We start from the raw sequence: 42050 nt of genomic DNA, 5'->3' as shown, positions 1-42050 counted from the left end.
TCTGGACTTACAATAACGAAAGGCCAAATATGGCCTTGGGCGGCATTACACCAATTCAAAAAATGGCCTTAGCCGCATAGCCTCTACTTTTAACGACCGTTAAAAATGGGGGGATTACCCGAGCACCGTCACCAGGGGAATCAGAATATTGCGCAGGACATGCACGCCGATAATTCGCAAGGGCGATAATCCCTTGGCGCGCGCAAACTTGATGTAGTCCAGCGGCAGCACTTCGCGCACGCCGGCGCTGGTCAGGCGGATCACCAGCGAAAGCTTGAACAAGGACAGGTTCAGCGCGGGCAGGAACATGTGTTTGAGGCCGTCCCACGTCAGGAAGGACCACTGCACACCCAGAAACTCTACCGTCTGGCCGCGCCCACTGGCCGGCAGCCAGCCCAGCAGCACACTGAATGCCATGATCAGCATCAGCCCAACCCAGAAGGTGGGCAGCGAAAAGCCCAGTATGCTGCTTGCCATCACTGCGCGAGACAAGGGCGCCTCAGGCTTGAGGCCCACCATCAGCCCCGTCGGCACACCGATCACGACCGCAATCACCATCGCGGCCAGCGCCAGTTCCAGCGTAGCGGGAAAGCGCTGCAAAATAAGGGGAATCGCGGGGGTGTTGTAGACAAAGCTCTTGCCCAGATCGCCGTTGAGCGCCCCGCCAAGAAACGACAGATACTGCCGCCACAACGGTTGGTCCAGCCCCAGCTGAGCGATGATTCTTGCGCGATCGACCTGATCCACATCCTGGCCGATCAGGATATCGACCGGATCGCCGATCGCATGCAGCCCGATGAACACAATCAAGGTCATCAAGAGGATGACAACCACTGATTGCAGCAGCCGCTTGGTAAGCCACTGTATCATCGCCGCTCGCCCTTGCTGGTACAGCACGACTCATATCGAATCATTTCTGTTTTCCTTGTCTCACACCTGTCCTGAATTGGCCGCCCATGCGCATTGCGGGGCGTCGAATGGGGAAAAGTGTGCAACGAAGGTATAGCGCGGGCAAGTTGCTTATTACATAATCAGCTTTTGCGTATTGCGAAAGATCAATAGCGCGGCACGCTGAAAGCATTAATTAATGCGGGTTTCCAGACGTCGATCCAAATTCGGTTTTGTTTATCCCAATAGCAAGAGGCCGGGAAAACCCGGCCTCTTGCCAAGCGGTCTGCGACAGCATGCCAGCGCTGCCAGACACAATCACGATGCGATGCTGCCGGCTAGTCCCTGGAAAATGGCTGCCCCAGAAAATCCACGGTAACCAGATTGCCATCCAGCTCGCCCATGCCGGGCGCATTCAATGGCATGCCGGGCGCGGCAACGCCTTTTACCGACGCATCCGCCAGGAGCTTGCGCACCACACTGGCTGGCACATGCCCTTCCACAATCTGCCCTGTACCGTCGATCACACCCGTATGGCAAGAGCTCAGCGCCACCGGCACGCCCAGCCTCTGCTTGACTGCCGCCATATTGCTTGTCTCGATGGCTTTTACCTCAAAGCCAGACGCCCGCATATGGTCGACCCAGCCGGAACAACAGCCGCAACTGGGATCCTGATAGACGGTCATGGCGCTATCCGCAGCCTGCGCCAAAGAAGAGGCCGCGGCAAACGCGATCGCTGTCAGCCAGATTTTCATGTTTCAAGTTCCTGTATGCCGGGGGTTGATGAGCGAAACGCCCGGATGATCGAATGCCGCGCGCAAAATCATCACGGCAACGGATTTGCCATGCATGATAATGTCCTGCGGCAGCTCTTGCGCGTGCTTAACAAGCTCGCGCATCCGCCAGGGCTGCGAAGGTCGAAATTTTCGACCCCTTCTTCGGGTGAGCCGTACGCTCTTCATTAGCGAACGAGAACGGTAGCCAGCGGGGCATAATGCTCCACGCAACACTGTAGGTAAACCCATAATATGAGAATCCTGCGTTATTAAAATCAATGGCTTACAAAACGAGTGTACCCATAAACTGAGAATTTGGTACCCATAAAGTGAGAATTTTTTCCTATAGTTGCTATCGTTCATCGCAACCAGCAGCACGCCTTCAGGGTGCACCCATCACGTTTAATAGAACAAATGATTTTGAGATCGACACAGACTTGGATGGCAATTTTACTGCCATCAATACTTGTCAAAGATTGATCCTTTATGCGGGTAGAACAGCTTCTCGTATAACCTAGTGGCGTACTCATCTGTCATGCCAGCAATAAAATCACAAATGACACGAGCTTGCTTTTGTTGAACACCTTCAGCGGCGGCATAGCGTTTGAGCGTGCTTCCGGGCAAGAGCCTCTCTGGATCGGAAATCAAAGCATCAAAAAGCTCAATCACAAGTTTTTGGCCTTTGAACTCCAACTGTTGCACGTTGCAGCTCTTAATAACCTGATCCCTGACGAGATTAAATATGTGGCCAAGCAAGCCCTCGTGCTTCTTGTCTATATACGCATTCCACTTTATCAACTCGCACTTCGAATGTGGCATGGCCGACGGCCTCACGACAGCATTGGTAATGAACTTATTAACTAACCCACCTATTGCATTCTTACGCAGATAGCTTTCATCCCCAAACAACTCTTCTGACAAAGCGTGGTAATCAATACCGCAGTTCTTGAAAAGATCTACAGCACCTTCGTTATGTTTTTCCCAACCTTTTCGCGTAACCATACCCAACGAAACTGCGTCTTCTAGGTCATGCAGACTATAGGAAATATCATCAGCCAACTCCATAATAGACGTATCTAATGCTTTATGAATTGGTTTGTTGTGAATGCGCTTTTGAGTGCTCTGATCAAATTTATGTTCGACACTTATGAAGGCCGATTTTGTCTCGGGATCCAAAGTCTCTAACAGCCAATTTACTACGTCCCGCTCATCATCCAAATAACACTTTGGGGGCTTGTGATCATCTGCTTTGCTGAGCCACTTAAACGTATTTATATCGCCATAAGAGCTATCAACGACAGTCGCTGAATACGACGCAGGATATTTCAGAACTCCCAGAATGAGGCGACGAGTTGGATTGAGTCCATATTGGTCGGTGTATTTATCTAGGCGGGACAGAATACGCAATGTTTGACCGTTCCCTTCAAAACCACCGTACTGCCTCATACAAATATTGAGAGCGATCTCCCCGCCATGGCCAAATGGTGGATGCCCAATATCATGAGCAAGACAAATGGAGCTTATTAGCGCATCTTCAGGCAAGGCCGATTGAATCTCAGCGTTATCTTTATGCTTTTTTTTGAGCCAACGAACAATTCCCACACCGATCTGAGCAACTTCCATGGAATGCGTAAGTCGCGTCCGATAAAAATCGCTTTCACCAAGCCCTAAGACTTGTGTTTTGGACTGTAGACGCCGAAATGCTGCCGAATGAATCAAACGAGCGTAATCGCGCTCCCATTCCGATCTCACATCGCGATCTCGTAACTTACTAGGCAATCTACGTTCTTCCCATATTTTTTTATTCATAGTGCTTATCAGCCCAAGTATTTGTATTTAGGTTTTCTCGGTGCGGTGACCTATGGCGTACGAACCTAGCAATACTTTCATAACTCAATCTTCTCAGAAAATCTGATCTAGCTTAGATGCTTTGAACGAGTTCATCGCAATGACTGTACAGATAACCCCAGCACATCAAGACTATATGTAATTATTTGTATGCGTATAAAGTTACCATAGCTTCAGCAATCCAGCGGGAATTCATCCTTTTCAACACAGATTCCTAGGCATGCAAACTCACATCTTCTTCGTCTGTGCAACCACCAGGCGCCCCAAATCCGCCACACGAATCAGGCCACCTCGCCGCTGTCCATTGGGCAGCGGCACACCTCCAACGATCTCAACAACCTATTTCGGAATAGTCGGTCATAAGGCGATGGCCTTTTGGACTTCCCCCTATGGCCGATTTACCCACTACGCAGACTTTTGATCATCACTTAACACCGAGTCAAGCTCATTGAACCAGCCTCTGTTATGAACGAGCCTAGCAGTATGCGCCCCACTGTTTAGGATCTCTGCCTTAGTCATCTGTGCAATACGCTCCCAAGATTCCATGGGTAGTACATAGGTAGCGTTATTCACTTGTGGACATTCCAGGACGCACTGTTTTAATCGATCGAAACCGAATACGACATATCCCTCAAATCCCCCAGCGCCTATCGCCACAAAATCAGGCTCTTTGGCGCCGACAGCAGATAATCGAGCTCGCAATACCCCTTGGTTTCCTTTAGGGGCACGTTCTACAACTTTTTCAAGGGCGGGAATAGCAGAATCCCAAGGATTACGGCCTGGAGGCAGTAGCTGCCAATGCAATCGATGAATGGGTGCTTTGACCCAGCTGGTTAGGTTCTTATCCAATATTTCAAAGCCACCAAATACTTCGTACAACATGTTGGCGGTATTGGTTGCTATAACGACGCTGGCTTCATCATTTGTAAACGACCCTGCCACCACGTATTTCTGACCGTCCTCGCGTATTTTGATTTCTATCTCAACGCTATAAGGTTGGACGCGCGTGCGAGGGTAGCGCTTATAGGGAACATCGACGACCTTCGACTTTTCCTCAACATCATTACGGCCAACAAACTGCTTCCAAGTCCAAACAGCTTGGCGGTATGCCGTTTCCATCGGTTGGTCACGATGAATAATGTCGAAGCCCTCAGCGTTGCGTCGAGATGCTGCCCCCTTACGTGTGGAGGCTAAGATACGCTGTCCTGGAATGAGTGAAGCCTCAAAGCCAAGTGGCTTCAGGCGTGCCTCAATATCATGCTGAATAGCAAGACCAAGCATGTATGGCTCATGCGGCTGGAGATGCTTGATGTATTTTGTAATATTTCGGGTTTTTCTGTTAACCTGCATCGTAAGAGTTCCTTATAAAAGTAAGTGAGGCGGCGGAAACTCTGCCTCTTATCTGATAGGGCTCCTGAGACTGGCTCCGTGGACGCCGGCATAAAGAAATATTTTTCACCCAGGCCGTCCAGCGAGGCGTGGTCAAGAGTCATAGGGAGGGAGAACCCATCTATGTCTGCTATAACTAGCCCAAACGAGCGCTTATCTAAGGCTGAAGTAGAGGCTTCCCTTCAGGGCCTAAGTCCAGCTGACTGGAAGCGAGCAGAGTCCATCGCAACGCTTCTCTGTGGTGGTTTAATTGGCTGGACGCCTGACGACTTGTTGCAAGAAGCTTTGTGTCGGTTGTTGGACGGAACCCGAGTCTGGCCGGCTGACCTTCATCCTCTTGTCGTGCTTAAGGGCGTAATGCATAGCATCGCTAGCAACGCGCGCAAGCACAATGATGTCAGTCCTATCGACCAACACGTGGTCGTCGAGGCATTTGAGGCTGACGAAGATGATAGGACGCCGGTAGCCCATGGCAAAGTAACAGCCACGCCCGAAGATGAATTGTCTGGGAAGCAGCAAATAGCTCAGATATACGCTGCACTAGGAGGAGACGAAGACCTTGGGTTGCTTGTCATGACCTGGGCTGACGGCATGCGAGGAGCTGAGGCGCGCGAGACGTTAGGATGGGATGAAAAGAAGTATGATGCGGCCCGAAACCGGCTCCTGCGCCGACTAAACGCGCTGGATACGGAGTGGAGATCAACATGAATACAAAGTCGAGCAACGAGTTTGACAACTTCATTGATACATTTGTCTCTGAACTAATCGAGACTCCCGATGACCAGATTCTGGAAGGACTGAACCCAGAAACAGTACAAGCCAAGGGGATTGACCTGCTCAAAGCCGCCAAGGCGCAAGCTAGTCGTTCACGCCTTGCTGCGGCGAAAGCCGGATATGCAGCTCTAATGGCCCAACCCTCTGCAACACTGCAGAACGTTTCAGCAGAAGAAGCACGACTCTTTTTAGAAAAAGCATCTAATGACAGCAGATTTACGCTGGCTGCACGCAACCTTGGGGAGTTGTCCGACACTGAGGCGATAGCGTTGTACTCGCAACTCAAAAGCCTTGAAGAATCGACTAGGGACGGAGATGATAGGTGACAGCGATCGTTGGAGAGCGCGCGGAAGCATTGATCGTAGATCTAGGCATCAGTAGGCCCGAAGAGCTGGACATCGAAGCCATCGCGTTCGACTCTCAAGTTGAAGTTGTCTATGAACCTATGAAGGGGTGTGAGGCGTCTCTAGTGGGTTACCGTCATCGTGCCATCGCCACCATCAACCCATCAGGGGTACGCGGTCGCGAGCGATTTTCCGTGGCTCATGAACTTGGGCATTGGCATCTACATCGAGGACGCTCTTTTAGGTGCCGTGTGGATGATCCTGAAACCAACTTGTCAGCTGACCGATCTTTGGAGAGAGAAGCGGATAGTTTTGCGGCGCATCTATTGCTTCCTAGACCGCTATTTAATCCAGTGATCAAATCATTCGGCACACCAACATTTCAACAGCTGATAAATGTTGCCCATGATTTTGAGACAAGCATACTGACCACCACATTGCGCTTAGCCGACGTTAATACGCAGCCAGTCATCGTTGCTTGCTATGACCGTAATGGAAAACGTTGGGCGATTCCTGCCCAAGATATTCCAACACGCTGGCGCCTAAAAGAGGAACTAGACGAAGACTCCTTTACCTACGACTTACTCCATTACGGTACTGAATGTCCAGGGCTGAGGAAACAACCCGCAAATGTCTGGTTTAGAAATAATGACGCTGGCGAGTATGAGGTTCAGGAACAATGCCTCATTAGTACGGGAGGTACAGCGCTTGTCCTACTCTATCTAGAGTCATCGATGTTTGAGGTTGGCCCTGATTGGAATATCGACCGAAAATACAACGAGCATGGCTCATACATTCCTCGAAGACAATCTGCACGATAGCGCTAGGTCGTTCATGAATGAATTCCCATTACTCAGGAACTGACACAGAGCTAAACTAGTTCCTTATTGGATCGCAGGCAACCCCGAAACCATCCTCATGATTTCAACACTGACTCGTACCACCCGCTTGAGTGGGTTGCTAGTGCCAAATCTTGTCACCACCACGTAACTAGACGTCTACATCGCCATCTTTCAGGGGGCACTCCCCACCGCTCCAATCTATCCAGCCCTCGTCGCTCACCCATTCTCGACTGGCCTTAATGACCCAAGCCCCATCCAGGAACTCTGTTAATTCATCTACGGTGGCAAACTTCGTAACGCCTGTTTTCCATTCTCGATAACGGGCGTTGCCCAATCAGGGGCTCCTATGAAGTAAGGCATTTTGCCATTCATGCAATGCCACATGGTTAATCACCATATTGGTTGTTCAGTACCCAGTATAGGACGGTTCCCCTGCTTGCTTGAGCCTACTTACTTACAGCATAGGCAAGCTCTAGCAGCTCACGCGTGATGGCATAGATCCCCGGCCTTTTGCTCTCCCTTGGACCTGCCACGTTGAGCACTCGAATGTTATGGATACGTAGCCACTCAGCAATCTCCAACGCCAAAGATTCCAGCGAGTGGGTATCAACCTGGGCAAGAAAGTACGCCTTCTGCTGCATCTGGGCAAATACTTGAATTGCCAAGGTTCCACCGTCGAGCTCGCCAGTATTAATGACCAACGTGCCATTACTATCCCCAACATTATGCTTATTACGTTGGCGATATCCGCCGTCAACCAGTTCTGTGCGTTGGTATTTCAGTGGAATTGTGCCATCTTCTGCTTCACGCCCTCGTGGGTTCCAGCCACCATGCGGGTAGCCATGCTCGATAGCAAAGTCCAGTGCAGCCCGATCTGCTCCTGTTTTGGCCTCCAGATATAAAGCGCAGACTCGTTTGGCAAATGTGTTTTTGGCTAGCCATCTATGATTCCCTTTGCTTACCTCAAGGAGTATGGAAGACATCAATCAAAAACAAGAGACCCATTAGTTTCTCAACTTATGGGCCTCAAATTCTCAGCTTATGCCTTCACCTACAACACGCTCAAACATCAATATTCCCCGCCTGCAGCGCATGCGTTTCGATAAACTCCCGGCGCGGCTCGACGTGATCGCCCATTAGCGTGGTGAAGACCTCATCCGCCGCTATCGCATCCTCGACCTGAACGCGCAGCAGACGGCGCACAGCGGGATCCATGGTGGTTTCCCACAGCTGCTGGGGATTCATCTCGCCCAGGCCCTTGTAGCGCTGTTTGCTGATGCTGCGATCGGCTTCGCTGCGCAGCCACTGCATGGCTTCGCGGAAGTCGGACACGGGTTTTTCCTTGCGTCTGTCGCCTTCGCCACGGGCAATGACGGCGCCCTCGCCCATCAGGCCAATGAACGTCTGCGCAGCGCGCGCAAGCGTGGCGTAATCTGCGCCGCGCACAAAGGCGCGGTCGAACACGCTGACGCGCACGTTGCCGTGATGCATGCGGCTGAGCACCAGACGCCAGGCATCGCCTTCTTCATTGGCCTGCGCCTCGACCGACACAGCGTTGGGCAGTGCAGGATCGAACAGCGCATCCATTAGCCGCTGCGCCGAAGCCTGCGCCTGCTCGGCATCGTCCAGATTGATTTCAACCCCTTCGGCCATGGCCGACAGCGCATCGTGGTCCAGGTGGCGGGCCATGCGGCTGATGACCGAATCGGCCATTACATATTGACGCGCCAAATTGGCCAGGGCTTCGCCAATAATGGGCTCGGCGCCCTGCCGCACGACCAGCGAGGCTTCTTTCAGGGCCACCTGCAGCATGAACTGCGCTTCTTCAGCGTCGTCCTTCAGGTAACGCTCTTCGCGGCCGACCTTGACCTTGTACAGCGGTGGCTGAGCGATATAGATGTGGCCGCGCGCAACCAGCTCGGGCATCTGCCGATACAGCAGCGTGAGCAGCAGCGTACGGATGTGCGCACCGTCCACGTCGGCGTCGGTCATGATAATGATGCGGTGATAGCGCAGCTTGTCAATGTTGAAATCCGGACCGATGCTCGTGCCCAGGGCGGTGATCAGCGTGGTGATCTGCTCGCTGGATACCAGGCGATCGAATCGCGCTTTTTCGACATTGAGCACCTTGCCGCGCAGCGGCAAGATAGCCTGGAACTTGCGGTCGCGGCCCTGCTTGGCCGAGCCGCCTGCCGAGTCACCCTCCACGATGTAGATTTCGCACAAGGCGGGGTCCTTCTCCTGGCAGTCGGCCAGCTTGCCGGGCAGGCCAGCGCCTTCCAGCACGCTCTTGCGGCGCGTCATCTCGCGCGCCTTGCGGGCCGCATCGCGCGCGCGCGCAGCCTCAATCACCTTGTTGCACAAAGCCTTGGCATCGTTGGGATGCTCAAGCAGCCAGGTTTCCAGCGTGCGGGCAACCGCTTCCTCGACCGCAGGACGCACTTCGCTGGACACCAGCTTGTCTTTGGTCTGGCTGCTGAACTTGGGCTCAGGCACCTTGACCGACAGCACGCAAGCCAGGCCTTCGCGCATGTCGTCGCCGGTGGTATCCACCTTGGCCTTCTTGGCCAGTTCGTTATCGGCAATGTACTTGTTCAGCACCCGTGTCATGGCGGCGCGCAGGCCGGTCAGGTGAGTGCCGCCATCGCGCTGGGGGATGTTGTTCGTAAAGCAGAGCACCGTTTCGGTGTAGCTGTCGTTCCATTGCATGGCCACGTCTACGCCGATGGGTGCCTCATTCACGACAGACTCAGTGCTGACCGCGAACACATTGGCATGCAGCACTGTCTTGCTGCGGTTGATGTATTCGACAAAACCTTTGACGCCGCCCAGAAAGGCAAAGTTTTCTTCCTTGCCCGTGCGTTCGTCGAGCAGGCGGATCTTGACGCCATTGTTCAGGAACGACAGCTCGCGCAGACGCTTGGCGAGAATGTCGTAGTGGTACTCGATATTCTCGAAGATCGTATCGTCGGCGAGGAACTGCACCCGCGTGCCTGTCAGCTCTGTTGGCCCGGTAACGGTAAGCGGCTCCACGCGTTCGCCACGCCGGAACTCCATTTCGTGAACCTGCCCGTTGCGGGAAATCGTCAGGCGCAGCCATTGCGACAAAGCGTTCACGCACGACACGCCCACACCGTGCAAACCGCCCGACACCTTGTAGGAGTTGTGATCGAACTTGCCGCCGGCGTGCAGCTCCGTCATCACGATTTCGGCCGCGCTGCGGTGATGCTCGTCGTCCTTGTGCAGATCGGTGGGAATGCCACGGCCGTTATCGCTGACTGAAATACTGTTGTCCGCATGGATGGTCACCACGATATCGTCGCAGTAGCCCGCCAATGCCTCGTCGATGGCATTGTCGACCACCTCGAAGACCATATGGTGCAAGCCTGTGCCGTCGGAAGTATCGCCAATATACATGCCGGGACGCTTGCGAACGGCCTCCAGGCCCTTGAGCATCTTGATGGAATCGGCGCCGTAACCGGTGGCGGGGGCGTTGGTAGTTTGATCTGACATAGTTTTGCGGAAACCTTATATAAACCTGACGGGCGGCTGCACAGATACGCCGGACAGGAGGCCCGGCGCCCGTGGCGCGTGAAGCAGGAAACGCCTTAGATACGCATCGGCATCACAACGTATTTGAACTGGTCGTCGTCGGGCGATGTAATGAGCGCGGACGCATTGACATCGGGCTGCACGGACCATTGCACGCTGTCGGTTTTGACGTTGGCCAGCACATCGAGCAGGTAGCTGACGTTAAAACCGACATCGAGCGCCTCGTGCGCATAATCGATGTCGATTTCTTCCTGCGCCTCTTCCTGCTCGGCGTTGGAGGAAGAAATCTTGAGCAGGTTGTCGGACAACTGCACCCGCACGCCCTTGAGCTTGTCGGTGGTGAGAATGGCGGCGCGGTGCAGTGCTCCCTGCAGCTCGTCGCGATTGACCGAGAAGTGGCGCGTATAGTTGCTGGGAATGACCCGGGTGAAGTCGGGGAATTTGCCTTCGACCAGCTTGGAGACCAGCTCGACATCGCCAAAGCGGAACCGGATCTGGCCCGTGGCCACATCGATGGAAACAGGATCTTCGGTATCGGCCAGCAGACGCTGCATTTCGAGCACTGTCTTGCGCGGCACGATGACATCGTGCTTGCTCTCGATGCCCTCGACCGCCGTGCCGCTATGGGCAAGGCGGTGGCCATCGGTCGCAACCGCGCGCACAAAGCCTGGCTCAAACACAAAAAGCAGGCCGTTCAGGTAGTAGCGGATGTCCTGTTGCGCCATGGCAAAGTGCACCGAATTGAACAGATGCTTGAGCGCCTTTTGCGGCAGCGAAAACGAAACGTCCCATTTTTCGGGCTGGGCCAAAATGGGGAATTCGGGCGCGGGCATGGTCTGCAGGGCGAACCGGCTTTTGCCGGACTGCACCGAAAGCTTGGCCGAGGCCAAAGCCAGTTTTACATCGCAGGTGTCGGGCAGGGCGCGCAGGATATCGAGCAGCTTGCGCGCAGCGACTGTGGTGGACTCGTTGTCGTCGCCGACGCCGAATCCGGCATGCGTCGTGATCTGGACTTCAAGGTCGGTTGCGATGAAAGCCACGCTGTTGCCTTCCTTGCGCAACAGGATATTGGCAAGTATCGGCAACGTGTTCCTACGTTCGACGATACCCGCCACCGTCGACAACGGTTTGAGCACTTCATCGCGAGTCGCTTGTACGAGTTGCATGATTATCCTTTCAGGGTTTGTTCTAGTACGTGAAGGGCGTGGTTAAGCTCGGTTTGCTTGGACCGGGCATTGGCGATTTTACGCACCGCGTGCAATACGGTGGTGTGATCCCGCCCGCCGAATAAATCGCCGATCTCGGGCAGGCTTTTCTGGGTAAGCTCCTTGGCCAGGTACATGGCGACCTGGCGGGGCATGGCAATATTGGCGGGCCGGCGTTTGGAATACATATCGGCCACCTTGATCTTGTAGAAGTCGGCGACCGTCTTCTGGATGTTCTCGACGGTGATCTGTCCATTAGAGACCGACAGCAAATCCTTGAGCGCGTCCTTGCATACATCGACCGTGAGCACTTCGCGGCCATGAAAGCGCGCGTAGGCGGACACCTTGCGCAGCGCGCCCTCGAGCTCGCGCACGTTGCTGCGCAGATGCTTGGCAATGAAGAAGGCGACTTCCTCGGGCATGCTGACGCCTTCTGATGAGGCCTTGTGCAGCAGAATGGCCACGCGCATCTCGAGCTCGGGCGGCTCAATGGCTACCGTGAGGCCGGAATCGAAACGCGAGATCAGGCGGCTGTCGATGTTGGACAGCTCTTTGGGATACGTATCCGACGTGATGATGATCTGCTTGCGCTGAGCCACCATCGCCTCGAACGCGTAGAAGAATTCTTCCTGGGTACGGTTCTTGCCGGCGAAAAACTGGATATCGTCAATGAGCAGCAGATCCAGCGAATGGTAATAACGCTTGAATTCGTCGAAGGCCTTGCGCTGATAGGCCTTGACCACATCGGAGACGTACTGGTCGGCGTGCACGTAGCGCACACGCTTGCCAGTGCCATTGGCGACCAGCGCATTCCCAATGGCGTGGATCAGGTGGGTTTTGCCCAGGCCCACGCCGCCGTACAAGAAGAGCGGGTTGTAGGACACGCCGGGGTTTTCGGCGACCTGCAGCGCAGCAGCGCGCGCGAGCTGATTGGCCTTGCCGGTGACGAAGTTCTTGAAGGTCAGGTCGGTATTGAGCCGGGAACGGTCATTGGCCGCTTCGGCCGCCGCGTTGGCCGCGGCAGCGGCGCCCGGGTTGGCCACAGCAGGCGCAGACACCGGTGCAGGGGGCGAGCCAACGGACAGCGGCGCGGCGCCGGACCGCGTGGGGGCGGCGCCACGATGGATGCCGCCGGACGCACTGGCCAGCTCGAACGAAACCTGCACGGGCCGTTCGTACCACTCGGACGCCAGGCGCTCGATTTCGTGCGAGAAGTTCTTGCGCACCCAATCGAGCTTGAACCGATTGGGCGCAGACACCCGCAGCACCGCCTGCGCTTCATCGAACGCAACGGGTACAAGAGGGCGTATCCAGGCGCTAATTTGTTGCGGAGGTAGGTCCTGCTCCAGACGCTGGACGCAGGTCTGCCAGAAATCTTTCATATCGGTCACTTCGGTAAACCTCGATTCTACCCTGTCGAGGCCCTAGTTATCCACAAGCCTGAATATGAAACTGCACGTTATTCTGTGCTAACCATTTGACTAAACTATAAAAATTTGATGAAATGGCGGGCTTGACACCGAATTTTCAACCCGCCGGGGCAGCGCCGAATATACGCTGCGGGCCGTTCTTTTAATCTGGATCAACCATGAAACGCACATTCCAACCTTCAGTTACCCGCCGCAAGCGCACTCACGGTTTTCGTGTCCGCATGAAAACCCGCGGCGGCCGTGCCGTTATCAATGCGCGCCGTGCCAAGGGCCGCAAGCAACTGGCCGTCTAAGCCAGTCGCTGCCCGGGCAGCCAGCCGGACATGCGCCGCTGGCCTTACCGCTACGATGCGCGCCACATTTCCCGCTGCGGCACGCCTGCATCGCCCCTCCGAGTACGCATCGGCCCTGAAGGGCCGGCGGCTTGCCAGAGGGGCTTTGTTCGTTGTCATGACGCCGCGCGGCAACGACGCACTCGAAGGGCAAGGCTCACGGCTGGGCCTCATTATCGCCAAGCGATTTGCCGCGCGCGCCGTTACGCGCAACGCCATCAAGCGGGTGCTGCGCGAGGCATTTCGGCAAAAAAAGCACCTGCTGCCCGAACGCGACCTCGTCTTCAGGCTACACTCGCGCATTGGCCCCGTCACGCTGACCCAGCTCAAAAAGCAGGTTCGCCTCGAGGCCGACGCACTTCTGGACAAGGCGGCGCAATGATACGCGCACTTCTCATCGCTCCCATCCGGTTCTACCGGTACTTTCTGAGCCCCTGGGTTGGCCACGGATGCAGGTTCACACCCACCTGTTCGGCCTACACGATAGAGGCCATAGAAACGCATGGGGCCGCCAAGGGCCTGTACCTGGGCGTGTGCCGCATCGGGCGCTGCCACCCATGGTGCCGGGGCGGGCATGATCCCGTACCGCCAGCACGCAGCAACACAGGCCGGGCCAGTGCAGCCAGTCCGGCCACGCCGCATCCACCGGAGCAGCCCTGAAATCCCGCCAGAAAGCGGGATAAGACTGCACCGGTTTATTCGCTCCGCTTACGCTCAATCTGGATTCAGCTGAGCTACGTTAAACTGTTGAGCTTTTGCTCGGCTTCAACTCGAAACAGGCGCTATGGACATCCGACGTACCATCCTCTGGATGATTTTTTCTCTCTCGCTCTTGCTGCTGTGGAACAACTGGCAGGTGCACAACGGCAAGGCCTCGCTTTTCGGCCCCACGCCTGCTGCCCAACAAGCTGATGCCAACAACGCATCCCCTGCGCAGCCGGCGGCAGACACCAGCATTCCCGCTGCGGTTCAGCAAGCGCAACCCCGCGCCGCCCAGACTGCGGGCGATGCGCATGTGCCAGACAACAGCCAGCCTGCCGCCACCTCCGAAAAGATCCACATCAGCACCGATGTCTATAACCTGACATTCGACACGCAGGGCGCCCAGCTTGTGCGAGCCGAGCTGTTGCACTATTCGGACACCGACAACAACGGCCAGCCCATGGTCTTGCTGGACGACTCCGCAACGTCGACCTATCTGGCACAAAGCGGCATCGTCGGCGCGCCTGCCGGCGAAAGCTTCCCCACGCACCTGACGCCGTTCAAGCTGGTGTCCACCGAACGTTCGCTCACTGGCGACAAGCTGGACGTGATCTTCGAAGCGCAGTCTGGCAACGTCAAGGTCGTCAAGACCTACACCCTGCACCGTGGCCGCTATGACATCGACGTGCGCCACGACGTCTTCAACCAAGGCGCCGCGCCTGTGTCGCCCTCGCTGTATCTGCAGCTCACGCGCGACGACAGCGAACCAGGCGACTCCTCTCCGTTCTACCGCACCTTTACCGGCGCCGCCCTGTATTCGGCAGACGACAAGTTCCAGAAAGTCGCCTTCAAGGATATCGACAAGGGCAAAGCCAGCTATACCAAGCAGGCGGACAATGGCTGGATAGGCATGGTGCAGCACTACTTCGCCACCGCCTGGGTGCCGCCCGAGGGCACCGTGCGCCACAACGAAGCGTTGCACCTGTCCAACAATCTTTATGCCATCCGCAGCATCGAGTCGATGGGCACCCTGCAGCCCGGCCAGAATGTAACGGTCGATTCCCATCTGTGGGTTGGCCCGCAGGACCAGAAGGCCATGAGCGCCCTCGCGCCTGGGCTGGAGCTGGTGGTCGACTATGGTTGGCTAACCATTATTGCCAAGCCCCTGTTCAAAATCATGACCTGGATACACAGCGTGCTGGGCAACTGGGGCTGGACCATTGTCGTACTCACGCTGCTGATCAAGCTTGTGTTCTACCCGCTGTCGGCCGCCAGCTATCGCTCGATGGCCAAGATGAAGCAGGTTGGCCCGCGCATGAAGGCCCTGCGCGACAAATTCGGCGACGACAAGGCCAAGCTCAACGCGGCCATGATGGAGATGTACCGCACCGAAAAAATCAACCCGCTGGGTGGCTGCCTGCCCATGGTGGTGCAGATTCCCGTATTCATTTCCTTGTACTGGGTGTTGCTGGGCAGTGTCGAGATGCGCGGCGCCCCCTGGATACTCTGGATCCACGACCTGTCTGTGCGTGACCCGTGGTTCATTCTGCCGGCCATCATGATGGCGACGATGTTCCTGCAGATCAAGCTGAACCCGACACCACCCGATCCGACCCAGGCCAAGATCATGATGATCATGCCACTGGTCTTTGGCGGCATGATGTTCTTCTTCCCGGCCGGCCTGGTGCTGTACTGGTGTGTCAACAACGCCGTATCCATTGCACAGCAGCGCTACATCATGCATAAGCTCGACAAGGAAACCGCCGCCGCGGCCCGTTGAGCGCCTGCGCGACACCGGCCAGCGGCCTGGCCGTCGCCTGTTCCACCAAGAGCCCTTCATGCAATAACATGAAGGGCTCTTCTCATTGGGTTATTCCCGATAGCAAAAGCTTTAGGCTTAATGTAATTTAGCGTCTAGCCGAATGTTGCTGTCGCGAAGGCTTGATGCGGGCGCAACGGCCTTATACTAACCAACCCAACAAGCAAAGAGACTTCGCATGAACTGGTGCGAACAGGAGACAACATGACACACGCCACCTCCACTGCGCGGCGCCGGCTGCTGCGCCATAGCCTTACCATGGCTCTGTTGTGCGGTGCTCTGGGCGCGGCCCCAAGCTATGCGCAAGAGCCCGTCAAGATCGGGTTTATCGGTACCATGACGGGCCCTGGCGGCGCATTGGGCCAGGATCAATACGACGCCTTCATGCTGGCCATCCAGCAAAATGACGGCAAGCTGGGCGGCGTGCCTGTCGAAGTCATCCGTGAAGACGACCAGCTCAAGCCGGATATCGGCGTCCAGGCAGCCACCCGCTTGCTCAAGAGCGAGCATGTACCCATTATTACCGGGGTGACGTTCTCCAACGTGATGATGGCGATCCACAAGCCCATCACCGAATCCGAAGTCTTTCTGATAGGCTCCAACGCAGGCCCCGCCCCCATTGCCGGCAAAGAGTGCTCGCCGTATTTCTTCTCCACCTCCTGGGACAACGATATGTTGCACGAGGCCGGTGGCCAGCTTGCCACCGACCTGGGCTACAAGAACATGTATGTCATGGCAGCCAACTATCAGGCTGGTCGCGATGCTGTGTCAGGCTTCAAGCGTGACTACACCGGCAATATCATCGACGAGGTCTACACACAGGTCAATCAGCCGGACTACTCGGCCGAGATTGCCCAGCTACAGGCTGCCTCGCCGGATGCCGTCTATGTGTTCTACCCTGGCGGCATGGGTGTGAATTTCGTCAAGCAGTATCGCCAGGCCGGCCTGCTGGGCACGCTGCCGCTGATTTCAGTGTCCACCATCGATGGTTCCACCTTGCCCGCGCTCAAGTCGCTCGCCGTCGGGGCCATCACCAGCGCCCCCTATGCGCCCAATCTGGATAACGCCCAGAACAAGCAGTTTGTCGATGCCTTCGTCAAAGCCTACAAGCGTCAGCCGTCGATGTATGCCGCCCAATCCTACGACGCCGCCAACCTGATCGGCTCGGCGCTGGCCAAAGTCCAGGGCAAGCTGGACGACAAGCAGGCCTTCCGCGATGCCCTGAAAGCGGCAGACTTCGACTCCGTGCGTGGTGATTTCACCTTTGACTCCAATCAGTTCCCCGATGCGCCGTTCTATCGTGTGGACGTTGTGAAGGGGCCGGACGGCGCCGCCCTGGAAGCATCCACGCCCATTCAGATCAAGACCCGCGCCAACTTCGCGGCGCAATGCGACATGAAATAGCACAGTCAGTGCTGGCGGCCGCGCGGGGCGGCCGCCCAACACATTGCGGAGACGCGCTTGAGTTTTACCCTATTCATCATCCAGACGCTGAACGGCCTGCAGCTGGGTGTACTGCTGTTTCTCATGGCTGCCGGCCTGACACTGGTCTTTGGCATCATGAATTTCGTAAACCTGGCGCACGGCTCCATGTACATGATGGGGGCGTTCTTCGCCGCCAGCCTGTACAACTACACCGGATCATTCCTGCTGGCGGCCATTCTGCTGGTGCCCGCCATGATTGCGCTGGGGCTTGCCGTGAACTGGATTGCGCTGCGCAAGCTATATCAGCGTGACCACCTGGATCAGGTGCTGGCGACGTTCGGCCTCATTCTCTTCTTCAATGAGCTGGCCAGGATGATATGGGGCCCTTCGCCCTTTTACATGGAAGTGCCCGAATCGCTGATCGGCGCCGTCAACCTGTTCGGCGTACGTTACCCGGCCTTTCGTCTGCTCATTATCGCGTCAGGCCTGCTGACCGCACTGGGCTGCTATCTGCTGATTCACCGCACTCGCATCGGCATGTTGATACGGGCCGGCGCCACCAACCGTACCATGGTCGGTGTGCTGGGCGTCAATATAGCCCTGCTCAATGCCATGCTGTTCGCGCTGGGCGCCGTACTGGCTGGACTGGCCGGCTTGCTGGCGGGACCCATCATGTCCGTCCAGGCAGGCATGGGTGAACCCATCCTTATCCTGACCATGGTGGTTATTGTGATTGGCGGCATCGGCTCCATCCGTGGCGCCTTTTATGCCTCATTGATCGTCGGTGTGGTCGACACGCTGGGCCGCACGCTGCTTCCCTCCATCCTGCGTACGATGTTCGAGCGCAGTGCGGCAGACATCGCAGGGCCCGCTTTGGCCTCGATGATGATCTATCTGCTGATGGCAGCCGTGCTGGCCATCAAGCCCCAAGGGCTGTTCCCAGTGCACAGGCACTGACACCCGCCGCGTCAGTCGCCCATGCCCATATTACAGGTCCACCCAGCGCCATGCTTTTAAGTTTCAATGTTCTCCGCCATCGTCAGACCAGCACCATCGCAGGTATCGTGCTGCTGGTGGTGCTGGCGCTGTTCCCATTCCTGATGCGGGACAATCCCTTCCTGATTTCCTTTGTCACCCGCATCCTGGTTTTCGCCTTTGCCTCGCTCTCGCTAAACCTTATTCTGGGTTACGGCGGCATGGTGAGTTTCGGTCACGCGCTGTTTCTGGGGCTGGGCGTCTATGGCAGCACCATACTCAGCTTCCATGGCATAGACAGTGGATGGATACAGTTGCTGGCGACACTGATCGCCTGCTGCGTGGTCGGCCTGGTCACCGGCAGCATAGCGCTGCGCACCAGCGGCATCTCCTTCATCATGATCACACTGGCCTTTGCCCAGATGTTTTATTTCTTGCTCGTCAGCCTTAGCCAGTACGGCGGGGATGACGGCCTGAGGCTCAAGGAAGGCAGCAACTTCAGCGGTCTGGTCATGACAGATGGGCTTGTGCTGTATTTCACCACGTTGCTGCTGCTGTGCGCCGGCCTTTATGGTTGCCACCGTCTGGTGCACTCTCGTTTTGGCACAGTCATACGCGCCAGCAAGAGCAACGAGCGCCGCATGAAAGCACTGGGCTATCCCACTTTCCGGTATCGACTGGCGGCCTACGTGCTCTCCGCCATGCTGTGTGGCGTGGCAGGCATGCTCTACGCCAATCTCACTCAGTTTGCCTCCCCCTCCTACATGTCCTGGACGATGTCGGGAGAACTGATCGTCATGGTCATGCTGGGCGGAATTGGCACGCTATTCGGCCCCTTGTTCGGCGCCATGGCCATGATTCTTACCGAGGAAGGGCTCAAGCTGATCACCCATCATTGGATGGTGATCTTTGGCCCGTTGATCGTACTTGTGGTACTGGTCAGCCGGCGAGGCCTGGCGGGCCTGTTCGATAGCATTGACCGCCGTCGTGCGGCCCGGGAGACACGATGAGCTTGCTATCCGTCCGTAAACTGGTCAAACGCTACGGTGGCCTGGTGGCCACCGACCACCTTGATCTGGATGTTGCCGAGGGCGAACTGCATGCCGTGATCGGGCCTAATGGCGCCGGCAAAAGCACGCTGATCACCCAACTTGCGGGTGAAATACGCCCCGATGAGGGACAGATCCTGCTTAATGGCGAAAACATCACGCGCGTGCCCGTCGCCCAGCGAGCCCTGCGCGGCCTGGCACGCTCCTACCAGATCACCTCGGTTTTTCCGGAATTCACGGCGCTCGAAAACGTGATGCTCGCCACTCAGGCCCACCAGGGCCATAGTTTTCGGGCCTGGACACCTGTCGCCGACCAATCCTCGCTGACCGGCCCCGCCCGGCAGATGCTGGAGCGAACCGGGCTGGCGCATCGCAGCAACGTCCCCGCCGCCGATCTCGCGCACGGGGAACAGCGCCAGCTGGAGCTGGCCATGGTGCTGGCCGGACAACCCAGGCTTTTATTGCTGGATGAACCCATGGCCGGCATGAGCCAGGCCGAGTCCGCCGAAATGACCCGGTTGCTGCTTGAGCTGAAAGGCGAGTACGGCATCGTTCTGGTCGAGCACGACATGGACGCCGTATTCCGGCTGGCCGACCGCATTACCGTACTGGTGTATGGGCGCGTCATTGCCAGCGGCCCACCCGAGCACATCCGCAACCACCCGGACGTACGCGCCGCCTACCTCGGAGATGACGCATAATGGCCCGCGAACTGCTCGACGTCAAAGACATCGACGTTTTCTACGGCGCTAGCCAGGCCCTGTTCGGCATGAGCTTCCAGATCAGCGAGGGCGAATTCGTCACCCTGCTGGGACGCAATGGCATGGGCAAATCCACCAGCGTCAAAGCCATTGTGGGCCTTATGGCCCCCACTAAAGGCACCATACAATTTGCTGGCCAAGGTATCGCCGGCCTGCCCTCCTATAAAGTCGCGCGGGCCGGTATCGGCCTCGTGCCAGAAGGTCGCCAGATATTTCCCAACCTCAGCGTCCAGGAAAACCTCGTCGCCACCGCCCACAACCGGCAAGGCCTGGCTCAACCCTGGACCCTGGACCGCATCTACGCGCTCTTTCCGCGACTCAAAGAACGCGCCAACAACGGCGGCAGCAAACTCTCGGGTGGCGAACAACAAATGCTCGCCATCGGCCGCGCCCTCATGACCAACCCCCGGCTGCTTATCCTGGATGAAGCCACCGAAGGCCTCGCACCGCTCATCCGCGAAGAAATCTGGCGCTGCCTGGCCCAAATCAAGTCGCTCGGGATGACCATTCTCTGCATCGACAAAAACCTTAACTCCCTGCTTCCTCTGGCAGATCGTCACTATATTATCGAAAAAGGCCACGCCGTTTGGTCCGGCACGTCCGCAGCGCTTACCGCCCAACGCGACCAACTCCAACACTACATGGGTGTTTAGATCGCCACCATCAGACATCTTCGCCCGATCCCAACAGCGTGATTCGCACGCGCCGCTGAGCCGAAACATAGCGAAAAGACATGCATAGGTGCATTCCACGCCGCTGCCAGGTATCTGAGCCTGAGGTCAACAGCGTGATTCGCACGCGCCGTTGAGCCGAAACATAGCGACAGGACAAGCATAGCGGCATTCCACGCCGCTGCCAGGTATCTGAGCCTGAGGTCAACAGCGTGATTCGCACGCGCCGTTGAGCCGAAACATAGCGACAGGACAAGCATAGCGGCATTCCACGCCGCAGCCAGGTGTCTGAGCCTGAGGTCAACAGCGTGATTCGCACGCGCCGTTGAGCCGAAACATAGCGAAAAGACATGCATAGCGGCATTCCACGCCGCAGCCAGGTGTCTGAGCCTGAGGTCAACAGCGTGATTCGCACGCGCCGCTGAGCCGAAACATAGCGAAAAGACATGCATAGGTGCATTCCACGCCGCTGCCAGGTGTCTGAGCCTGAGGTCAGCAGGGTGATTCGCAGGCGCCGCTGACCTGGGACAGGACGGGGAGGCAAGGCCGCAACTGTTTGAGCGCGACGCTTGTGCACAGTCCGGGGGACTGTGCACCGCGCGAGTTTTGCGGCCGCCCCGTCGTGCCCCGGGGCAGCGGGAAGTCGCCGACGGCGACCGCCGAAGTCACCCTGTTGACCTCAGGCTCAGACACCGACACCAGACACCAGACACCAGACACCAGACACCCATACCAGAAAGCCTTAATCCCCCAACATACAAATAGTAAAATTCAATCGGAACAAAAGAAACAATCAATTTCCTCTAAATCACATTAGCGCTTAGACTTTGATCCATGTCCATACGGCACCACCGCCTTCCCCATAACATGGATATCCCGAGTGACCGACCCCATGGGTTACCCCAACCATCAAAGGACTAAACGATGAAAAAACTCACCACCGCCTCAGGCGCACCCGTCGTTGACAACCAAAACACCATGACCGCCGGTCCCCGTGGCCCAGCCCTCCTACAGGACATCTGGCTCATCGAAAAACTCGCCCACTTCGACCGCGAAGTCATCCCCGAGCGCCGCATGCACGCAAAAGGCGCCGGCGCCTACGGCACATTCACCGTTACGCACGACATCACCCAATACACCCGCGCCAGCATCTTCTCCGAAATCGGCAAAAAAACCCCCATGTTTGCGCGCTTCTCCACCGTAGCCGGTGAACGAGGCGCCGCCGACGCCGAACGCGACATCCGCGGTATCGCCATGAAGTTCTATACCGAGCAAGGCAACTGGGACCTGGTCGGCAACAACACCCCGGTGTTCTTCTTTAGAGATCCGCTCAAGTTTCCCGACCTGAACCATGCCGTCAAACGCGATCCCCGTACCGGCATGCGCAGCGCGCAGAACAACTGGGAATTCTGGACCGGCCTGCCCGAGGCACTACACCAGGTCACCATTGTCATGAGCGACCGGGGCATCCCCGTCGGCTATCGCAACATGCACCTGTTCGGCAGCCACACGTTCAGCTTCATCAACGCACAGAACCAACGCTTCTGGGTTAAATTTCACTTCGTCACCAAACAGGGCATCAAAAACCTCACTGATGCCCAGGCCAGCGAAATCGTCGGACGCGACCGCGAAAGCTCCCAGCGCGACCTCTTCGAAGCCATCGAAAAAGGCGATTTTCCGCGCTGGACACTGTATGTCCAGATCATGCCCGAGAAAGAAGCCGGCAGTTACCACCTGAACCCTTTCGACCTGACCAAAGTCTGGCCGCATGGCGATTACCCGCTGATCGAAGTCGGTGAAATGGAACTGAACCGCAATCCTGAAAACTTCTTCGCCGAAGTAGAGCAGGCAGCCTTTTCGCCCGCCAACGTTGTGCCCGGCATCGGCTTTTCGCCCGACCGCATGCTGCAGGCCCGTCTGTTCTCATATGGCGATGCGCATCGCTATCGTCTGGGTGTGAACCACCACCAGATTCCGGTCAATGCGCCAAAATGCCCCTTCCATAGCTACCATCGAGACGGCGCCATGCGCGTGGACGGCAACCACGGCGGCATCACCGGCAACGAACCCAACGCCAGCGGCGAATGGCAGGACCAGCCTGAGTTCCGCGAGCCGCCACTGTCCATCGAAGGCGCCGCCGATCACTGGAACCACCGCGAAGACACGGACTACTTCTCGCAGCCCGGCAATCTGTTCCGCCTGATGAACGATGAACAGAAACAGGCGTTGTTCTATAACACCGCCAGAGCCATCGCGGGCGTAAGCAAAGATATCCAGCAACGGCACATCGACCACTGCGCCCTGGCAGACCCGGCCTATGGCGCCGGAGTGGCCGACGCCATCATAGCCGTCGAGCGCCAAGATGAGCAGTCCGTCGGCGCTGAATCAACCGCCCATCTGACCACGGCGTAAGGATTGCCAAGTTGCGAGCGTGAGACAAGCACGAACGTGACCGGGCAAGAAGGGGAACGCCCCCGTTGCATGGCAGCGGGGGCGTTCATTGCGCGGAGCAACCCACGGCGCCGCGCCCGGCCCATCGCAGGGGCCAACTACGCGCCTACAGATAACACTTTCCGTCCAGATAGGCCTTGCGCCAGCGTGTAATCACCGTGCGCTCGAACAGCCCCGCCACCGCAAACGGATCCCGATTCACAAAATCCTCAGCTTCCGCACGGGTTTCCACATCCACGATATAGACACTGCCCGTACCTCCCGTGCCATCGTCCTCCAGCTTGGCTCCGCACGCCAGCAGCAGCCCCTTGTTCTCCTCCAGGAAATCCAGATGGCTGTCGCGCACCGCCTGGCGCAACGCTGCAGAGTGAGGCTTGTCGAAGGTTTCAATCAGATATGGCATGATGGCTCCTGTTTGCAATCAGAATCGGCACGACACCGTGCCCGAAACGCCCCCGAAACGCTACACTTTCGTATCCGGCGGGCCTTGTATCCCTAGCGCAATACTACCCCGGCGCCGCTGCCTTTGTCCGGCGCCAGGCATAGCAGGGAATGAATGCGCTCAATCAACGTTTTTCCACTGTATATTTTGCCATGTCCCTGCGTGCCCACGATCCCATCATCGCCATCGCCACCGCCCCAGGGCGCGGCGGCATCGGCGTCATACGCATCTCCGGCCGCGAACTTCAGCCGCTGATTCGCAAACTGCTTGCGCGCGACCTCACGCCCCGTCACGCCCACTATCTGCCCTTCAACGACAGCCAGGGCATGGCCATGGACGCCGGCATCGCGCTCTACTTCAACGCGCCACACTCTTACACCGGCGAAGACGTCCTCGAGCTGCAGGGTCACGGCGGGCCAGCGGTCCTGCGGCGCATCCTGCAGCACTGCCTCGACATCGGCCAGGCGCACGGCCTGCGCCTGGCCGAGCCTGGCGAATTCACCCAGCGCGCCTTTCTGAACGACCGCATGGATCTCGCCCAGGCCGAAGCCGTGGCCGATCTCATCGATGCCTCCTCAGAAGCCGCCGCCCGCAGCGCCATGGCCTCGCTCAGCGGCGCCTTCTCGGCACAGGTCAATGGCCTGAACGACCGCATCATTCACTTGCGCATGCTCGTCGAAGCCACACTCGACTTCCCGGAAGAAGAAATCGACTTTCTGGAAAAATACCAGGCTGCACCCACGCTTGCCGCAATCCGCCAAGACCTTGACGCCCTCACCGCCCAAGCCCGCCAAGGCATGATTCTGCGCGAAGGCCTGCATGTGGTTCTGGCCGGCCAGCCCAACGTCGGCAAATCCAGCCTGCTCAATGCCCTGGCTGGCGACGACATCGCCATTGTCACCCCCATCGCCGGCACCACGCGCGACAAAGTCATCCAGCAGATTCACATCGACGGCGTGCCCATGCACATCATCGACACCGCCGGCCTGCGCGACACTGACGACACCGTCGAAAGCATAGGCATTGCACGCAGCTGGGCCGAGATCGAGAAAGCCAACGTCATCATTCACCTGCAGGACGCCCGCAAACCCAACGACGAACTCGACTCCGCCATCACCGCAAGGCTGCCCGCCCGCACCCCGGTACTCAAGGTATACAACAAGCTGGATCTGCTGTCCGGCGCGGCACTCGCGTCTGCGATCAATCAGACAGACGATGCCAATGCGGCAGACGAGGCAACCCTGCCCGCCAGCGGCACAAGCCAGGTCGCCGGCCAGCCTGCACCAGCTCCGGCCAGCAAAGGGCAAAGCACCGAACACGGCCAGACCACCGTTCTGCACATCTCCGCCAAAACCGGCCAGGGTCTTGACAGCCTGCGTCGCAGATTGCTGGACATCGCCGGCTGGAGCCCCGGCGCCGAATCGCCCTGGCTTGCCCGGGAACGCCACCTCTTCGCCCTGGACGCCGCCCGCCAGCACCTCGCGCTCGCCGCCGACCACGCCAGCCAGAGCGATCAGGTGCTCGACTTATTCGCCGAAGAACTCCGTCTCGCCCACGATGCTCTGTGCGAAATCACTGGGCAATTCACCAGCGACGATTTGCTGGGGGAGATTTTTTCCAGTTTCTGTATTGGAAAGTGAGGTGGGGTCCAGGGACATCCACTGATGTCTGCGGACGTGGATCTAATACTTGTAAATAAAGGAATTTTCGTCTGCGCAGAACCTGTCTGCCGCCCAGTTGCAGGCTTTGTCGGATGAGTTTCTGCTGTATCAGACCGAAGATGCCCAGACACGTGTCCAGGTGCGATCCCAGGATGGCGGCATTTGGCTGACTCAGGCACAGCTGGCTGAGCTATATCAGTGTTCACCGCAGAACATCACCCAGCATATCCGCGCCATTTATCAGTCCGGGGAGCTGGTGGAAGAGGCAACTTGTAAGCCGTACTTACAGGTTCGATGGGAGCGTGAACGGCAAGTTAGCCGCAGACAGAAGCACTACAGCCTGGAAGTGGTCCTGGGGGTCGGCTACCGTGCGAAGTCGCACCGAGGTGCCCAGTTCCGTCGCTGGGCTACGGAACAACTTGCGACCTACCTGACCAAGGGCGTACTGCTGGACGACGAGCGCTTCAAGCGAGGCGAGGATGCCGACTATTTCGAAGAATTGCTGGCGCGTATCCGCGACATCCGCTCCTCGGAAAAGGTGTTCTGGCGCAAGGTGCTGGACATCTATGCCACTAGCCTAGATTACGACCCGCACACGGAAACATCGAAATAGTTCTTCGCCACCGTGCAGAACAAGATGCACTGGGCCGCACATGGCCACACGGCTGCAGAATTAATCATGCAGCGGGTGGATACGCAGGAACCGAACGTCGGGTTGACCAATTGGCCGGGAGCATCCAAAGGTGTCTCGGTGCGCAAGGCAGACGTAGGCAGCCCGTCGCAATGCCAACAGCCGTCTGGCGCCAGCGTGCCCACGGCAAGCCAGGCGGCAAGAGATGATTCAACACAAAATCTCGGGTACGCTCAACCAACCCCTTCCCTAACCCATTTGCATCCATTCCACCAGAACAGACAAAAGGGACAATCCGCGACGTGCGCCAAGCGCCTCAACGACGCCCCACCCACAACAGCGGCAGGCCCGCCACCAGCACCACCAGCCCCAGCCACGCGCCCGTCCCAGCATAGCGGGCGCTCGCCCAGAAGAGCGCCAGACACGTCAATGCCAACACCAGCGGTGTCAGGGGATAGAACGGCACCCGGAACGGGCGCTCGCGTCCACCATCGCGGCGTCGCAATACAATGACCGCCATGGCCGTCAGAAACATGAACAGCCAGAAGACTGGCGCCGTATAGGCCACCATTGCCTCCAGCCCGCTCTCGCTGAATGCGCCGAACAGGATAAGCAACAGCGTAATCCCGCCCTGCAGCGCCAACGCCCGTACCGGCGTCGCGCCTCGATTGCTCCAGGCACCCAGAACCCCTAGCGCGGGAACGTCGCGGCCCAGCGCATAATACACACGAGCACCCGTAAAAATACAGGCATTGATCGTGCCCAGCGCAGTACAACACACCAGCAGACTCAGCAGTATGGCCGCCCAGGGTCCCGCCAACATGGACATCATATCTGCGCCCACCGTATGCGTGCCCCGCAGGCCCTCCAGGCCAAACACCCGCAGATAGGCCAGATTCACCAACAGATAGATGGTAGTGATCACCACCGTGCCCAGCAAAAGCACTCGCCACATATTGCGTCGCACATCACGCAGCTCTCCCGACAGGTAGGCTGCCTCATTCCAACCGCCATACGTCAACAGCACGAATACCATACCCATGCCCAGCGTGCCGGCCATGCTCATCTGCCGTACCTCGCTGCTCGCGCCGGCCTGCATGTCAACAGGCGTAGACAGCGTCAGCCCTGCCAGCGCCACGACGACCATCGCCAACACGGTAAAGAGCGTCAAGACGCGCTGCAAACGCCGCGACGCCAGCGCACCCACCATATTGATCACGGTGAGCACAGCCACGACCATCGCGCCATACCATGCAGGACCGTACGGCCCGAGCGGCCACAGCACCTGCGCATAATCACCGAAGATGAAGGCCACGGCGGCGATGGCCCCAGTCTGAATAATCGTTCCGCGGGCCCATGCGAAGAGCACGCCGACATTGCGCCCCCAAGCCCGCGCCAGAAAAGCGTACTCCCCTCCCGCATCGGGATAGGTGCTGCCCAGCTCCGCATAGCAAAGCGCGCCCACAAACATGAGCGCGCCGCCAGCAAGCCACAAGGCCATATAGACGGGGGCTGACCAGGCATGCTGCGCCACCAAAGGCGGAAAGCCAAAAATGCCGATGCCCACCACCACGCCAACCAGCATCGCCACCGCGTCCAGTACAGACAGGCCGCCGACCTGCGGTGCCAGCGCAGCCGGGCCTGTTGCGGCAACATTGACCGTCATGAATGCCGCCCGTCAGCGCCGAACCGCACGCCAGCCCTGCACAACATTGCCCGTCGCAGGATTGGCCGCCATCGTGTCCGCCTGCACCGTGCCCGTGTAATGGCGCGCCTCGTTGCCGTCACCGATTTGCAGCGTGATCTCCTTGCCCCGCAGCTTGCCCCGGACGGGCATGGCGTGTCCTTTGGCCGTCTGTGCAATGCCGCTCAGGTGCTGGAACGTCTGTTCCACGTCCAGCGCCAGCGAACCTTCCGGGCCATCCAGTTGCCAGGCGCCGGCAACCTTGGCGGGCACAACCCACATATAGACATCGCGATTGCCCAAGCGCGCATAATCGTCGCTTTCCCAATCATCCATATCGAAGGCATGCGACACCACGCGCGTTCCGGCAGCCAGATCCAGCACCTTAGGACGCAAACGCATGTTGACGTTTGGCAGCAAATACATGGTCAAGACGGTTGCATTGGAAAAATCCGTGTCAAACAAATCCTCCTGACGGAACTCCACCCGATCGGACACCCCGGCGTCTTTCGCATTCGCCTTCGCCTCTTCAACGCGAACCGGATTCAAATCCACCCCCAGCGCAGACAGCGCAGCCCTGTCCTTCACCGCGGCAATGGCGATACGGCCATCTCCCGACCCCAGATCTATCACGCGATCCGACGGCCCCACTTCCGCCATGTTGAGCATGCGCTCCACTACCTCGGGCGGGGTAGGCACAAAAGGGACATCAAAGGTATCTGCCGCAGCGCTTGAAGGCAAAAAACCCAGCGTAACGATGAGAAAACTGCCCGCAACCATCACGCAGGCGCGACCCGGACAATGACGCCGAAAGTAGCTGATCAGCATGATCCTCTCCTTAGGTTGACCTACCCTGGGTTGTGATCTCGGCCGCCAACCAGCAACCGCCATCACCTCGATTTGCGTGTGCCTTGCGCACTACTGCAACCGCATCCGGCACGTTACTGATGCTACTTCAATCTGTCATTGCTTACGCTAAGCTGAACAAATTTTTACGTTTTTGCGCTTGATGCGTGCCAAACGCCCCCGTGCTAACCTGTTTTCATACTATGGACGTTGATACAGGAAGCACTGGATATGGCAGCAACATCTCAACTCGTCGTGGGCGTCTTTTGCGGTTCCAGCCCGGGCACAGATCCCATCTACCTCGCCTCGGCCCAGGAAACCGGCCATGCGCTGGCTTCGGCGGGTATCGAGATTGTCTACGGGGGCGGCCGCGTGGGGCTGATGGGAGCGCTGGCCGATGCTGCGATTGCCGCGGGTGGGCGCGTTACCGGCGTAATGCCACGCTCACTTGTCGATAGCGAGATCGCTCATACAGGCCTGACAGATCTGCACGTCGTTGAAAACATGCATCAGCGCAAGGCCAGAATGGCCGACCTGGCCACTGCCTTCGTCGCTCTGCCGGGTGGCGCCGGCACCCTGGACGAAATCTTCGAACAATGGACCTGGGCCCAACTGGGCATTCATCAAAAACCCTGCGGCTTTCTCAATACCAAGGGTTATTTCGACCCCCTGCGCGGAATGACCCGCAAGATGGTCGCAGAAGGCTTCATGAAGCAACAATACGACGATATGCTGATTTTCGCGGACACGCTCGAAGTGCTGCTCGCAGGTTTTCGTGATTACACCCCGCCCCATCGCAAATGGATGCCTGCCACCGAAAAAGTCGAGCCATAATCCAGCCAAGGTAAGCAAGCGACAAAAAGCCGGGCCCTGCGTAATGACAGGGCCCGGCTTTTTTTGGCGATGGCTTGCGCCGACGCACTTCTGATCGGAGGCGCCGCCTTGGCCAAACGGCCGCAGCGGCTAACCCACCAGCAGATTACTCGTCGGCAACATCACCGGACGGGGACTGCTCCGCCGACGGCGCATCGTCGTGGCTTTCCGCGTGGGCTTCCGCCACGGTTTCAGCCGGCGTATCCTCGAAAGGATTGGCCATGGCGCGCGCTGCCTGACGCTCGGCGGCCTCGTGAGCCTCCTTGTCCTTGCGTGCCATGTGATACGACATGCCCGTACCTGCGGGAATCAGGCGACCGACAATGACGTTTTCCTTCAGGCCGCGCAGATCGTCCCGCTTGCCCATGATCGCGGCTTCAGTCAGCACGCGCGTGGTTTCCTGGAACGACGCCGCGGAGATGAACGAATCCGTCGACAGCGAAGCCTTGGTGATCCCCAGCAGTACGTTGTCGTACGTGGCAGGAATCTTGCCTTCGGCTTCCATGCGATCGTTCTCGTTCAGCAGTTCGGAGCGCTCGACCTGCTCGCCGGTAATGAAGTTGGTATCGCCGGCGTCGGTGATGTTCACGCGACGCAGCATCTGGCGAACGATCACCTCGATGTGCTTGTCGTTGATCTTCACGCCTTGCAGACGGTACACGTCCTGCACTTCATTCACGACATAGTTGGCCAGCTTCTCGATGCCCTGCAAACGCAGGATATCGTGAGGATCGGCCGGGCCGTCCACGATCATTTCGCCCTTGTTCACCACCTGGCCGTCGTGCACCAGCACCTGTTTTTCCTTGGGAATCAGGAACTCGTGGCTCACGCCATCCATGTCGGTGATGACCAGACGCTGCTTACCCTTGGTGTCCTTACCGAACGACACCGTACCCGTGACGTCTGCCAGCATGCCGGCATCCTTGGGCGAACGGGCTTCGAACAGCTCGGCCACACGTGGCAGACCGCCGGTAATATCGCGTGTCTTTTGCGATTCTTGCGGAATACGCGCCAGCACCTCACCGATATTGACCTGCTGTCCGTCGCGCACCGTAATCAGCGCGCCGACAGGGAAAGAAATGCTGACCGCGTGATCCGTACCCGCGATGCGGACGTCTTCGCCAGCCTCATTGAGCAGGCGAATCTGCGGACGCATCATGACCTTGCCGCTGCGCGTCTTGGGTGTGATCACCACCAGCGTGGACAGGCCCGTGACCTCGTCAAGCTGCTTGACAACCGTAACGCCTTCCTCGATGTTCTCGAAGCGCACCGTACCGGTGTATTCGGACACGATGGGGCGTGTCAGCGGATCCCATGTCGCCAGACGCGTACCGGCCTTGACGTTATCGTTGTCGCCCACGGTAATCGTGGCGCCATAAGGTATCTTGTGGCGCTCGCGCTCCCGGCGGTTGTCGTCGAAAATAACGATCTCGCCCGAACGGGAAATCGCCACGCGCTCACCCTTGGCGTTGGTGACATAGCGCAGGCCAATGGCAAAAGCCACCGTACCGGCCGACTTGGTTTCCACCGAGCTGGCCATGGCCGAACGCGATGCCGCGCCACCGATGTGGAAAGTACGCATCGTCAGCTGCGTGCCCGGCTCGCCGATGGACTGGGCCGCGATGACACCCACCGCTTCGCCACGGTTGACCATCGTACCGCGACCCAGATCGCGGCCGTAGCAATGCGCGCACAGGCCATGACGGGTTTCGCACGTGAGCGGCGTACGGATCTTGACCTCATCCACCCCGATGCTGTCAATCAGGTCAACGATGTCTTCGTCCAGCAGCGTGCCGGCCGGCACCGCCGTTTCCTGCGTATCCGGGTTGACGATATCCACAGCCGCTACCCGGCCCAGGATACGGTCGCGCAACGGTTCGATCACTTCACCGCCCTCGACCAGCGCCTTCATCGAGTAGCCGCGCGTCGTGCCGCAATCCGTCTCGGTGATGACCAGATCCTGCGTCACGTCGACCAGGCGACGCGTCAGGTAACCCGAGTTTGCCGTCTTCAGTGCCGTATCCGCCAGACCTTTACGTGCGCCGTGCGTCGAAATAAAGTACTGAAGCACGTTCAGGCCTTCGCGGAAGTTGGCGGTAATCGGCGTCTCGATAATCGAGCCATCCGGCTTGGCCATCAGGCCGCGCATACCTGCCAGCTGGCGAATCTGCGCAGCAGAACCCCGGGCACCCGAGTCAGCCATCATGTAGATGGAGTTGAAAGACTCCTGGCGGACTTCTTCGCCATGGCGGTTGATGACCGGTTCCGTGGCAAGCTGCTCCATCATGGCCTTGCCAACCTTGTCGCCAGCCTTGCCCCAGATATCGACCACGTTGTTGTAGCGTTCCTGGGCTGTTACCAGACCCGAGGAATACTGCTTGTCGATCTCTTTGACCTCTTTGCTGGCCTGAGCCAGGATGTCTTCCTTGACCGATGGCACGAGCATGTCGCTCATGGCGATGGAAATGCCACCGCGCGTTGCCAGGCGGAAGCCGGACTGCATCAGCTTGTCGGCAAAAATCACCGTGGCACGCAGGCCGCAGCGACGGAACGACTGGTTGATCAGGCGCGAGATTTCCTTCTTCTTGAGCGGGCGGTTCAACACGGAGAACGGCAAGCCCCTGGGCAGGATCTCGGACAGCAGCGCACGGCCCACCGTCGTTTCGAAACGCTTGAGCACAGGCTGCCATTCGCCGGCAGCGTCTTTCTCGTACTCGTTCAGGCGAACGGTGACGCGCGACTGCAGCTCGACTTCGCCGTTATCGTAGGCGCGCTGGACTTCGGCCACGTCCATGAAGAACAGGCCTTCGCCCTTGCCATTGATGCGTTCACGCGTCGTGTAGTACAGACCCAGCACGATATCCTGCGACGGCACGATGGACGGCTCGCCGTTGGCGGGGAACAGCACGTTGTTCGACGCAAGCATCAGCGTGCGCGCTTCAAGCTGGGCTTCCAGCGACAGCGGCACGTGAACAGCCATCTGGTCGCCGTCGAAGTCGGCGTTGAACGCCGCGCAAACCAGCGGGTGCAGTTGAATGGCCTTGCCTTCGATCAGCACGGGTTCGAACGCCTGAATACCCAGCCTGTGCAGCGTCGGCGCACGGTTCAGCATAATGGGGTGTTCACGAATGACCTCTTCGAGAATATCCCACACCACAGGCTCCTGGCCTTCAACCAGTTTCTTGGCAGCTTTGATTGTCGTGGCCAGGCCCATCATTTCAAGACGATTGAAAATGAAAGGCTTGAACAGTTCGAGCGCCATCAGCTTGGGCAGACCGCACTGGTGCAGCTTGAGCTGCGGGCCCACCACAATCACCGAACGGCCAGAGTAGTCCACGCGCTTGCCCAGCAGGTTCTGACGGAAACGACCGCTCTTGCCCTTGATCATGTCGGCCAGCGACTTGAGCTGGCGCTTGTTGGCGCCTGTCATGGCCTTGCCGCGACGACCGTTATCCAGCAGCGAATCAACAGACTCCTGCAGCATGCGCTTTTCGTTGCGCAGAATGATGTCCGGCGCCTTCAGTTCGAGCAAGCGCTTGAGGCGGTTGTTGCGGTTGATGACGCGACGGTACAAGTCGTTCAGATCGGACGTCGCGAAACGGCCGCCGTCGAGCGGCACCAGCGGACGCAGGTCCGGTGGCAGCACGGGCAGCACTTCCATGACCATCCACTCGGGCTTGATGCCCGATTTCTGGAAGCCTTCGAGTACTTTCAGGCGTTTGGAGATCTTCTTGATCTTGGCATCGGACGACGTTGCCTTGAGTTCCGCGCGCAGGGTTTCGACATCGCGATCGATGTCGATCGTGCGCAGCAGCTCGCGCACGGCTTCCGCGCCCATCAGGGCGTGGAAATCGTCGCCGTACTCTTCTGTCTTGGCCAGGAAATCGTCATCGGACATGATCTGACCGCGCTTGAGCGGCGTCATACCAGGTTCGATCACGCACCAGGCTTCGAAATACAGCACGCGCTCGATATCGCGCAGCGTCATGTCGAGCACCATGCCCAGACGCGACGGCAGGCTCTTGAGGAACCAGATGTGCGCTACCGGGCTGGCCAGCTCGATATGGCCCATGCGCTCGCGGCGCACCTTGGCAACGGTGACTTCCACACCGCATTTTTCGCAGATCACGCCGCGATGCTTCAGGCGCTTGTACTTGCCGCAAAGGCACTCGTAGTCCTTGATGGGACCAAAGATCTTTGCGCAGAACAGGCCATCGCGCTCCGGCTTGAACGTGCGGTAGTTGATGGTTTCCGGCTTGCGGACTTCACCATACGACCACGACCGCACTTTCTCCGGCGACGCGATGCCGATCTTGATGGCATCGAATTGCTCGTCTTGCGAGACTTGTTTGAATAGATCGAGTAGCGCTTTCATTATTTACGCTCCAAATCCATGTCCAGGGACAGGGACCTAATTTCTTTGACCAGAACATTGAACGACTCGGGCATGCCGGCGTCGATGACGTGGTCGCCCTTGACGATGTTCTCGTACACCTTGGTGCGGCCGGAGATATCGTCGGACTTGACGGTAAGCATCTCCTGCAGCGTGTACGAAGCACCGTAGGCTTCCAGCGCCCAGACTTCCATCTCCCCGAAGCGCTGGCCACCGAACTGGGCTTTACCACCCAGCGGTTGCTGCGTAACCAGCGAGTACGGACCGGTCGAACGCGCGTGCATCTTGTCATCGACCAGGTGATGCAGCTTCAGGTAGTGCATGTAGCCAATCGTGACCGGGCGCTCGAATTTCTCGCCGGTACGGCCATCAAACAGCCATGCCTGCGTGCGCGTATCCGTCAGTTGCAGACGTTCTGCAATCTCGTCGGGATAAGCCAGCTTGAGCATCTCGCCGATTTCTTCTTCGGTTGCGCCGTCGAACACAGGCGTTGCCAGCGGAAGACCGTTCTTCAGGTTGTGCGCCATCGCAACAACTTCGTCATCGGTCAGCTCATCGATGTGCGCGCCCGTGCCGGTGCTGTTGTAGACCGTTTCGAGGTAGCTGCGCAGCGCCTTGACCTGCACGCCCTTTTCTTCGTCGAGCATGTCGGCGATGCGGTAACCCAGACCCTTTGCTGCCCAGCCCAGGTGAACCTCGAGCACCTGCCCGACGTTCATTCGAGAGGGAACACCCAAGGGATTGAGCACGATGTCGGCAGGCGTACCGTCGGCCATATGCGGCATATCTTCGACCGGCGTAATACGCGAGACAACACCCTTGTTACCGTGACGGCCGGCCATCTTGTCGCCAGGCTGCAGGCGACGCTTGACGGCCAGGTACACCTTGATCATCTTGAGCACGCCCGGGGGCAGCTCATCGCCCTGCGTAAGCTTCTTGCGCTTTTCTTCGAAGGCCAGGTCAAACTGATGGCGCTTCTGTTCAAGCGATTCCTTGGCCTGCTCGAGCACGATGGCGTGTGCTTCGTCCGCCAAGCGGATATCGAACCACTGCCAGCGATCCAGATCCGACAGGTATTCCTTGGTGAGCTCGGTGCCTTTGGCCAGCTTGCGCGGACCACCGTTGACCGTCTTGCCTGTCAGGAACTTGCCGATACGGTCAAAGGTATCGTCTTCAACAATACGCAGCTGATCGTTCAGATCCTGGCGATAACGGCGCAGCTCATCGTCGATGATGGACTGTGCACGCTTGTCGCGCTCAATGCCTTCGCGGGTGAAGACCTGCACATCGATAACCGTACCCACCATGCCGGACGGAACGCGCAGCGACGTATCCTTCACGTCGGACGCCTTCTCGCCGAAAATGGCGCGCAGCAGCTTCTCTTCTGGCGTCAGCTGGGTTTCGCCCTTGGGCGTGACCTTGCCGACCAGCACGTCGTCGGCGCGCACTTCCGCGCCGATGTAGACAATGCCGGAATCGTCCAGACGGTTAAGCTGAATCTCGGGCAGGTTGCTGATATCGCGCGTGATTTCTTCGGCGCCCAATTTGGTGTCGCGCGCCACAACCGTGAGTTCCTCGATGTGAACAGACGTATAGCGGTCGTCGGCCACGATTTTTTCGGAAATCAGGATCGAATCTTCGAAGTTATAGCCGTTCCAGGGCATGAACGCGATCAGCATGTTCTGGCCCAGGGCGAGTTCGCCCAGGTCCGTCGATGCGCCATCGGCCAGCACGTCGCCACGCGCCACATGGTCGCCACGCTTGACGATAGGACGCTGGTTGATATTGGTATTCTGGTTGGAACGGGTGTACTTGATCAGATTGTAGATGTCCACGCCCACTTCACCGGCGACGTTTTCGTCGTCGTTGACGCGAATCACCACGCGCTCGGCATCTACGTGATCCACAACCCCGCCACGAACCGCCTGCACCGTGGTGCCCGAGTCGACAGCCACCGTACGCTCGATACCTGTGCCGACCAGCGGCTTTTCAGGACGCAGGCAAGGCACTGCCTGGCGCTGCATGTTGGCGCCCATCAAAGCCCGGTTCGCGTCATCGTGCTCCAGGAAGGGAATCAGCGATGCCGCCACGGAAACGATCTGCGACGGCGCTACGTCCATGTAGTGCACGTTGGACGGCGCGGTCAACATGGTTTCGCCAGCCTGACGGCAAGCCACCAGGTCGTCCTCGAAGCGTCCGCTCTCGTCCAGATGCGCGTTCGCCTGGGCAATCACGTAGTTGCTTTCTTCGATGGCCGACAGATAGTCGATCTGCTCGCTGACCTTGCCGTCAATGATCTTGCGGTAAGGGGTTTCGAGGAAGCCGTATTCATTCAGGCGTGCATACAACGCCATGGAGTTGATCAGACCGATGTTCGGACCTTCCGGCGTTTCAATCGGGCAGACGCGGCCATAGTGCGTGGGATGCACGTCGCGCACTTCAAAGCCGGCGCGCTCGCGGGTAAGACCGCCTGGGCCCAATGCGGAAACGCGACGCTTGTGCGTGATTTCCGACAGCGGATTGGTTTGGTCCATAAACTGCGACAGCTGGCTGGAACCGAAGAACTCCTTGATGGCCGCCGAGATAGGCTTGGAGTTGATCAGGTCGTGCGGCATCAGGTTTTCGGTTTCGGCCTGGCCGAGACGCTCCTTGACCGCGCGCTCAACACGCACCAGACCGGCGCGGAACTGGTTCTCGGCCAGTTCGCCCACGCAACGCACGCGACGATTGCCCAGGTGATCGATATCATCGATCTGGCCACGGCCGTTGCGCAGCTCAACCAACACCTTGATGGTTTCAAGAATGTCTTCGTTAGTCAGCGTCATCGGGCCCGTGATATCTTCGCCACGGCCCAGACGGCTGTTGACCTTCATGCGGCCCACGCGCGACAGATCGTAGGCGTCTTCGCTGTAGAACAGGCGCTGGAACAGCGCTTCGACCGCCTCTTCGGTGGGCGGCTCGCCAGGACGCATCATGCGGTAGATGGCAACGCGCGCGGCCATCTGGTCGGCGGTTTCATCGGTGCGCAGGGTCTGCGAGATATACCCGCCGCGATCGAGTTCGTTGATGTACAGCGTTTCGATTTCGCGAATGCCTGCAGTGCGGATCTCGCCCAGCATGGTTTCGGTGATCTCGTCGTTGGCATTGGCCACGACTTCGCCCGTTTCGGCGTTGACCAGGTTCTTGGCCAGCACACGGCCCACGAGGAAGTCTTCAGGAACCGAGATGTACTCGACCTTGGCTTCGCCCAGCTCGCGCAGGTGCTTGGCATTGATGCGCTTGTCTTTCTCGACAATCACATTGCCTGCCTTGTCCTTGATGTCGAAGCGCGCGACTTCGCCCTTCCAGCGCTCGGGCACGAACTCGAGCATGCCCCCTTCGCGCAGAATTTCGAAGTGATCGAAATCCGAGAAGTAGGCCAGAATGGCCTCGGGCGTCATGCCGATGGCCTTGAGCAAAATGGTCACGGGCATCTTGCGGCGACGATCGACACGGAAGAACAGGATGTCCTTGGGGTCGAACTCGAAATCGAGCCACGAGCCGCGATAGGGAATCACGCGTGCCGAAAACAAAAGCTTGCCGGAGCTGTGCGTCTTGCCGCGATCGTGCTCAAAGAACACGCCGGGCGAGCGGTGCAACTGAGAGACGATGACGCGCTCTGTGCCATTGATCACAAATGAACCGGTATTGGTCATGAGCGGTATCTCGCCCATGTATACTTCCTGTTCCTTGACTTCCTTGACCGTTGGCTTGCTGACTTCGCGATCCATCAACACCAAGCGGACTTTGGCGCGCAGCGGCGATGCATAGGTTAGGCCGCGCAGCTGGCATTCCTTGACATCGAAAACGGGTTCGCCGAGAACGTAGCTAACGAACTCCAGGCGCGCCATCTGGTTATGGCTTACGATAGGGAAAATAGAACTGAAAGCCGCTTGAAGGCCTTCATCTTTTCGTTTGGAAGGTGTAGTATCCGCCTGCAAAAACGTTATGTATGATTGCAGTTGAGTCGCCAAAAGGTAGGGGACGTCCTGGACGTCTTCACGTTTGGCGAAGCTCTTGCGTATGCGCTTTTTTTCGGTATACGAATAAGGCATGAGCACTCCGACTCGAGGGTTACATGGGCCGTCAACCACGGCCCTGGTTTACGACTCCAGAAAACCCGATTCAGGCAAAAAACCAGCACCAAATCGTGGGTTTTCTGGAAACGCAAAAGCCCGGGAAGGCACACGCGCTTCCCGGGCAGGCAGAAAAAGTCTTACTTGAGTTCGACTTTTGCGCCAGCTTCTTCAAGCTTCTTCTGGGCAGCTTCGGCATCAGCCTTGGCCAGACCTTCCTTGACAGGCTTCGGAGCACCGTCAACCAGATCCTTGGCTTCTTTCAGGCCAAGACCAGTGATTTCGCGAACTGCCTTGATGACGCTGACCTTGTTCGCGCCGATTTCGGCCAGAACAACGGTGAACTCGGTCTGCTCTTCAGCAGCAGCAGCGGCGCCACCAGCAGCAGGCGCGGCAACAGCAACAGCGGCGGCAGCAGCCGACACACCAAACTTTTCTTCCATTTCTGTGATCAGCTCGGACAGCTCAAGCACGGTCATGCCGGCGATGGCGTCGAGGATTTCAGCTTTGCTCATTTAAAGAACTCCAGATAAATTTAAAAACCAGGTTGGTTGTCGCTCGGTAGTATGAAATTCCGACCGCTTAGGCGGCTTCCTTCTGATCGCGCACAGCCGCGAGGCCGCGAACGAACTTGGTGGGAACTTCGTTGAGCGTACGCACAAATTGCGTGACGGGTGCTTGCATCGTACCCATGAGTTTCGAGAGCAACTCTTCGCGCGACGGCATGGTGGCCAAAGCCTTCACACCATCTTGGCTCAACAGGCTGTTGGGCAATGCCCCGCCTTTGATTACCAGCTTGTCGTTGGTCTTTGCGAAACCGGCAAGTACTTTTGCTGCCGCGACCGGATCAGTGCTGATGCCATACATCAACGGACCGGTCAGCTGGGCGGAGATCTCCTCGAAAGGAGTTCCTGCCAAGGCACGGCGAACCAGCGTATTCTTGAGAACACGCAGATACACGCCCGACTCACGCGCTGTTTTGCGCAATACGGTTACAGAGGCGACGTCCAGACCACGGTACTCCGCGATAATGACCGATTGAGCCTTTGCGACTTCCGCGCCGACTTCCTCGATGACTACCGCTTTCTCTTGACGATTGAGACTCACGGTTTGAACACTCCTTCAAACGACGCTTGGGAGGGTCCCTAGCGTCAACCGAATGCGGCGCACCTGGTCGAGTTCTTGGTACTGCAAGAATTCTTCCATGGGCGCCGTCTGCGCTGGACCCAGGCCGGAACCTGAAATTAAGCTTCACCTTGCGTGCACGAATGCTTGCGTGGCGAGGCTCCAGCGGTCTTTGACAGCGATGCCGGGACGAATCCCGACATGGCCCAAAGTTCTTTGCTACACAGCCTTATCAGGCTGCGAGCGATGCTACTTCAATGCGAGCGCCGCCGCCCATCGTGGACGAAACGGCCAGCTTGCGCAGATAAATACCCTTGGCAGCCGTCGGACGTGCCTTGTTCAGGGCGTCGACCAGTGCATTCAGGTTGCTTTGCAGCTGTTCGATATCGAACGATGCGCGGCCAATGGTGGCGTGGATAATGCCGGCCTTGTCGGTACGGTACTGGACCTGACCTGCCTTGGCGTTCTTCACTGCCTGGGCAACATCGGGGGTGACCGTGCCAACCTTGGGGTTGGGCATCAGGCCACGTGGGCCCAGGATCTGGCCCAGCGCACCCACCACGCGCATGGCGTCGGGCGAGGCAATGACCACGTCGAAATCCATCTGACCACCCTTGATGGAGGCAGCCAGGCCGTCCATGCCGACGATATCGGCGCCTGCAGCCTTGGCCGCTTCAGCCTTTTCGCCTTGGGCGAACACGGCGACGCGAACAGACTTGCCAGTGCCGGCAGGCAGTACAACCGAACCACGAACGATCTGGTCGGATTTTTTGGGATCGACGCCCAACTGAACAGCCACGTCGATGGACTCATCAAACTTGGCGGTAGCGGTTTCCTTGACCAGGGCCAGGGCCTCGGCAACGGGATAAAACTTGCTGCGATCGATCTTGGCGGCGATAGCGGCCGCGCGCTTGCTCAACTTGGCCATGCTTACACCCCTTCAACCGTGATGCCCATGCTGCGGGCGGTACCGGCAATCGTACGAACCGCGGCGTCCAGATCAGCAGCCGTCAGGTCGGGTTCCTTGGTTTTGGCGATTTCTTCTGCCTGGGCGCGCGTCAGCGTGCCAACCTTGTCCAGGTGAGGACGTGCCGAACCCTTCTGTACACCACTGGCCTTTTTGATCAGGATCGTGGCGGGCGGCGTCTTCATGATGAAGGTGAAGCTCTTGTCCGCGTAGGCAGTGATGACCACCGGAATCGGCAGACCGGGCTCCATGCCCTGCGTCTTGGCATTGAATGCCTTGCAGAATTCCATGATGTTCAGACCGCGCTGACCGAGCGCCGGACCAATGGGGGGGGAAGGATTAGCCTTACCAGCTGGTACTTGCAGCTTGATAAAGCCAACGATTTTCTTCGCCATGCTTTACTCCTTGCGGGTGATAACGCCTTCCGACAAATGCGGAAAGCTCCCCGGGGTTAAAAATTCAGGTTTTCTCAACCTGACCGAAATCGAGTTCCACCGGTGTTGCGCGGCCAAAAATGGTGACCGATACACGCACCTTGCTTTTCTCGTAATTGACGTCCTCGACGTTGCCGTTGAAGTCCGCAAAGGGGCCTTCCTTGACGCGAACCATCTCGCCAACCTCGAAGAGCACCTTGGGTTTGGGCTTCTCGACGCCTTCTTCCATCTGCGAAAGGATTTTTTCCACTTCGCGCTCGGAGATCGGCGCAGGCCGGTTGCCCGAACCGCCCAGGAAGCCGGTTACCCGGTTTGTATTCTTGACCAGGTGCCAGGTTTCATCCGTAAGATCCATCTCGACCAGGACATAGCCCGGGAAAATGCGGCGCTCGGAAATGGACTTTCGACCACCCTTGACCTCGACCACCTCTTCGGAAGGAACCAGTATGCGCCCGAAAGACGTTTCGAGCCCGGCGCGCTCTATGCGCTCCAGGAGTGCCTTGTGCACGCTTTTTTCCATGCCGGAATAAACGTGGACAACATACCAACGCTTGCTCATGTGTGCCCTTTATCTCCAGCCCAGCAGCAAGCCATAAATGACCCACTCCAGCGCTTTATCAACGACCCACAGGAAAATACCCATCACCACAACGAAGGCAAATACTATGCCTGTCATTTGAGTGGTTTCCTTGCGCGTGGGCCACACGACACGCTTGACTTCGTTATAGGAGTCGCGTCCGAAGCTGAGGGTACGACGCCCTGGTTCGCTGAACCAGGCGATGATGCCGGCAACGATCAGGCCGCCAACAAAGACACCGACGCGCGCGACGGTTGGCTGGCCTTCCATCATCGAATAACCAACGATGCCAGCTACAATTACGAGCACAGCGAGACCCAGCTTGATGCGATCTACGGTGCTGGTAACGGTTTCTACATTGCTATTCGACATATTCCGGCTGGTGGCGCCACCTGAGCGGCTACGATGTAACTGAATGTCTGGCAGGGGCAGTAGGAATCGAACCTACAACCTTCGGTTTTGGAGACCGACGCTCTGCCAATTGAGCTATACCCCTAGACTCTGAAAGCGATGAATCCTTTCGGCTTCATCGCCCTTGTACAACTGTACTACTTTTACTGCACCTGGCCGACACGCTGTGTCCGCCAGTTTGCGGCCAGTCTTTACTTGGCGATGCTGGCGACCACGCCGGCCCCGACCGTGCGTCCGCCTTCGCGGATGGCAAAGCGCAGGCCTTCTTCCATGGCGATCGGCGCAATCAGGCTTACCTTCATCGACACGTTATCGCCAGGCAGTACCATTTCCTTGTCCGCCGGCAGCTCGATCGTGCCCGTCACGTCCGTCGTGCGGAAGTAAAACTGCGGACGATAGCCCTGGAAGAACGGCGTATGACGGCCACCCTCGTCCTTGGACAGAATGTACACCTCGGCCGAGAAGTCCGTGTGCGGCTTGATCGAGCCGGGCTTGGCCAGCACCTGGCCGCGCTCGACGTCTTCGCGCTTGGTGCCGCGCAGCAAGATACCCACGTTATCGCCCGCCTCGCCCTGATCGAGCAGCTTGCGGAACATCTCCACGCCCGTGCACGTAGTCTTGACCGTGTCCTTGATGCCCACGATCTCGATTTCCTCGC

General features: G+C 58.0%; 35 protein-coding genes, 1 tRNA gene and 2 pseudogenes. 16 read left to right on the top strand and 22 right to left on the bottom strand.

The window, feature by feature from the left end:
• Positions 1 to 117 precede the first annotated feature (117 nt).
• The 5 genes and pseudogenes from ERE07_RS20890 to ERE07_RS20870 all read right to left on the bottom strand — a co-directional run.
• Positions 118 to 870, bottom strand: a pseudogene (locus ERE07_RS20890) (ABC transporter permease); the annotation flags it as partial.
• 356 nt (positions 871 to 1226) lie between these two features.
• Entirely contained in the window at positions 1227 to 1643 is a 417-nt protein-coding gene (locus ERE07_RS20885; RefSeq protein WP_130010961.1) for a DUF411 domain-containing protein, read from the bottom strand.
• Between the two features lie 3 nt (positions 1644 to 1646).
• The gene (locus tag ERE07_RS20880; RefSeq protein ID WP_209021208.1) at positions 1647 to 1787 is read right to left on the bottom strand and encodes a hypothetical protein; all 141 of its coding nucleotides are present in this window, start codon (positions 1785 to 1787) and stop codon (positions 1647 to 1649) included.
• A gap of 336 nt (positions 1788 to 2123) precedes the next feature.
• On the bottom strand, positions 2124 to 3473 hold the full coding sequence (locus ERE07_RS20875; RefSeq protein ID WP_130010960.1) for an anti-phage deoxyguanosine triphosphatase: 1350 nt from the start codon (positions 3471 to 3473) through the stop codon (positions 2124 to 2126).
• Positions 3474 to 3917: 444 nt separating this feature from the next.
• A complete protein-coding gene (locus ERE07_RS20870) occupies positions 3918 to 4862 on the bottom strand; it encodes a hypothetical protein (protein WP_130010959.1) in 945 nt (314 codons plus the stop codon).
• A 396-nt stretch (positions 4863 to 5258) separates the two neighbouring features.
• Between ERE07_RS20870 and ERE07_RS20865 the strand changes: the two genes are divergently transcribed.
• Genes ERE07_RS20865 through ERE07_RS20855 form a run of 3 tightly spaced genes read left to right on the top strand, consistent with a single transcriptional unit; the run spans position 5259 to position 6840 of the window.
• Positions 5259 to 5609, top strand: coding sequence for a hypothetical protein (locus tag ERE07_RS20865; RefSeq protein ID WP_130010958.1), 351 nt, complete (start codon positions 5259 to 5261; stop codon positions 5607 to 5609).
• Positions 5606 to 6001, top strand: coding sequence for a hypothetical protein (locus ERE07_RS20860; protein WP_130010957.1), 396 nt, complete (start codon positions 5606 to 5608; stop codon positions 5999 to 6001). The genes ERE07_RS20865 and ERE07_RS20860 overlap by 4 nt, the downstream gene beginning before the upstream one ends.
• The gene (locus ERE07_RS20855; RefSeq protein WP_245153819.1) at positions 5998 to 6840 is read left to right on the top strand and encodes an ImmA/IrrE family metallo-endopeptidase; all 843 of its coding nucleotides are present in this window, start codon (positions 5998 to 6000) and stop codon (positions 6838 to 6840) included. Before ERE07_RS20860 ends, ERE07_RS20855 begins: the two co-directional genes overlap by 4 nt.
• A gap of 467 nt (positions 6841 to 7307) precedes the next feature.
• Here the strand turns inward: ERE07_RS20855 and ERE07_RS20850 are convergent, their stop codons facing one another.
• The 4 genes from ERE07_RS20850 to dnaA form a co-directional block, all read right to left on the bottom strand.
• On the bottom strand, positions 7308 to 7844 hold the full coding sequence (locus ERE07_RS20850) for a putative molybdenum carrier protein (protein WP_130010956.1): 537 nt from the start codon (positions 7842 to 7844) through the stop codon (positions 7308 to 7310).
• A 79-nt stretch (positions 7845 to 7923) separates the two neighbouring features.
• Complete coding sequence (gene gyrB / locus ERE07_RS20845; protein WP_130010955.1) at positions 7924 to 10374, bottom strand: DNA topoisomerase (ATP-hydrolyzing) subunit B; 2451 nt, start codon at positions 10372 to 10374, stop codon at positions 7924 to 7926.
• A gap of 95 nt (positions 10375 to 10469) precedes the next feature.
• On the bottom strand, positions 10470 to 11579 hold the full coding sequence (dnaN, locus tag ERE07_RS20840; protein ID WP_130010954.1) for a DNA polymerase III subunit beta: 1110 nt from the start codon (positions 11577 to 11579) through the stop codon (positions 10470 to 10472).
• Between the two features lie 2 nt (positions 11580 to 11581).
• Positions 11582 to 13000, bottom strand: a complete 1419-nt coding sequence (gene dnaA, locus ERE07_RS20835; protein ID WP_130010953.1) for a chromosomal replication initiator protein DnaA — start codon at positions 12998 to 13000, stop codon at positions 11582 to 11584.
• Positions 13001 to 13206: 206 nt separating this feature from the next.
• Between dnaA and rpmH the strand changes: the two genes are divergently transcribed.
• The 10 genes from rpmH (at position 13207) to ERE07_RS20785 (ending at position 23194) form a co-directional block, all read left to right on the top strand.
• Positions 13207 to 13341, top strand: a complete 135-nt coding sequence (gene rpmH, locus ERE07_RS20830) for a 50S ribosomal protein L34 (RefSeq protein WP_128355903.1) — start codon at positions 13207 to 13209, stop codon at positions 13339 to 13341.
• A 55-nt stretch (positions 13342 to 13396) separates the two neighbouring features.
• A complete protein-coding gene (gene rnpA / locus ERE07_RS20825) occupies positions 13397 to 13762 on the top strand; it encodes a ribonuclease P protein component (protein WP_130010952.1) in 366 nt (121 codons plus the stop codon).
• Complete coding sequence (gene yidD / locus ERE07_RS20820) at positions 13759 to 14040, top strand: membrane protein insertion efficiency factor YidD (RefSeq protein ID WP_130010951.1); 282 nt, start codon at positions 13759 to 13761, stop codon at positions 14038 to 14040. Before rnpA ends, yidD begins: the two co-directional genes overlap by 4 nt.
• A gap of 124 nt (positions 14041 to 14164) precedes the next feature.
• Complete coding sequence (gene yidC / locus ERE07_RS20815; protein WP_130010950.1) at positions 14165 to 15862, top strand: membrane protein insertase YidC; 1698 nt, start codon at positions 14165 to 14167, stop codon at positions 15860 to 15862.
• A 243-nt stretch (positions 15863 to 16105) separates the two neighbouring features.
• Entirely contained in the window at positions 16106 to 17305 is a 1200-nt protein-coding gene (locus ERE07_RS20810; protein ID WP_130010949.1) for an ABC transporter substrate-binding protein, read from the top strand.
• Positions 17306 to 17362: 57 nt separating this feature from the next.
• On the top strand, positions 17363 to 18283 hold the full coding sequence (locus ERE07_RS20805) for a branched-chain amino acid ABC transporter permease (RefSeq protein WP_130010948.1): 921 nt from the start codon (positions 17363 to 17365) through the stop codon (positions 18281 to 18283).
• 50 nt (positions 18284 to 18333) lie between these two features.
• Positions 18334 to 19311, top strand: coding sequence for a branched-chain amino acid ABC transporter permease (locus ERE07_RS20800; protein ID WP_130010947.1), 978 nt, complete (start codon positions 18334 to 18336; stop codon positions 19309 to 19311).
• Positions 19308 to 20051: an ABC transporter ATP-binding protein gene (locus ERE07_RS20795; RefSeq protein ID WP_130010946.1), complete on the top strand. Its 744-nt coding sequence runs from the start codon at positions 19308 to 19310 to the stop codon at positions 20049 to 20051. The genes ERE07_RS20800 and ERE07_RS20795 overlap by 4 nt, the downstream gene beginning before the upstream one ends.
• Positions 20051 to 20764: an ABC transporter ATP-binding protein gene (locus ERE07_RS20790; RefSeq protein ID WP_130010945.1), complete on the top strand. Its 714-nt coding sequence runs from the start codon at positions 20051 to 20053 to the stop codon at positions 20762 to 20764. The genes ERE07_RS20795 and ERE07_RS20790 overlap by 1 nt, the downstream gene beginning before the upstream one ends.
• Positions 20765 to 21706: 942 nt before the next feature.
• Positions 21707 to 23194: a catalase gene (locus ERE07_RS20785; protein WP_130010944.1), complete on the top strand. Its 1488-nt coding sequence runs from the start codon at positions 21707 to 21709 to the stop codon at positions 23192 to 23194.
• A 145-nt stretch (positions 23195 to 23339) separates the two neighbouring features.
• Here the strand turns inward: ERE07_RS20785 and ERE07_RS20780 are convergent, their stop codons facing one another.
• On the bottom strand, positions 23340 to 23636 hold the full coding sequence (locus ERE07_RS20780) for a YciI family protein (RefSeq protein WP_130010943.1): 297 nt from the start codon (positions 23634 to 23636) through the stop codon (positions 23340 to 23342).
• Between the two features lie 191 nt (positions 23637 to 23827).
• On the opposite strand from ERE07_RS20780, the gene mnmE reads away from it, so the two are divergent.
• Both mnmE and rhuM read left to right on the top strand, forming a co-directional pair.
• Positions 23828 to 25315 carry a tRNA uridine-5-carboxymethylaminomethyl(34) synthesis GTPase MnmE gene (gene mnmE / locus ERE07_RS20775; RefSeq protein ID WP_130010963.1) on the top strand — a complete coding sequence of 496 codons (1488 nt, stop codon included), beginning with the start codon at positions 23828 to 23830 and terminating at the stop codon, positions 25313 to 25315.
• 160 nt (positions 25316 to 25475) lie between these two features.
• A pseudogene (gene rhuM, locus ERE07_RS20770) lies at positions 25476 to 26093 on the top strand (RhuM family protein); the annotation flags it as partial.
• Positions 26094 to 26283: 190 nt separating this feature from the next.
• On the opposite strand, the gene ERE07_RS20765 reads toward rhuM, so the two are convergent.
• Together ERE07_RS20765 and ERE07_RS20760 are read right to left on the bottom strand one after the other, a co-directional pair.
• On the bottom strand, positions 26284 to 27633 hold the full coding sequence (locus ERE07_RS20765) for an APC family permease (protein WP_130010942.1): 1350 nt from the start codon (positions 27631 to 27633) through the stop codon (positions 26284 to 26286).
• Positions 27634 to 27645: 12 nt separating this feature from the next.
• Complete coding sequence (locus tag ERE07_RS20760) at positions 27646 to 28479, bottom strand: SAM-dependent methyltransferase (RefSeq protein WP_130010941.1); 834 nt, start codon at positions 28477 to 28479, stop codon at positions 27646 to 27648.
• A gap of 249 nt (positions 28480 to 28728) precedes the next feature.
• Between ERE07_RS20760 and ERE07_RS20755 the strand changes: the two genes are divergently transcribed.
• Positions 28729 to 29331: an LOG family protein gene (locus ERE07_RS20755; protein ID WP_130010940.1), complete on the top strand. Its 603-nt coding sequence runs from the start codon at positions 28729 to 28731 to the stop codon at positions 29329 to 29331.
• Between the two features lie 145 nt (positions 29332 to 29476).
• Here ERE07_RS20755 and rpoC read toward each other — a convergent pair whose 3' ends face one another.
• The 10 genes from rpoC to ERE07_RS20705 all read right to left on the bottom strand — a co-directional run.
• The gene (rpoC, locus tag ERE07_RS20750; RefSeq protein ID WP_130010939.1) at positions 29477 to 33745 is read right to left on the bottom strand and encodes a DNA-directed RNA polymerase subunit beta'; all 4269 of its coding nucleotides are present in this window, start codon (positions 33743 to 33745) and stop codon (positions 29477 to 29479) included.
• On the bottom strand, positions 33745 to 37857 hold the full coding sequence (rpoB, locus tag ERE07_RS20745; RefSeq protein WP_130010938.1) for a DNA-directed RNA polymerase subunit beta: 4113 nt from the start codon (positions 37855 to 37857) through the stop codon (positions 33745 to 33747). The genes rpoC and rpoB overlap by 1 nt, the downstream gene beginning before the upstream one ends.
• 161 nt (positions 37858 to 38018) lie before the next feature.
• Positions 38019 to 38393, bottom strand: a complete 375-nt coding sequence (gene rplL / locus ERE07_RS20740; RefSeq protein WP_130010937.1) for a 50S ribosomal protein L7/L12 — start codon at positions 38391 to 38393, stop codon at positions 38019 to 38021.
• 67 nt (positions 38394 to 38460) lie between these two features.
• Positions 38461 to 38985, bottom strand: coding sequence for a 50S ribosomal protein L10 (gene rplJ / locus ERE07_RS20735; protein WP_130010936.1), 525 nt, complete (start codon positions 38983 to 38985; stop codon positions 38461 to 38463).
• Between the two features lie 250 nt (positions 38986 to 39235).
• Complete coding sequence (rplA, locus tag ERE07_RS20730) at positions 39236 to 39931, bottom strand: 50S ribosomal protein L1 (RefSeq protein ID WP_130010935.1); 696 nt, start codon at positions 39929 to 39931, stop codon at positions 39236 to 39238.
• A 2-nt stretch (positions 39932 to 39933) separates the two neighbouring features.
• Positions 39934 to 40365 (bottom strand): 50S ribosomal protein L11, encoded by a 432-nt coding sequence (gene rplK / locus ERE07_RS20725; protein ID WP_130010934.1) that lies wholly within the window; start codon positions 40363 to 40365, stop codon positions 39934 to 39936.
• 64 nt (positions 40366 to 40429) lie between these two features.
• Positions 40430 to 40963: a transcription termination/antitermination protein NusG gene (gene nusG / locus ERE07_RS20720; protein ID WP_130010933.1), complete on the bottom strand. Its 534-nt coding sequence runs from the start codon at positions 40961 to 40963 to the stop codon at positions 40430 to 40432.
• 9 nt (positions 40964 to 40972) lie between these two features.
• Positions 40973 to 41353: a preprotein translocase subunit SecE gene (gene secE, locus ERE07_RS20715; RefSeq protein WP_130010932.1), complete on the bottom strand. Its 381-nt coding sequence runs from the start codon at positions 41351 to 41353 to the stop codon at positions 40973 to 40975.
• Between the two features lie 48 nt (positions 41354 to 41401).
• Positions 41402 to 41477 (bottom strand) — tRNA-Trp (locus tag ERE07_RS20710).
• A 106-nt stretch (positions 41478 to 41583) separates the two neighbouring features.
• On the bottom strand, positions 41584 to 42050 hold a 467-nt coding region (locus ERE07_RS20705), incomplete at its 5' end, for an EF-Tu C-terminal domain-related protein (RefSeq protein ID WP_245153818.1).

The sequence above is a fragment of the Allopusillimonas ginsengisoli genome, assembly GCF_004153455.1.
Classification (GTDB): Bacteria; Pseudomonadota; Gammaproteobacteria; order Burkholderiales; family Burkholderiaceae_B; genus Allopusillimonas; species Allopusillimonas ginsengisoli.
Note: the sequence above shows the minus strand (reverse complement) of the source record. Positions and strands in the feature narration are given on the sequence as shown.

Excerpts from the sequence above, each read along its gene's own strand:
- ERE07_RS20885 (WP_130010961.1), bottom strand. The coding sequence starts at position 1,643 with ATGAAAATCTGGCTGACAGCGATCGCGTTTGCCGCGGCCTCTTCTTTG.
- ERE07_RS20880 (WP_209021208.1), bottom strand. The coding sequence starts at position 1,787 with ATGCGCGAGCTTGTTAAGCACGCGCAAGAGCTGCCGCAGGACATTATC.
- ERE07_RS20875 (WP_130010960.1), bottom strand. The coding sequence starts at position 3,473 with ATGAATAAAAAAATATGGGAAGAACGTAGATTGCCTAGTAAGTTACGA.
- ERE07_RS20870 (WP_130010959.1), bottom strand. The coding sequence starts at position 4,862 with ATGCAGGTTAACAGAAAAACCCGAAATATTACAAAATACATCAAGCAT.
- ERE07_RS20865 (WP_130010958.1), top strand. The coding sequence starts at position 5,259 with ATGCATAGCATCGCTAGCAACGCGCGCAAGCACAATGATGTCAGTCCT.
- ERE07_RS20860 (WP_130010957.1), top strand. The coding sequence starts at position 5,606 with ATGAATACAAAGTCGAGCAACGAGTTTGACAACTTCATTGATACATTT.
- ERE07_RS20850 (WP_130010956.1), bottom strand. The coding sequence starts at position 7,844 with ATGTCTTCCATACTCCTTGAGGTAAGCAAAGGGAATCATAGATGGCTA.
- gyrB (WP_130010955.1), bottom strand. The coding sequence starts at position 10,374 with ATGTCAGATCAAACTACCAACGCCCCCGCCACCGGTTACGGCGCCGAT.
- dnaN (WP_130010954.1), bottom strand. The coding sequence starts at position 11,579 with ATGCAACTCGTACAAGCGACTCGCGATGAAGTGCTCAAACCGTTGTCG.
- dnaA (WP_130010953.1), bottom strand. The coding sequence starts at position 13,000 with ATGAAAGATTTCTGGCAGACCTGCGTCCAGCGTCTGGAGCAGGACCTA.
- rpmH (WP_128355903.1), top strand. The coding sequence starts at position 13,207 with ATGAAACGCACATTCCAACCTTCAGTTACCCGCCGCAAGCGCACTCAC.
- rnpA (WP_130010952.1), top strand. The coding sequence starts at position 13,397 with ATGCGCGCCACATTTCCCGCTGCGGCACGCCTGCATCGCCCCTCCGAG.
- yidD (WP_130010951.1), top strand. The coding sequence starts at position 13,759 with ATGATACGCGCACTTCTCATCGCTCCCATCCGGTTCTACCGGTACTTT.
- yidC (WP_130010950.1), top strand. The coding sequence starts at position 14,165 with ATGGACATCCGACGTACCATCCTCTGGATGATTTTTTCTCTCTCGCTC.
- ERE07_RS20810 (WP_130010949.1), top strand. The coding sequence starts at position 16,106 with ATGACACACGCCACCTCCACTGCGCGGCGCCGGCTGCTGCGCCATAGC.
- ERE07_RS20800 (WP_130010947.1), top strand. The coding sequence starts at position 18,334 with ATGCTTTTAAGTTTCAATGTTCTCCGCCATCGTCAGACCAGCACCATC.
- ERE07_RS20795 (WP_130010946.1), top strand. The coding sequence starts at position 19,308 with ATGAGCTTGCTATCCGTCCGTAAACTGGTCAAACGCTACGGTGGCCTG.
- ERE07_RS20790 (WP_130010945.1), top strand. The coding sequence starts at position 20,051 with ATGGCCCGCGAACTGCTCGACGTCAAAGACATCGACGTTTTCTACGGC.
- ERE07_RS20785 (WP_130010944.1), top strand. The coding sequence starts at position 21,707 with ATGAAAAAACTCACCACCGCCTCAGGCGCACCCGTCGTTGACAACCAA.
- ERE07_RS20780 (WP_130010943.1), bottom strand. The coding sequence starts at position 23,636 with ATGCCATATCTGATTGAAACCTTCGACAAGCCTCACTCTGCAGCGTTG.
- mnmE (WP_130010963.1), top strand. The coding sequence starts at position 23,828 with ATGTCCCTGCGTGCCCACGATCCCATCATCGCCATCGCCACCGCCCCA.
- ERE07_RS20765 (WP_130010942.1), bottom strand. The coding sequence starts at position 27,633 with ATGACGGTCAATGTTGCCGCAACAGGCCCGGCTGCGCTGGCACCGCAG.
- ERE07_RS20760 (WP_130010941.1), bottom strand. The coding sequence starts at position 28,479 with ATGCTGATCAGCTACTTTCGGCGTCATTGTCCGGGTCGCGCCTGCGTG.
- ERE07_RS20755 (WP_130010940.1), top strand. The coding sequence starts at position 28,729 with ATGGCAGCAACATCTCAACTCGTCGTGGGCGTCTTTTGCGGTTCCAGC.
- rpoC (WP_130010939.1), bottom strand. The coding sequence starts at position 33,745 with ATGAAAGCGCTACTCGATCTATTCAAACAAGTCTCGCAAGACGAGCAA.
- rpoB (WP_130010938.1), bottom strand. The coding sequence starts at position 37,857 with ATGCCTTATTCGTATACCGAAAAAAAGCGCATACGCAAGAGCTTCGCC.
- rplL (WP_130010937.1), bottom strand. The coding sequence starts at position 38,393 with ATGAGCAAAGCTGAAATCCTCGACGCCATCGCCGGCATGACCGTGCTT.
- rplA (WP_130010935.1), bottom strand. The coding sequence starts at position 39,931 with ATGGCCAAGTTGAGCAAGCGCGCGGCCGCTATCGCCGCCAAGATCGAT.
- rplK (WP_130010934.1), bottom strand. The coding sequence starts at position 40,365 with ATGGCGAAGAAAATCGTTGGCTTTATCAAGCTGCAAGTACCAGCTGGT.
- nusG (WP_130010933.1), bottom strand. The coding sequence starts at position 40,963 with ATGAGCAAGCGTTGGTATGTTGTCCACGTTTATTCCGGCATGGAAAAA.
- secE (WP_130010932.1), bottom strand. The coding sequence starts at position 41,353 with ATGTCGAATAGCAATGTAGAAACCGTTACCAGCACCGTAGATCGCATC.